Annotated in this window: 41 protein-coding genes (2 of these 41 cut by a window edge); 14 read left to right on the plus strand and 27 right to left on the minus strand. The window is 64.8% G+C overall.

From position 1 onward, the window contains the following. The 10 genes from R2834_17340 to R2834_17385 form a co-directional block, all read right to left on the minus strand. Positions 1 to 879, minus strand: partial view of a GWxTD domain-containing protein gene (locus tag R2834_17340; GenBank protein ID MEZ4702102.1) — the 5' portion only. The gene continues 438 nt to the left of window position 1, outside the view; only the first 879 of its 1,317 coding nucleotides appear in the window; its start codon is at positions 877 to 879; the stop codon falls past the left edge of the window. Positions 880 to 1,168: 289 nt separating this feature from the next. Beyond that, positions 1,169 to 2,125, minus strand: coding sequence for a signal recognition particle-docking protein FtsY (gene ftsY, locus R2834_17345; GenBank protein ID MEZ4702103.1), 957 nt, complete (start codon positions 2,123 to 2,125; stop codon positions 1,169 to 1,171). 153 nt (positions 2,126 to 2,278) lie between these two features. After that, positions 2,279 to 2,962: a CDP-alcohol phosphatidyltransferase family protein gene (locus R2834_17350; protein ID MEZ4702104.1), complete on the minus strand. Its 684-nt coding sequence runs from the start codon at positions 2,960 to 2,962 to the stop codon at positions 2,279 to 2,281. A 168-nt stretch (positions 2,963 to 3,130) separates the two neighbouring features. Next, positions 3,131 to 3,964 carry a sugar ABC transporter permease gene (locus R2834_17355; GenBank protein ID MEZ4702105.1) on the minus strand — a complete coding sequence of 278 codons (834 nt, stop codon included), beginning with the start codon at positions 3,962 to 3,964 and terminating at the stop codon, positions 3,131 to 3,133. 53 nt (positions 3,965 to 4,017) lie between these two features. Then, positions 4,018 to 4,905 (minus strand): sugar ABC transporter permease, encoded by an 888-nt coding sequence (locus R2834_17360; GenBank protein MEZ4702106.1) that lies wholly within the window; start codon positions 4,903 to 4,905, stop codon positions 4,018 to 4,020. 26 nt (positions 4,906 to 4,931) lie between these two features. Next, positions 4,932 to 6,143 (minus strand): extracellular solute-binding protein, encoded by a 1,212-nt coding sequence (locus R2834_17365; protein ID MEZ4702107.1) that lies wholly within the window; start codon positions 6,141 to 6,143, stop codon positions 4,932 to 4,934. Between the two features lie 62 nt (positions 6,144 to 6,205). Continuing rightward, on the minus strand, positions 6,206 to 8,083 hold the full coding sequence (locus R2834_17370) for a glycoside hydrolase family 13 protein (protein ID MEZ4702108.1): 1,878 nt from the start codon (positions 8,081 to 8,083) through the stop codon (positions 6,206 to 6,208). Between the two features lie 7 nt (positions 8,084 to 8,090). Next, a complete protein-coding gene (locus R2834_17375) occupies positions 8,091 to 8,687 on the minus strand; it encodes a GNAT family N-acetyltransferase (protein MEZ4702109.1) in 597 nt (198 codons plus the stop codon). Positions 8,688 to 8,763: 76 nt separating this feature from the next. After that, positions 8,764 to 9,945: a membrane dipeptidase gene (locus R2834_17380; protein MEZ4702110.1), complete on the minus strand. Its 1,182-nt coding sequence runs from the start codon at positions 9,943 to 9,945 to the stop codon at positions 8,764 to 8,766. A 28-nt stretch (positions 9,946 to 9,973) separates the two neighbouring features. After that, positions 9,974 to 11,071 carry an alkaline phosphatase family protein gene (locus R2834_17385; protein MEZ4702111.1) on the minus strand — a complete coding sequence of 366 codons (1,098 nt, stop codon included), beginning with the start codon at positions 11,069 to 11,071 and terminating at the stop codon, positions 9,974 to 9,976. A gap of 351 nt (positions 11,072 to 11,422) precedes the next feature. On the opposite strand from R2834_17385, the gene R2834_17390 reads away from it, so the two are divergent. After that, the gene (locus R2834_17390) at positions 11,423 to 12,409 is read left to right on the plus strand and encodes a hypothetical protein (GenBank protein MEZ4702112.1); all 987 of its coding nucleotides are present in this window, start codon (positions 11,423 to 11,425) and stop codon (positions 12,407 to 12,409) included. A gap of 37 nt (positions 12,410 to 12,446) precedes the next feature. Here R2834_17390 and R2834_17395 read toward each other — a convergent pair whose 3' ends face one another. From R2834_17395 to R2834_17465, 15 genes are all read right to left on the minus strand, one after another. Next, the gene (locus R2834_17395) at positions 12,447 to 14,648 is read right to left on the minus strand and encodes an FG-GAP-like repeat-containing protein (protein MEZ4702113.1); all 2,202 of its coding nucleotides are present in this window, start codon (positions 14,646 to 14,648) and stop codon (positions 12,447 to 12,449) included. A 204-nt stretch (positions 14,649 to 14,852) separates the two neighbouring features. Continuing rightward, on the minus strand, positions 14,853 to 15,896 hold the full coding sequence (locus tag R2834_17400; protein MEZ4702114.1) for an LD-carboxypeptidase: 1,044 nt from the start codon (positions 15,894 to 15,896) through the stop codon (positions 14,853 to 14,855). A gap of 15 nt (positions 15,897 to 15,911) precedes the next feature. After that, positions 15,912 to 16,712 (minus strand): hypothetical protein, encoded by an 801-nt coding sequence (locus R2834_17405; protein MEZ4702115.1) that lies wholly within the window; start codon positions 16,710 to 16,712, stop codon positions 15,912 to 15,914. Positions 16,713 to 16,738: 26 nt separating this feature from the next. Further along, a complete protein-coding gene (locus R2834_17410; GenBank protein MEZ4702116.1) occupies positions 16,739 to 19,774 on the minus strand; it encodes an alpha-amylase family glycosyl hydrolase in 3,036 nt (1,011 codons plus the stop codon). A gap of 84 nt (positions 19,775 to 19,858) precedes the next feature. Next, a complete protein-coding gene (locus R2834_17415; protein ID MEZ4702117.1) occupies positions 19,859 to 21,589 on the minus strand; it encodes an FG-GAP-like repeat-containing protein in 1,731 nt (576 codons plus the stop codon). 180 nt (positions 21,590 to 21,769) lie between these two features. Continuing rightward, positions 21,770 to 23,815: a T9SS type A sorting domain-containing protein gene (locus tag R2834_17420; protein MEZ4702118.1), complete on the minus strand. Its 2,046-nt coding sequence runs from the start codon at positions 23,813 to 23,815 to the stop codon at positions 21,770 to 21,772. Between the two features lie 157 nt (positions 23,816 to 23,972). Further along, on the minus strand, positions 23,973 to 25,013 hold the full coding sequence (locus R2834_17425) for a PorV/PorQ family protein (protein ID MEZ4702119.1): 1,041 nt from the start codon (positions 25,011 to 25,013) through the stop codon (positions 23,973 to 23,975). A 73-nt stretch (positions 25,014 to 25,086) separates the two neighbouring features. Next, positions 25,087 to 28,851 carry a hypothetical protein gene (locus R2834_17430; GenBank protein MEZ4702120.1) on the minus strand — a complete coding sequence of 1,255 codons (3,765 nt, stop codon included), beginning with the start codon at positions 28,849 to 28,851 and terminating at the stop codon, positions 25,087 to 25,089. A gap of 72 nt (positions 28,852 to 28,923) precedes the next feature. Next, entirely contained in the window at positions 28,924 to 31,767 is a 2,844-nt protein-coding gene (locus tag R2834_17435; protein ID MEZ4702121.1) for a TonB-dependent receptor, read from the minus strand. Between the two features lie 13 nt (positions 31,768 to 31,780). After that, the gene (locus R2834_17440; protein MEZ4702122.1) at positions 31,781 to 33,469 is read right to left on the minus strand and encodes a peptidyl-prolyl cis-trans isomerase; all 1,689 of its coding nucleotides are present in this window, start codon (positions 33,467 to 33,469) and stop codon (positions 31,781 to 31,783) included. A 2-nt stretch (positions 33,470 to 33,471) separates the two neighbouring features. Beyond that, positions 33,472 to 34,563, minus strand: a complete 1,092-nt coding sequence (locus R2834_17445) for a LacI family DNA-binding transcriptional regulator (protein MEZ4702123.1) — start codon at positions 34,561 to 34,563, stop codon at positions 33,472 to 33,474. A 112-nt stretch (positions 34,564 to 34,675) separates the two neighbouring features. After that, positions 34,676 to 35,767 carry a flavodoxin-dependent (E)-4-hydroxy-3-methylbut-2-enyl-diphosphate synthase gene (gene ispG, locus R2834_17450; protein MEZ4702124.1) on the minus strand — a complete coding sequence of 364 codons (1,092 nt, stop codon included), beginning with the start codon at positions 35,765 to 35,767 and terminating at the stop codon, positions 34,676 to 34,678. A 119-nt stretch (positions 35,768 to 35,886) separates the two neighbouring features. Continuing rightward, the gene (locus R2834_17455; GenBank protein ID MEZ4702125.1) at positions 35,887 to 36,978 is read right to left on the minus strand and encodes an endonuclease/exonuclease/phosphatase family protein; all 1,092 of its coding nucleotides are present in this window, start codon (positions 36,976 to 36,978) and stop codon (positions 35,887 to 35,889) included. 7 nt (positions 36,979 to 36,985) lie between these two features. Next, the gene (locus R2834_17460; protein ID MEZ4702126.1) at positions 36,986 to 37,939 is read right to left on the minus strand and encodes a rhomboid family intramembrane serine protease; all 954 of its coding nucleotides are present in this window, start codon (positions 37,937 to 37,939) and stop codon (positions 36,986 to 36,988) included. Between the two features lie 354 nt (positions 37,940 to 38,293). After that, the gene (locus tag R2834_17465; protein ID MEZ4702127.1) at positions 38,294 to 38,980 is read right to left on the minus strand and encodes a rhomboid family intramembrane serine protease; all 687 of its coding nucleotides are present in this window, start codon (positions 38,978 to 38,980) and stop codon (positions 38,294 to 38,296) included. A gap of 109 nt (positions 38,981 to 39,089) precedes the next feature. Between R2834_17465 and R2834_17470 the strand changes: the two genes are divergently transcribed. The 4 genes from R2834_17470 to R2834_17485 all read left to right on the plus strand — a co-directional run bounded on the left by R2834_17470 (position 39,090) and on the right by R2834_17485 (position 44,173). After that, positions 39,090 to 39,860, plus strand: coding sequence for a UDP-2,3-diacylglucosamine diphosphatase (locus R2834_17470; protein MEZ4702128.1), 771 nt, complete (start codon positions 39,090 to 39,092; stop codon positions 39,858 to 39,860). Positions 39,861 to 39,935: 75 nt separating this feature from the next. Beyond that, positions 39,936 to 42,293 (plus strand): transglycosylase domain-containing protein, encoded by a 2,358-nt coding sequence (locus R2834_17475; protein MEZ4702129.1) that lies wholly within the window; start codon positions 39,936 to 39,938, stop codon positions 42,291 to 42,293. A gap of 37 nt (positions 42,294 to 42,330) precedes the next feature. Next, positions 42,331 to 43,578 carry an exonuclease SbcCD subunit D gene (locus R2834_17480; GenBank protein ID MEZ4702130.1) on the plus strand — a complete coding sequence of 416 codons (1,248 nt, stop codon included), beginning with the start codon at positions 42,331 to 42,333 and terminating at the stop codon, positions 43,576 to 43,578. A 76-nt stretch (positions 43,579 to 43,654) separates the two neighbouring features. Further along, complete coding sequence (locus R2834_17485; protein ID MEZ4702131.1) at positions 43,655 to 44,173, plus strand: hypothetical protein; 519 nt, start codon at positions 43,655 to 43,657, stop codon at positions 44,171 to 44,173. 4 nt (positions 44,174 to 44,177) lie between these two features. Here the strand turns inward: R2834_17485 and R2834_17490 are convergent, their stop codons facing one another. Next, positions 44,178 to 45,068: a hypothetical protein gene (locus R2834_17490; GenBank protein ID MEZ4702132.1), complete on the minus strand. Its 891-nt coding sequence runs from the start codon at positions 45,066 to 45,068 to the stop codon at positions 44,178 to 44,180. Between the two features lie 153 nt (positions 45,069 to 45,221). Continuing rightward, complete coding sequence (ispE, locus tag R2834_17495; GenBank protein MEZ4702133.1) at positions 45,222 to 46,091, minus strand: 4-(cytidine 5'-diphospho)-2-C-methyl-D-erythritol kinase; 870 nt, start codon at positions 46,089 to 46,091, stop codon at positions 45,222 to 45,224. A gap of 238 nt (positions 46,092 to 46,329) precedes the next feature. On the opposite strand from ispE, the gene R2834_17500 reads away from it, so the two are divergent. The 9 genes from R2834_17500 to R2834_17540 form a co-directional block, all read left to right on the plus strand. Then, the gene (locus R2834_17500; protein ID MEZ4702134.1) at positions 46,330 to 48,078 is read left to right on the plus strand and encodes an SLBB domain-containing protein; all 1,749 of its coding nucleotides are present in this window, start codon (positions 46,330 to 46,332) and stop codon (positions 48,076 to 48,078) included. A gap of 20 nt (positions 48,079 to 48,098) precedes the next feature. Continuing rightward, positions 48,099 to 49,316, plus strand: coding sequence for a Wzz/FepE/Etk N-terminal domain-containing protein (locus R2834_17505; protein MEZ4702135.1), 1,218 nt, complete (start codon positions 48,099 to 48,101; stop codon positions 49,314 to 49,316). Positions 49,317 to 49,337: 21 nt separating this feature from the next. Further along, complete coding sequence (locus R2834_17510) at positions 49,338 to 50,759, plus strand: O-antigen ligase family protein (GenBank protein ID MEZ4702136.1); 1,422 nt, start codon at positions 49,338 to 49,340, stop codon at positions 50,757 to 50,759. A 38-nt stretch (positions 50,760 to 50,797) separates the two neighbouring features. Then, the gene (locus tag R2834_17515) at positions 50,798 to 51,679 is read left to right on the plus strand and encodes a class I SAM-dependent methyltransferase (protein MEZ4702137.1); all 882 of its coding nucleotides are present in this window, start codon (positions 50,798 to 50,800) and stop codon (positions 51,677 to 51,679) included. Continuing rightward, positions 51,676 to 53,184: an MATE family efflux transporter gene (locus tag R2834_17520; protein MEZ4702138.1), complete on the plus strand. Its 1,509-nt coding sequence runs from the start codon at positions 51,676 to 51,678 to the stop codon at positions 53,182 to 53,184. The genes R2834_17515 and R2834_17520 overlap by 4 nt, the downstream gene beginning before the upstream one ends. 15 nt (positions 53,185 to 53,199) lie before the next feature. Further along, entirely contained in the window at positions 53,200 to 54,417 is a 1,218-nt protein-coding gene (locus R2834_17525; protein MEZ4702139.1) for a glycosyltransferase family 4 protein, read from the plus strand. Positions 54,418 to 54,501: 84 nt separating this feature from the next. Next, positions 54,502 to 55,656: a glycosyltransferase gene (locus R2834_17530; protein ID MEZ4702140.1), complete on the plus strand. Its 1,155-nt coding sequence runs from the start codon at positions 54,502 to 54,504 to the stop codon at positions 55,654 to 55,656. Positions 55,657 to 55,789: 133 nt separating this feature from the next. Beyond that, positions 55,790 to 57,052 carry a glycosyltransferase gene (locus R2834_17535; GenBank protein MEZ4702141.1) on the plus strand — a complete coding sequence of 421 codons (1,263 nt, stop codon included), beginning with the start codon at positions 55,790 to 55,792 and terminating at the stop codon, positions 57,050 to 57,052. Then, positions 57,052 to 57,671: the 5' portion of a glycosyltransferase family 4 protein gene (locus tag R2834_17540; GenBank protein ID MEZ4702142.1), read on the plus strand. It continues 586 nt past the right edge of the window; the window shows 620 of its 1,206 coding nt (coding positions 1-620); its start codon is at positions 57,052 to 57,054; its stop codon lies beyond the right edge, outside the window. Before R2834_17535 ends, R2834_17540 begins: the two co-directional genes overlap by 1 nt.

Below are 57,671 nucleotides of genomic sequence, written 5' to 3' on the forward strand. Positions count from 1 at the left end.
GTGCTGGGCATCGGACTCGACGAGCGACACCGCGCGTGCGGCGAGATCGATCAATCGTCCATCCGCGTCGCGGAGTGCCACGCGCAATTCGTATTCGCCCACCTCATAGGCCTGCAGCGGGACCGTCACGACCACCGGGTTACGGCCTTTTTTCAGCTGGACGGTGGCGTCGAAGTTATACGCTACCTCCCCGAAGGGCTCCTCGTCGCGCCAGCGGCGCAGAAACCAGCGCATGAACGGGAGGCTTTTGCTCTTCTGGGTGCGAATGACGACGCGCTCGACGCGGACTTCGGCCGGCACGTCGGCGTAGACTTCATAAAAGAACTTGAACGAAGCGTCTCGCAGGGTCAACCGATCCGAGACGCGGGGCACGATGCTCTGGGTTTCCGCGCTGAAATCGTTCACCAGGATGAGGTCGCTCACGGTGATCGGGGCGGAAAAGTCGCGCACCTCGGCAACCATTTCCTGCTGCATCTGCATCGCGTTGGCGCGATCCTGCACCTGGATGCGCACGCGGTACCGGCCGGGCTCCAGGTAGAGGGAGCGGGTCGTGAGCGCGGCGTTGACCGGCGACTGCGTCGCGGCAAAATGGTCGGCGAACGCGGTCGCTTCCCAGGCGGGGTTCTCGACCAGTTCCTGCACGTCGTTCTGCTCGTCGACGCGATTGACCTCTACATATACGGCGTAGCTGGCCGAGAAGCCGCCGGCGGCCTTGAGGAACTGGAGATGGGTGAAGGGGATCGACGCGTAGAGATCCAGCCTGGCCTTGCCGGGCTCCTCGGGAGCCCTGGTGCTGACCATGTCGACCGAAAACCCATCCTGCACCTGCGCGTGCGCAACCTGAACGCCGCCGGCAAGCGGGGCGCTACAGCAGAGCATAAGCAACAGGACAAGGTAAAAACGCATTGTGGCGGATACGTATGCAGCGTGGCCGAAGACGCTCGAACAGCAAAGAGCAGACCGCTTTAATAACGTTTCTTCACATCATTTCGTATGTGAGGAACGTTGCGCCATACTTTTTGCGTTCTGGCCCAAATATGTGGCCGACCCAGGCGCTCCGGGGGCATGGAGCCGTCGGACCGTTTAATTCCGCAACTGAACAGTCGCAAAGATTCACCCAATGGGGCAAGGCGGGTACTGTTTTTTACCCCCGCAGGCCCTCCGGGCATTACGAGAAAAGCGCACTTACAAAGCGGCGGCGGTCGAATACCTGAAGATCCTCGATCCCTTCACCGACCCCGATGTATTTAACCGGTATCTGAAACTCGTTGGAAATGCCGATGACGATGCCGCCCTTCGCGGTGCCGTCGAGCTTGGTCAGCGCGAGGCCGGTCACCTCCACGCTCTTGGTAAACTCCTCCGCCTGACGGATCGCATTCTGGCCCGTGGAGGCATCCAGGACCAGAATCACCTCGTGCGGCGCATCCGGGATCTGCCGGCTCATCACGCGCTTGATCTTGGTCAGCTCGTCCATGAGGCCGCCTTTCGTATGGAGCCGGCCGGCCGTATCGATGATCACCACGTCGCTACCCCGCGTGATGGCGGAGGCGATCGTATCGAAGGCCACGGCGGCGGGATCGGCGCCATGGCCCTGCTTGACGATCGGGACGTCCGCGCGTTCTGCCCAGATGCCCAGCTGCTCGGTGGCGGCGGCTCGGAAGGTGTCCGCCGCACCCAGGATGACGTTCCGGCCGGCCTGTTTGAACTGAAAAGCCATCTTGCCGATCGTCGTCGTCTTGCCCACCCCGTTCACGCCGACGACCATGATGACGTGCGGCTTGTTGGGTAGCGGAGCGCTGAAATCGGCCGGCCGCTCCGGCGAGTCCCCGATCACCAGCCGCGCGATCTCATCCTGAATCATCGTGTTGAGTTCGGCGGCATCCAGGTATTTATCCCGGGCCACCCGCTCTTCCACCCGTCTGATGACCTCGAGGGTCGTCTTGACCCCGACGTCGCTCGTCACGAGCGCTTCCTCGAGGTCGTCCAGGACTTCCTCGTCGATCTGATCCTTGCCGCGCAGGGCGCGACCGAGCTTGCTGAGAAAGCTGGTCCGCGTTTTTTCGAGGCCCTGTTCGAGGCGTTCCTGCTCCTTGTCCCGGGTTTTAAAACGATCAAAAAGTCCCATCGGGCCGCCGGATCGACGTCAATCTGGTGAATGAGGCAATGCGTCAGCGCACCGCCAGCAGCCATCATCGCCGGCCCTGCAGGGCGCTCAACAGAGAGATGCCGATACGTCGAAGGAGAGGAGCCGTTCCGTGCAAACAGCGTGGAAACGCATTCAGCCCACGGATTCCGCCTTGGGCTCGACGGCCGTCACAGAAAAGGGGACGTCGCGCCCCGTGGCGCCGTCGCCTTCGTCGTGGCTGCCGCCGGCGGACCGGAAGATGGTCACGTAGCGCACGACGTAGAGCAGAAAGGAATAGATAAAGAGAACCGACGTGATCCAGATCGACACCTGCATCACCGGCGGATCGGCCTTGAGCAGTGCGGCGAGCACGGTCAGCGAGAGCGAGAAGACAGCGATTTTCCCCATCCAGATGCTCATCAGCACCCGATTGAGCCGATGCGCCGCGATGACGCTCCCGAGCACGATCATCAGATCCCGGCTCAGCACCAGCATCAGGAACCAGCCGGGCAGGCTCCCCTTGATCACCAGCGAAAGCACGACGGCCGAGGCGGCGATCTTGTCCGCGATGGGATCGAGCACCTTGCCCCACTCGGAGACGGTGTGGGACCAGCGCGCGATGGTGCCGTCGAACCAGTCCGTGCCGACCGCCAGAAGAATCAGACCGAGCGTCCACTTCATCGGACCGTCGACGACGATCATATAGGAAATGGGCAAAACGAGGACGATGCGAAATATGCTGAGCATATTCGCAGCCGTCCAGAACGTGCCGAGCGTCCGGATGCTTAACTTATTTCCCTCGGACATGGCAGACATGAGTAAAACCGACCGGTACATACACGGACTAGAAAGGTACGCACAATGTGAGAAATGGTTTGTCGAGGGGTCGTTCCAAGGTGCGTACTGATTACCCGTGAGAACAACCTGGGCACTACATCCTCGTGTCGTTACGCCCGAACGGGCGAGCGAAGGAAAAGCGTGAAATAATCGGCCGAACGATGTGCCTCAGCCTTTGACCGCGCCGAGGGTGAGGCCGGAGATCAGATACCGGCTCAGCACCAGAAACAGCGCAACGACCGGGATCGAGACGAGGAGCGACCCGGCCGCGTATAAACCCCACTTTGTAGTCAGGGTACTCTGAAAGAGTTTCAATCCCAGCGGCAGGGTAAACATATCCGTATCCTGCAGCACGACATTGGCCACGACATATTCGTTCCATGCCGTCATGAACGAAAACAGCGCCGTGATGACCAGCGCCGGCGCGGCCAGGGGCAGCACCACTTTGTAGAACACCTGCCACGGCGTACACCCGTCGATGCGCGCCGCCTCCTCGAGCGCCGGCGGGATGGTGTCGTAATACCCTTTCATCTGCCAGACGCAAAACGGCAGCGCCGTGGCGGTATAGATGATGATGATGCCCAGGTAGGAATTGAGCAGGTGCAGCTTGATCAGCAGCACGTAGAGGGGCAGGAGGAGCATCGTGGCCGGAAACATCTGGGTGACCAGCAGTCCGCTCAGGAGGGCGCCTCGCCCGGTGAAACGGAAACGCGACAGCGCGTAGCCGGCGGTAGAGGCGAGCGTTACCCCCGTCAACGTGACCACGAGCGAGACGAGGAAGGAGTTGAGGAGCCACGACATGAAGGGCGTGTCGAAGAGGAGCTCGCGGTAGTTTTCGAGGGATGCGCCTTCGGGAATGAGCGCCAGCGAGGTGGAGAGGAGCTGATCCGACGGCCGCAGCGAAATCGTGATGATGCGCGTGACGGGATAGACCGAGATGAACGCAAACAACGCGAGCACCGCGTAGGTGCCGGCTTTCGCTATGACGGATCCGGATCGCATGAGGGATGGCTAGGCTTTCAACCAGGGCTTCAACTAGGGCTTCAACTCGGGCTTCAGGCCGCTTCCGTGGCGTTGGTCCGATGCAGAAAAACCTGGGTGAACGTAAAGAGAATCACAAAAATAATCATGGACAACGCGGCCGCCCAGCCGAAGCGGTACATCGAGAAGGCGGCCTCGTAGACGAACGAGACGAGGATATGGGTCTGATCGCTGGGTTCTCCCCCATTCGAGACGAGCCAGACGACGTTGATGTTGTTGAAGGTCCAGACGATCCCGAGCGTGATCGCCGGCACCATCGCCGGCCGGATCAGCGGCACCGTGACGCTCCAGAACTGCCGCCACGCCGACGCGCCATCCACTTCCGCCGCCTCGTACAACTCGGCGGGAATCGACTGGAGGGCGCCGAGCGCGACCACCATCATGAACGGAAATCCGAGCCAGATGTTGGTCAGGATCACCGCCGCAAACGCTTCGAAGGGCGACGTGAGCCATTCCACCGCCGGCAGGTTCAGGTACCGCGTCATGATCTGGTTGATCGCGCCGTATTCGTAGTTGAACATGCCGCGCCAGGTCAGCGCCGTGATGTACTGCGGAAGCGCCCAGGGCAGGATCAGCAGCACGCGCCAGGCCGAGCGGCCCGCGATAAACCGCTGGTGGAGCAGGACGGCGAGGAAGACGCCGAGCCCGACATGGAACACGATGTTGGTCAGCGTCCACGCGATGGTCTTCCAGAGAATCTCCCAGAACCGCGGCTCCGCCAGCACGGCGGCATACTGCTGAAAGCCGATGATCTTCCAGTCGCGAATATGGTAGATGTTCATATTCGAGAGCGAGATCCGGACATTCTCGAAGAACGGGAAGGCGACGACGACCAGCACCACCAGGACGGTCGGCCCGAGAAGCGCTACCAGAAACAGCCGTTGACGCAAGGTGTCGTTCATGGTTGTCCGTTCGAATCGGCGGTCGCCTAAAGAAACGTGTCGGCGATGCGCTTCTCCACTTCGGCCTGCATCTGTCGCGCGCCCTCTTCCGCGGAGATCGCGCCATTCATCACCAGCTGATACGGGCCGCGCATGCCGTCCCATACCTGCCTCAGTTGCGGCGCGAGGGGCATCGGGAGCCCAACGTCGACCTGCCGGATCGACGCCCGGAGGATCGGGTTTTCGAGGACGACCGAATCGGTGCGGACCGCGTCGATGGTCGGGATGGCGGCGAGGCGCCTCGCCATCTGCCGCTGCATATCGGCATCGGTCAGGTAGATCAGGACGTCCCGAAGATAGGGTTTGAGTTCCTCGGAGACGTTGGCGTTAACCGAATATCCTTTCGACGAAATCACGGGCGCGGACCAGCGGCCCGTCTCCGACATCATGGGGATGCGGGCGAGGCCGTAATCGATGCCGGCGTCGCCGTAGCCGGCCCAGGACCACGGCCCGTTGATGATGTTGGCCGCGCGCCCCTCCTTGAAGAGCGTCTCGGCGATATTGTAGTCGCTCTCGTTCGGGATGACCCGGTAGCGGTCGCGCAGGTCGAGGATGAACTGGATGGCCCGGACGGTCGCCTCGGTGTCGAGCGTCGGGTTGCCGGCGTCATCGATCATCCAACCGCCAAAGCCGGTGAGAAACGGGATGAAAAAAAACGGTTCGGTGTAATTCCAGGTAAGCCCGTAGCGCTCGGGCCGGCCGTCGCCGTTCTCGTCGACCGTCAGCGCCTGGAGCATCGCGATCCAGGCGTCGGTGTTGTCGGGCGGCACCGGCATCAGCGCCTTGTTATAGACGAGGATGAGATGGTTGCCCACCTGATCCGCCACCATCCACGGTTCGTCGTTCCAGCTGATCACCCCCGAAGGGCCGAACTGCGCGAGGTAAGCGTCGTCGAGCACCGTCGTGATCGGCGCGATTGAGCCCGTAAGGGCAAACACGGAGAGATTGTCCGACGGCCCGTAGACCAGTTCGGGCCCCTGCCCGCCCACGGAGGCCACGATATAGAGATTGCGCAGCTCTTCGGTCTCCTTGTACAGGACCTCGACCACCCGATCCGGATGCGCGGCGTTGTAGGCCGCGACCGACTCCTCGAAGAACGCGCGTTCGGCATCGTTCTTCTGATGCCATATCCGGATCCGGACACGGGTATCTTCGGGTCCGCAGCCGGCCAGGAGCACCGCCGCCACGAGGCAGAGCACGCCGCACCATCTCGCCGGGCGTCCGATAGACCTCGATGTGGGGTTTCGTTCCGGCATCCTTCTCACCGCACGGATACGACGGCGCCCGTCAGCGCCGGCAGGCCGATGACCAGTTCGCCCCCTTCACCGCCGAGACGGATCGCATCGGTTTCGCCGGCGGTGACGAACACCACGCGCTGTCCGCTCGTCGCATCCCCCAGCGGCACCGTCAGTTCCTGATCCGCGTCGCTCCGGTTGATCGCCACGATGAGGCGTTCGGAGGCATCCTGGCGCGCGAAGACGACGGACTGCGCGTTATCGAATGCCCCGATCGGCTCGAACGTCCCTCCGCGCAGCGCCGTATGCGACGCCCGCAACGCGATGACCTGTTTATAGAAGTCGTAGATCGCGGGATCGAAGTCTACCGCATCCACAGGCCGATCGCGCCCCAGGGGATCGAGCCGCTGCGGCTCGTAGGTAAGGTCTTGCCAGACCATCGGCATCCGGTCATCGGGATCGTCCGCTCCCCACATGCCGGCTTCGGTGCCGTAATAGATCATCGGGGCGCCGATGCCCGTCATCTGCATCAGCGCGACGAGTTCCTGGATGCGCCGCTCACGCGCGTTTGGTTTGCGCACCGCATACCACGAAACACTTCGCGGACTCACATTGGCGTCGTAATCGTTTTTCCAGGCCTCGACGTACTCAGACTTCGCGTTGACGATCATCGACCCGACCCGGTCCGTATCGTGGGAGTCGATCAGGTTTTGCATGGCGTACTGCATCGCGCGCGGGTATTCGGCGCGGCGCGCTTCGTGCTGCGCGAGGAAGTCGCTCGCCGGCAGGGTGCCATCCACCAGAAACCCCTTGACGAGAAAGGCGAACCCGTGGTAGTTCATCGTCGCGGAGAAGCCCCCATCCTGCAGAAACCGGCTCGCATCTTCCCACACCTCCGACACCGTGTAGGCCTCGGGATTGATCGAGCGGACGTGCGTGTTCCAGTCGGACCAGAACTTCACCGGCACGTCGGGTGCGACATCGAGGCGCCAGCCATCCACGCCGTCGGACGGGTCGCCGTCGCCGTTGGGATCCATCCAGCGCCGCGTCGCATCGAAGATGTACGCCTTCGGCCCCGGGTGCAGGTCGGTGCCGTCGGGCGTGTCGGCGAACAGGGGGAGGGTCTCGACGCCCCACCATCCTTCATAGTCGAACTCGTTGGCCGGCGTGGCCGGGTCGTCGAAGGCGTTGATGATGTACCAGTCCTTGTACGGCGACTCCTCCTGCCGGGCGACGATGTCGGCAAACGCAAAAAAGTCGCGCCCGGTGTGGTTCCAGACCCCATCGATGACGACACGGATGGAGCGGTCGTGCGCCTGGCGGACCAGCGCGAAGAAGATGCTGTCCGCCGCCGTCATATGCCACGTCGCCGGCTCGCTCGTTTCCTCGGCCATGAGCGCGAAATCGCCGGCCGGATCCGGACCGAAGTAGGGGTCGATGTGATGGTACGTGTTGCCATCGTACTTGTGCATCGACCGGGCATAAAAGAGCGGATTGAAGTAGATGGCGTTGATGCCGAGATCCTTCAGGTAGTCCAGCTTGTCGATCACCCCCTGGAGATCCCCTCCGTAGCGGCGGTGAAACACCCCGTTCTCGTAGAAGTCGGGCCCCATCTCCCGCTCCCAGGGAGCCCGGCTGTACCAGTCGGCCGTCCACGGCGAGATGGCCCAGGACGCCGGCACGACGTCCGGAAACTCGAGCGACGCGCGCGTCGGGTCGTTGGAGGGATCCCCGTTGCGGAAGCGTTCGGGGAAGATCTGATAGAAGACGGCATCGGTCACCCACGCAGGGTCCGCCCCCGTCGCGTTCGGGCCGCCCGGCGATGGCGTCATACAGCCGGGGATCAGGGCGAGCAGGGCGGCACGCACCATGAGGCCGGGAGACAGATTCAGGGAGTGCGTCATAGCAGGATCAGTCGGGAAGCGTGAGGCGCATCACGGGACGTGTTTCCGAACGGCGGGCGCATTCGGTGAAGCCGGCCTCGAGGAAAGTGGACAGAAAGCCCGTCCACGCGAACGCCGGCGGCAGATGGCTGTGCCCCTGCATGACCGGGTATCCTTCCACGATTTTCCCGCCCTGTTCTTTCACGAGCGCGAGCGCCGATCGGAGCAGCGCCAGGGACACATGCCCTCGTCGCCATGCCGGATCGACATAAAAGCAGGAGACGGACCATACCGGCTGGTCGTCCACCGGCTTGAGGATAAAGGACTGGGAGAGCCTCAGCAGGTTGGCGCGCGGCGCGACCGCACACCAGCCAACCGGCGCCCCATCGATGTACGCCAGCACGCCGGGAGGGGGTCCTTCGCGGACCAGGTTTTCAAACGCGCGGCGGTTGCTTTCGCCCTTGCCGGCTTCATAGTCGGCGCGCATGTAACGCCAGTACATGCACCAGCATCCGCCGCACGCGCCGTGCTCGCCAAAGAGTCGTTCCAGGTCAGACCAACGATCCCCCGTGAGCGGATGAAACGTCAGCGCCGTGATGTCGATGGGTGGGATAGATTGGGCCATGGAGTACTCGGCACACCGATGCGTAAGGGCAGCTTTTCCGGTGAATATACAACCCGCCGGCGTAGCCGCCAGCGCTTCACGGGCCGGCGGTATCCTCGGGCAGATTTTCGCGCAGGAATCGGATGACGTTTCCCCCCATGATTTGTCCGACTTCCGCCCCGGAGAAGCCCTCCTGAAGCAGCGCGGGGACCAGATGCGGCAGACCGGTCGCATCGAACGGCGTCGTGGTGGCGCCGTCGAAATCCGACCCAAGCGCCACGTGATCGACGCCGGCCCGATCGGCCGTATAGCGGAGCGCCCGGGCGATGGAGGCGGCGCTCAGCTCGCACACCGCGGCATCCCAGAACCCGATGCCGATCAGCCCTCCCTTCGCCGCGATCCGGTCGATCTGGGCATCCGTCAGGTTGCGCGGGCCGGGGCAGGTGCCCTGGACGCCAGTGTGGGATACGACGATCGGACGGGTAGCGAGATCGAGCACCTCATCGACGGTGGCCGGGGAGCTGTGGGCGAGATCCACAATGGCGCGGTGCGCCTCCATCCACGCCAGCGCCTCGCGCCCGAGCGGCGTCAATCCGCCTTGCGCCTCGCCGTGCGCCGAGCCGGCGACTTCGTTGTCGAAGAAATGGGCCAGTCCGAACAGGCGGTAGCCGGCGTTGAACAACGCCTGCAGCGCGTCCATTCGGCCCTCCATCGCATGCAGTCCTTCGAGGGACAACACGCCGGCGACCATGCGGGGCGATGCCTGCCGGCGCCGGAGGAAGACCTCGAGATCCTCCCGGGAGTGGATGACGACGAGTTGACCGTCCGAGTCGGACGCAAACCGATCCAGTTTCGCCGCCTGATACAGCGCGCGGTTACGCAGGCTGAACCAGGTGTGCGGGGGCCACCATTCGGTCAGCGCGAGCCAGGTAATGAGGTCGCCGCCCGTCGCGCTGTTTCGTTCATAGTTGAGGCCCGTAGGCACGCGCGTGACGGCGGAGAAGACCTGCAGGGCCACGCCGGCGTCCTGCAGCCTCGGCAGATCGATGTGTCCCCGGTCGTACCGGTACCGGATGTTGCGCGCCCAGAGCAGAACATCCGCGTGCAGGTCGGCGACGGCGAGGGTATCGTACATGCGCTGCGCGTCGGCAGACGGCGCCGGGCCGGCGTCGCCGGCGACCCGGTTCATGCGCCGGTCCACCTGCCCCGGGGCGATCAAAAAAAACAGCAGCAGGGCCACGGCCAGCACGGTCGCAACGCGGTTCAGCCAACGAGTCATGGTCCCTCCTCTTGCGACCCGGCGCGCATCATTTCATCGCCTCAAGCACCGGAGCGCCCGGAGCCGGATCGTTTGTGTACGTGATGCCCAGAAACGCCGCGACGGTCGACGCCACCTGGTTTTGAAACCACTGCCCCTTGAGCGTCTCCGGCGCGCGCCCGGGGGTATCGGGGCCGAAGATGGCCAGCCAGATCTGCTCGGCGCCGCGCACATCGTCGCCGTGGCTCCGCCAGGCGCCGATCGGCACGGTGCCGCGGCCGTGGTCCGTCGTGATGATGAAGGTGGTCTTGTCCCGATACCCGGGGTCCGACTGCACCCAGGTATACAGCTCGCGGATGAACGCGTCCGTGCGGTGCGCCGCGTGGAGGTAGTGGTCGTAGGCGCCATCGTGGGCGAAATCGTCGGTCTCGCCGTATGCGATGTAGAGTAGCCGGGGCCGCTCGCGCTGGAGGTATTCGAGCGCATAGTGGTGCGTGAACGCATCGAGCCGGACGGACGACCACGGGCTGGGGATCTGGTCCTGGAGCTCGTTGAGGAAGCGTTCGCGGTCGGTGAGCCGGGTGCCGCCGGCGTGTTCGAACCCCGCGTTCACGGGAACGCCGCTGCGCACTTCGTTGATGATAAAGGGAAAGACATCCCACGACCCGAAGGCCGCCACCTTGCCGGCGAGGCCGGGCGTACGGATGGCGGCTTCGAGGACGGTCGTGTTGTGATTCGGGCGTTTGGCGTTGCTGTCGATCCGCGGGTCGGCGAATCCGGTCAGGATCTCGTTGTATCCGGGATAGGAAAACCGCATGGTGTTGGTGACATCCACCATGCTGCCCGCCGCCCTGTCGCCGTAGAGCTGGCCGTTGACGGCGATGTGCTCCCAGAAAAACGGCATCAGCTGCCGGCGGCGCGTCGCCACATCGTCGTTCCAAAACGCGGCCTTGAGGTGCGTCGTGTCCGACACAAAATCGTCGTTCCGTATCAAAACAGGGTCGGCGCCCGAAAAGACCTCCTGCCAGCGCATGCCGTCGAGCGAGATGAGGACGACGTTTTCGGTCTGGCGCGCCGATTGCGCCGCGGCCGGGAGCGTCATGGCGAACAGCACAATGAGGATCGCGACGCCGGTTCGTTTGATCATTACATACCTCTTCTTGGTGATACTACCCGGGAAGGTACGCGTCGCCGGCGAAACGCCGGCCGCGTGCCGTTTTGAAATCTTCGCGTTACCGTTCGGGTTTCCGTTACGGAAAACCGGTAGGCGTAACCGTAACGCGTTACGGTACCGACGCGACGTTTTGAGACGAATTGCAACGCTTCCGCAACATGTAGCCCATCCCAAACATCAGCTCTTGACGCGCACACATAAACATATGTATGTTATATGTGCGCATGTGATCTCGCAGGTGCGCGCAGGGTAACTACGGGTAGCTCGGCAACGGGTCGGGCTACCCGTTGTTGCCGCCATCACCACCTCAACAGGCTGCAACCCATGAGCGACACGTCCTTCAAGCAGCGGGAGATGCCCGCGCTCGACAAGATACACATCCTGTTTCTCCTATACTCCGGCGCGCACAACTGCATCAACGCGTTTGCGCGCGCCCACAACATTGTCTTTTTTGTCTTCGTGGTCGTCGGCATCCTGTCCGTCGAACTGATGCTATGGGCGGTCTACAACCACTGGAAGGACGGGCGCCTGATCGGCCCCATGCTCCGGGTGTCGTTGTGGGCCGGCTTTTTCGCGATGTTCTACGCCACCGCCGGCATCCTGGCGCAGGCGCAATCGGGCGGCGCGTCGGACTGGATCCAGCTCTATTACGCCTGGATCCTGCCGACATCGGCGCCGTGCATGTTCGTGTTCGCCTTCCTGATCCAGAGCGTCGACCCGATCACGAACGCCGACCGGGCTGCTGTGGCGCACGAGCATCAGACGCACGTGGAGGAGAAACGCGAGGTGCTGGATCGCAAGCAGCTGGCGCTGGACAACCGCCGCAACATCCGCCGGCTCAAGGCGCACGTCCAGCATCAGCGGATGGACATGCTCTGGAAAGAGTCGATGTCGCGCCGCACCCGCAACCTGCTGCGCAAATCCGGCCGCATCGAGTTGCCGTATCTGCTCAAGTCCATCGGCGTCCCCGTCGAGCGGGCCAACCGGATGAAGACAAACTGGCTGGGGCTGGGTTCGAGTTCGATGCCCCTGCTGTCTATGGGCGGCGACGGCGACGGGCGCATGAAGGATGTCGTCGAGAACGACGGCGGTCTGTTTCCGGACCACGGCGCGCTGGAGATGACGCCCAACGCGAACGCCGTTGAGGTGCGAAAGAGCGGCGGCCGCGCCGATCGCCGCTCCGGAAACGGCAACCGCGTCTGCAAGTGGCACGAATGCGGCGCGCCGCTCACCGGCCGGCGGAAGGACTACTGTTCGGATCGGTGCAAGCAGGCTTCGTATCGGGCGCGGAAGGCGAACGCCGGCGTCTGACATACCCTTGCAAGAGCGCCCGCCGCACGCCTTCGGATTACCGGACCAGCAGCATCGTGCGCACCGCCTGCTCCGTCTCCGTCTGCAGCCTGTACAGATAGACCCCGCTGGGCAAATCGCTCAGATCGACGTCGACCCGGTGGGATCCGGCCGGCTCGAAGCCCTCTACGACCGCGCGAACCCGCTGGCCCAGCTGGTTGAAGATGTCGAGACGGACCGAGCCGGCCCGGGTGGTTACGTAGGCGACCGTGGTTTGCCCGCTGAACGGATTGGGGTAGTTTTGTTCGAGCGCAAAGGCTTCCGGCACGACGCCTTCTTCGTTCGCGACGATTTGCCCCCGCTTCAGCGTCACCGCATACGGCGCACTATAGCTCTGGCCGCGGCCGTCGGTCGCGACGACGCGGTGGTAAAAGGTGAACGAGCTGTCCGCCAGGATGCCGATGGCCCCGAGCACGCGCCCGATCTCTCCCACGGTCGTGTTGTAGCGGTTCGCGGTGCCGACGGGGACATTCATCGGAAGGATGTTGAAGGTCGGCGTCAGCGACAGCTGCCAGTAATAGGTCACCGTCTGTCCGTCGGCGTCGCTCGACTCCGACCAGAACACATCGAAGGGCTCGGCCGGATCGACGGGCGCGCCGTCTCCACCGACGACGATGATTTCGCCGTCCTCGGGATCCACGAGTTCGGGGCGTTCGGGAAGGCTGTTCTGGGCCCAGGTATGCTCGACCTGCGCCACGAGGCCGGCCGCCGAGCCCTTGAGCAGCTGGATCTTGCCGATGTCGGTAACGCCGCCGTCGTCTTCCTGGGGCACACCGACCCCCAGTTCGGCAAACCCATCGGCATTAAAATCGCCGGCGACGAGGCCGCCCCCGCAAAAATCCCCCTGTTCGTTCCGTTCGATCGTGCCGCCGTCGTTCTGCTGCCAGAACCGACTCCCCGCCCCCGACAGGCCGTTCGACGCGCCGGCCAGGATGTACACGCCGCCGGCCTCGGAGACCGCCTGGATCGTCTTCCCCGGGGCGCCGACGGCGAGGTCGAGATACCCGTCGCCGTTATAATCCCCGAGCGCGAGCGCATAGCCGAAGAGATCGCCCGGGCCGGCCGTCGCCCCGAGGGATGCGGTATCCTGATTCCAGTGTTGATCGTTGCCCGCGCTGAGCCCCACCGAGGTGCCATAAAACACCTGGATGCTGCCGGCGGCCAGCGCGCTGCCGGCCTCGAAAGGAATGCCCACCACCAGGTCGTCGCGTCCATCCCGGTCGATGTCGCCCATCACGAGGGTGCGCGCGAATTGCTCGGCGTCGGCCGCGGTGTCTTCGATCCCTTCCGCATCCTGGTGGCTGAACGAAGCGCCGTTCGTGGCCAGACCGCTGCTCTGGCCGTATAGCACCAGCAACGCGCCAGCATCGATCTTCGCCGCCACATCTTCCTCGGGAATCCCGATCGCCAGGTCGGAGAAGCCGTCGCCGTTGAGATCGCCGGCCGCGAGGCTCGCGCCGAACGCGTCACCCCCTTCCGCCGCATCCGGGATGCCGTTGGTATCCTGATGCACGAACTGTCCGCCGGCCGGGTCGAAACCGGATTCGGTGCCGAGGAACACGTGAACGGCGCCGGCGCCCACGACAGAGCCGACGTTTTCGCCGGGCACGCCGATGGCCAGATCGCCAAAGCCGTCGTTATTGAAGTCGCCCGCCGCCAGCGCCGCGCCAAACCGGTCGTTGTTTTCCGCCTGGTCCGGCATGCCCGACAGCGTCTGATTCAGGTACTGGTTTCCTCCCGTCGACAGGCCCCTCGCGCTCCCGAGGAGGATGAGCACACCGCCGGCCTCGTTGATGTCGCCAAACGATTCGCCCGGGACACCGATGGCGAGGTCGTCGTAGCCGTCGTTGTTATAATCCATGGCGGCCAGCGCCGCTCCGAAGGCATCCCCGAGGCCGGCATCGTTTGGAACGCCTTTTTCGTTTTGCGACCAGAACTGCATCTCGGTCTCGGTGAGTCCTGCCGCCGACCCGTAGACGACATGCACGGCGCCGGCATCCGACATGCCGTCCACGTCTTCCTCGGGCACGCCGATCGCGAGATCGGGGAATCCGTCTCCGTTGAAATCGCCCGTCGCCGCGACCTGGCCGAGGCGGTCGTCGCGTTCGGCGGTATCGGAGAGCTGCGCCAGGGACACCCGGGTAACGAAGAGAGCGCCGAAGCAGAGTGCGCCGGCGAGACAATACGAACGGAAGGACATGGGCTTGCAGGACGTGGGCGCGAGATGATGCGCACGTGACAGATTGACGAACGCCGGAGCCATCCCGGATGTGCTGAGACGGCGCAAAGGCGTGAAGCCGCGAGGGGATGTCTTGGACCTGGCTTCGGTTTAGCTATCGTAGCGAACGGCGGTGACACGGAAGGGCTCGGCGGGAATGTCCCCCGGCGCCTTCGGCCCGGGGACTCAAACGACGGCCGCTTCGAGCAACGTGATCTGCCCCGACGCGGCGTCGATCGCGGCCTCCAGGCCCACCGGTACCGTAAACCGGTCGTCGATATGCCCGATCATGGCCCCGCTCCAGGCTGGAATACCGAGGGGTTTGATGTGCTGCTCGAGCACATCCTCCAGCGTGAACGAAGCATATCCGCTGTCCGGCTCGCAGTCCGTACACTTGCCGAAGACGAATCCGGCGAGTTGGTCGAGCACGCCGGCGAGCTTGAGCTGGGTGAGCATCCGGTCGATCCGGTACACGTCTTCGTCGATGTCTTCGACGAACAGGATGCTGCCCTCCCACGCGGGCACAAACGGCGATCCGATGATCGAGGTGAGGACGGTGAGGTTGCCGCCGAGAAGGCGTCCGCGCGCCTGGCCCGGGGTGATGACGTGGACGCGGTCCTTCATCTGCACGAGCGTGTCGTCCTGCCGCGTCGGGTTCGTCATGCGCACGGGTTCCGCCTCGAAGAGCAGGCGCTTGAGGTAGTCGGTGCTGTAGGTATTCCAGCGGCTGTTGCCGTTGGGTCCGTGGAACGCGACCAGCCCGGTCCGCGCCTGGATCGCGAGGAGCAGCGCGGTGATGTCGCTATAGCCCAGAAAGATCTTTGGATGCGTCCGGATCAGCTCGAAATCCAGATAGGGCAGCGTGCGTCCCGATCCCCATCCGCCGGCGAGCGCGAAGATGGCGTCGACCTCCGGATCGGCGAACATCGCGTTGATGTCGGCAGCGCGGTCTTCGTCGCGGCCGGCGAGATACCCCCAGCGATCCAGCATGTGCGCGCCAGCCTTCATCTTGAGGCCGAGCACCTCGATCACCTCCTGGAGGATCTCGATCTGCACCCGGTGATACGTCACGCCGGCGGGGCTGACGATGCCGACCGTGTCGCCTGGACGCAATCGGTTCGGTTTGATGGTCGGGCGGGTTTCGGGCATGAGGGGGCTCGTGGCCAGCGCCGGCGCGGCAAGGGCAGCCGAACCGCCGGCGGCCAGGAAGGCTCTTCGTGAGAGGGACATGCTCTAGCCGTTGGTTCAGGTGGTGCGGGTCCTGCCGGTCCGCTGTGCGGCGGTTTCCGAGGCCGGGGCATCGGGCGTATCGAGGCGTACGGCGGGTTCTGCGGACTCCGAGCGGGCGGCCACGGCCGTGCCCGCGGCGCGTTCCAGCGCGCGCCGGGCCACTTCTTCCATCTGCCGGCGCCGCGTTCGCGCCCAGCGGGGCAGCTGGACCATCGGAACCGACATCGAAGCCAGGCCGGCGGCCAGGAAAAAGGTCATCCCCGAAATCAGGCCCGCCTGTTTGATCTCGGGCATGATACCGGTCATCCACAGCAAAAAGAAAATCGCGCCCATGATGAACGCAAAAACCGCCATCGAAAAGCCGGCGCGGGCATTGCCCTTGGTCGTGCGCATCCGCAGACGCCACCCCGCGTCGCTCGGCTCAACCGCCACGCGGAGGTTGCCGTTCGACCAGGTCCGCAGCGCGCCTTCCTCCCGGATGCGCCCCTGCGCCTCGAACGTGTCGCGCAGATCGGCCACCATCCTGCCCCACGCTTCATCGCTCATGGGCCCGGGCAGATCCGCGGTGTAGCCCACGCTCAGCGGCAGGCCAAGCAGCGATTCCCGAACGACCGAGCCTTCAGGCCGATCTAGATGGGCAGCCGCTCGCGCGATGAATTCGGGCGTGATGCCGGACTCGGCCCCGATGGCCTGCAACTCGGCAAGGGTGAGCCCTTCCGGCGACCCCGATTTGCTACGCGCCGTCTCCTGGGCGCGCGCGGCCTCCTCGAAGATGGCCGCGATTTCCTTTTCGCTGTAGCGTCGGTCTTCGTGCATGTGGCGTGATGGTTCGAGGGTGCGGACTATCGGGCGATGGTCATCGTGCGGGTCTGGCTCGTACCGCCGGCATCCAGCCGGTAAAAATACGTGCCGCTGGGTAGCGATACGCGTTCGAACGGCGCGAGATGCACGCCGGCCGCCTGGACGCCATCCACCAGCACGGCCCGCAGGCGGCCGAGGATGTCGTACACCTCCAGCTTGACGGGACCGGCTTCGGGCAGCACGTAGCGAATCAAGGTGGCGTCGCGAACCGGATTCGGGTAGTTCTGATCCAGCAGGACGCCGGTCTGTGCGTCATCGTCCCCCCTCTCGACGCCGGTGTATACGGCGTTAAAAGGCAACGCCGGCAGCGCCGGCAGGTCGAACGCCACATCCTGTCCGCCGTTGGCGATGAGCACGACCGTCTCGAACGGATCGAGGGTGAGGTCGAACCCATCGAGCGCGTCGTCCACGAACGACGTCCCGCCGAAGAGGTCATGGTACACGACCGGTCCGTCGGTGGTCAGAGCCACGGCCGCCGTCGGGTTGAGGGTCACCGTCCGCGCCTCGCTCGAAAAGTTGATCGCCACGACCGCGTTTTCGTCGAGATAGGGTCGAACGAAGCTGTAGACCGCGTTGGCGGTGGACAGCGTCGTGATGTCCTGGGTCGAGAAGGCCGGAAACTGCGTGCGCGCATGCGCCAGCTGCTGGTGGAACCGGGCGAACGATCCGTTCAGCGCGGTCTGCCAGCTCACCGAGACGCGGCGCTCGTCGCCGGCGACGTTGCCGAAGTTCACCTCCTGGCCCTGGTAGATCATGGGGATGCCCGTCGTGGTCAGCAAAAATCCCGTGAGCGGCAGGATGCGGAGCGGGTTGCCGGCGATCACGTCCGACTTCGCGATCCGCTGCTCGTCGTGATTCTCCAGGAAGCGGAAATAGCGCGCATGCGGACCCGGCCAGAAGTCGCCGTTCCGGGCCTGGTTGTCGTAGTTCGCGATGTCCGGATAGGTGCCGCGGATGGCGTTGAAGTAGAAATTCCAGTCGTAGCCGGCGTCGATCCCTCCCTCGACCGGGGTGCCGTTGTCATCGTCGGCGTAATAGACCTCGGTGGAGAACCCGGTGCCGGCGATCTCGCCGAGCAGCCAGGCGTCGGGGCGGATGCGTTTCATGAGGGTGCGGATGGGCCGGCCGAAGCGCTCCGGTCCGTACCGCCGCCAGGGCCCCCAGTAGACGTCGAAGCGCCATCCGTCGATGTCGAATTCTTCGACCCAATGCGCGAGGATATCGAGAAACTCGGCCTGGAGGTCGTCGTCGTCCCAGTTCAGGTTGGCGAGGTCGCCGAAGCCGTCGTATTTGCGGTAGAGGTTGGCGCCGCCGGATGCCTGCCAGACCTCCGGCAGGTTCGGCCCCCGGCCGTCGAGGCCCCGGTTGTGATCGCTGGGCTCCACCTGGATGTAGGAGCCCGGCGGCGTGCCGCTGCCCCCTTGCTTGAGCGCATCCACCCACGGATGGGCCGGCGACGCGTGGTTCGGCGTGATGTCCAGGATGACCTTGAGCCCCAGTTCGTGCGCCCGGGCGACGAGCCGCTTGAAGTCGTCGTTCGTGCCCAGCTTCGGGTCAACGTTGTAGAAATCAATGATATTATAGCCCCCAGAAATCGGGTCCATAAACTGGTTGTTCATCACGGGCATGAACCAGAGCGTCGTGAACCCCATCTGCGCGATATAGTCGAGTTCCTCCGCGATCTGGTTGAATCGCTGGCCGGGGTTGGCTTCCGTGCCCGTCGCCTGGGGCCCGAAGCTGAGCGGGAAGATCTCGTAGACGACGGCACGATCGACCCACGCCGGCGTCTCGTCATAGGCCATCTCGCGGGCCGTCCCATCCTCTTCAACAATAACAGCTATTCGACGAAGCACCCCCTCGGGGTCTCCCCCGCCCATTGACCGCGCCTCGAGATAAATTTCGCCCGCGCCGGCGGTGCCGGACGCCGACAGGCCGGCGAACGAGACGCCGTCGACCGGCGCCGTGGTGGCGAGGCTGTCGATCGACCATTCGACCGCCAGGTCGGCCGGCGCGTTATCCGTCGGGGTGAGCAGCACCTGCCAGGCGCCGCCCGCGCCCTGCACATCGGCATCGACGTACACGCGATCCAGCGGGTGCAGCCGGCGCGTCAACCGGAGCGTGTCGGATGCAAACGTCTCGCCGTCGACCACGGCCTCCAGCACGAGGGCATTTTCGCCGAGCGCGAGCGCCACGTCGGGCATGGCCACGCCGGCGGCAACCTCCACCGATTGCGGGATGTCGTTGACGTACAGCGTCGCCCCCGTCACCGTCGAGTCGATGCGGCCATCCTGCCGGGCGATCAGCGCGCGGGGAGTTACGGATTCGCGCACGGTGCGGAAGGCCGTCGTCGACCACGAGACGGGCCGCTGCAGGGCGCCGATTTCCAGCGAATCCTGCCGTCCGATCACGTCGCGGATGCGGATCTTGAACTGGGAGCCGGCTTTCACGAGCGCCGGCAGGTCATACCGGAAGACGCCCGTCTCCGCGTTGTAATACGGCATCCCGTCCCGCGCCACGCCGTTGATCCAGAAGTCGATGGCCGCGAGGGGTTGCGAGCCGAAGACGCCGGCGGATACCGCGTCGATCAGCCCGTCGGCATCTCCTTCGGTCGCCGGCTGGAAGACCATCGGGTCGGAGACGGTGACGACCGAATTGTTGTTCTCGGCCGGATTGAAGCGCGGATTGAGGGGATCGGTGATCCAGGCGTAGTCGGTGCCGGCGTCGTTGCGATGGATGTGCACCTTGTACTGGTACGTCTGGCCGACCTGGAGCGGCGTCGTATAGATCCACTGCCCCAGCGAGTCGACAAACGTCATCAGCGACGCCGCATTCGTGGCGATCGCCCCGTTCGCATTCGGCCCCCAGTTGTTGAACTCGCCCGGCACGAAGGCGCGCACGATGCCGTCCGCCGGCGTGCCGAGATACCGGAACGTGACGTCGACGGACTGCGCCCGCGCGCCCAGCGGAAGCGCCAGCAGCGCCAGGATGGCAAAAAAAGCCGAATGAATCCGGTTCATGATGTATCTGCGTTGACGCCGAAGGGCATCGGCGTTTGTGGACAGGTTTACGCTGGAACACGATATCCCGGCGCCACCGGTTGGTCACCGCATGACGATCGATCGTGTCCCAATCGTGGCGCCCGCACGCCATCGAATCAGGTATAATCCGGCAGGTAATCCAGCACGGGGCCATACGAGCCGATGCGATCCGGCCGGCAGGATACCAAAGGATTCCAAACGGACACGCCGGCCGAGCAGGTCAACGAGTTCTACCCGAACGTCGCCAGGCACATTGAGGGTGAACACGAGCGTAGCCGATTCCCTCATCGGATTCGGATATACCGACAGCTCCGTTCCAGGCGCCGGCGCCGGCTCCAGACCGACGTTTACCGCCCCGTCCTGAACCAGGGTCCAGCGCGTAGCGATGGGCAGATCCGTCAGTATCTGCCGCTCCCCGCCCGGCCAGAACACCTCGAGCGTGTCGAGGCGCGCCGCGCCGGCGAGGCCGATCTGCAACACGCCGGAGGATTGCGAGCAATAGCTGCTCCCGCCGTCGACGGTCCGATACCGGGCTACGCCGCCGGCCACGGCTCGGATCCGCGCGCCGACCGCCGACCGGTTCGCGCTGACGCCTTCCAGGCGGAGGGCGACGTAGTTGCCGGCGGCCGTTTCGTTGAGCAGCAGCCGGTTCTGGCCCGATTCGTCGGCCAGAAAGAGATCGACCCGGCCGTCGTTGTTGAAGTCTCCGGCGGCGACGCCGTACGTGTCGGTCGTCATCGCGGCGCCGGCGTCGGCGGCGACATCTACAAAGACGCCGTCCCTGTTTTCATACAGAAAACTCGCGCGGCCATCGAACGAGGACGTATTCGCCAGAAAGAGGTCCTGGTCGCCGTCGTTATCGAAATCGGCGAACACGACGCCCCAGGACATGCCATTGCGACCCGCGCCGGCCGCCGCGGTGACCTCCTCAAAGGTGCCGTCGCCGCGGTTCCGGAAGAGGTTGCCCTGGTCGATATTGGTGACATACACATCCGGCCAGCCGTCGTTGTCGTAGTCGCCCCAGGCGACCCCCATTGAACTGCGGTCGACGGCGAGGCCGGCGGAGGCAGTGACTTCGGTGAAGGGTGGAAAGCCGGTTGTTTGCCGGTAAAGCCGCGACGTCAGGTTGCCGTCGTGCACGGCGAAGAGGTCGAGCCGGCCGTCACGGTCGTAATCGATCCAGGTGGCCTGCATGGCCCGCGAAAAACTGATGCCGGCCATGTTGGCGCTGGCGGATCGGTCCTCGAAGCGGATGCCGGGCTGGCCGGCGTTGCGGTACAGGCGGTCGATGGACTCGCGTGTGGCCACGAAAAGGTCGAGCCAGCCGTCGTTATCGTAATCGCCGAGCGTGGCGGAGCCCACCACGGCGAGGGAATCGATGCCGCTGGAGGCGGTGACATCGGTGAAGGTACCGTCGCCGTTGTTGGCGAAGAGCCGGCTCGTGTCGCCGGTGTAGGAGCGGACGCCGACGAAGAGGTCGGGGTCCCCGTCGTTGTCGAAGTCGCCCCAGAGCGGGTTGACGGCGTCGCCCGCGACGCGGACGCCGGCGCGGAGCGTCATCGGCTCGAACACGCCGGCGCCGAGATTTTTGAAGAGCGTCGAGCGGCCCTGGGAGGCCGCGAGGTACACATCGTCCCATCCATCCCCATCGTAGTCCGCCACGGCCACGCCATGGCCGCCTCCGGCCGTCGCGACGCCGGCCTCGAACGAGGCGTCACGAAAGCGGATGCCCTGGGCCTGGATCGCCGAAACGACGATCAGACTGAAGACGATATGGAGGGATAGTGCGCGCATAAAAAGAAAACGGGGCGGCCAGGGTTGCCGGCCGCCCCGCACACTATGTCTTCTCGACCGTAGACGCCGGTTTGCCGGCGTTGGAGCGGAGAGACCTCCTCTTGAATGGCTGTGCCAGACTGAGGGAGGCCCCTCCGCTACGCCGCGCAAAACGCGGCTCCGGTCGGGATGACAATCTGTTTACTTCAACAACACCATCTTACGCGTGATGGTGGTACCGGAGGCCTGGAGGCGGTACAGGTACATACCGCTGGCGAGGTCCTGCGCGTCGAAGCCGACGCGGTAGCTCGCGGCCGGCTGGACGGAGTCAACCAGCGTCGCCACGAGACGGCCCGTGAGGTCGAACACCTGCAGCTTCACATGCTCGGTAGCCGTGACGCTGTACTCGATCGTGGTGACCGGGTTGAAGGGGTTCGGGTAGTTGGCTTCGAGGGCGATCTTCGACGGCAGTTCGCCGTCGATGCGCTCGACGCCGGTAGCGACCGGGTTGGCTTCGAACGGCAGCACGCCCGAGACGAGGTAGACTTCCTCGGGGAAGGTCCACTCCGTCGGCCAGGAGCCATCGGCGTTCGGGGCGATGTACCGCGTACGCCGGCGGCCGGCGTCATTGAAGCCGCCGCCCTGTTCGGAGGTATAGGTCTGGCCGCCGCCATACGAGTACTTGTACTGGATGGCGCCGAAGGTCGGCCCGTTGACCATGATCGAGCCGGTATAGAGACCGTCCTGATCGTCGTCCGTCAGGTTGATGGCCGTCGCGGTCGCCGGGAAGTTGCCGTCGGCATCGCGCGGCAGGCCCTGCGAGAACGCCCAGATCGGGTCGCCAAACTCGACCGTGACCGAGTCCGTGCCGGGCACGAACGGGGCGGCGTCATTGACGAGCGCGGAGTCCATCCGGACCTGGAAGGTCAGCTGGATCGCGTTACCGTCCGGGATGATGTTGCCCGGGAGCACGTCGTTGAAGAACTGCAGCCCGATGTCCTGTTCGGCGCCCGAGCCGAGGAAGGTGAAGCTGCGGTTCGCGCCCGTGGTCGAGATCGGTTCTTCCCAGCCGTTCGGCGGGGTTTCGCCAAAGGCGGTCTGGAACGTCTCGTCGTTGAAGTTGATGAAGTACTTGTAGGCAAACGCGGTATTCTGGAACGCCGTCACCGTAAAGGCGCCTTCGAAGAAGTCCTCACCCGGTACGCGCTGCATCTGGCAGATCGCGACGTTGGAGCAGCTCCAGTTGTTGAACTCCCCGCGCACTTCGAGCGAGTCGCCGCGGCCGCGGTCGTAGATGCCGATCGCTTCGAGCGGCGTCATGTCGACGGCGAAGAGCAGCGTCGAGGAGACGCGCTCGGCGCCGGAGGCCGGCGTCGAGTTGCTGAAGTACGTCCAGTGCAGCGTCGTGTCGCTGGCCGGCACCGTGAAGTAGCGGTTGCCGCTCGGATCTTCGGACACGTCGCCTTCCCAGCCCACGACGGTGCTGCCGGCGGTTTCGTCGTAGTCCTCGAACACGAACTTGTAGAACTGCTTCGAGCCAACCAGCGAGGCCGGGTAATACGCCACGCCCGAGAACAGGTGCTGGCCCGGCTTGTTGTCGTCGGTCGATTCCTGCGCGAGCTGCAGCGTAGCGCCCCAGTCGAGCGGACCCGTCGTCGTGAAGTCATCGCCGCGGACGCCGACGACGAGGCTGTCGCTCGTGACGTCGTAGTTGGCGTTGACGGCCGCTTCGGTGTTCATGTAGACGCGGAACCATACGGCCACCGTGTCTTCCTTGCTCTCGAACGGACGCCAGTCGTACGCCTTGTCGTCGCCCTTCTCGAAGAAGTGGAGCGTCAGGGTCGTATCGTTGGCGCCGGCGGCCAGCTCATGGTTGCCGCCGTCTTCCCAGCCGCCAATTCCCGAGCCGCCGTTTTCCGCCTGGTCGGAGTAGAATTTGAACGCCATGTTGGAGGTATCGGCCAGCTGGAAGCTGACCTCCCAGTAGTCGCCGCCGACATTCATCGGTTCGAGCGTGGAGGCATCGCCCCACGCAATGATGTTGTCGTCAGGCAGCGTGGTCGCCATATCGACCCCATCGAGGGCGCCGCGAACCTGGATCAGGCTCTCGATGCTCGTGGTGTCGGGCAGCGACGCCGTGTTGAGCCGCAGCGTAACCGTACGCTGCGCCGCGGCCGTCTGGGTGATGCCTGCTGCCAGAAGCAACAGCACCAGCCACCGACCACATGTCTTCGTAAGTGATTGCATGGATATGGGATGGTTTGGTTGTGGTTAGGGATTGGCCAGACGCGGCATGCCGCGTTTGCCGTTCAAGGTTGGAGGTTCAATGTTTAAGGCAGGCGATGGCATCAGCCGACCTTGAACCTTGAACCTGAAACCCTGAACCTTAAGCCGCCCCAGCGGCTTAAAACTGCAGCGCAAAGGTAAACCGGTTAACGCCGGCGAAATACTCCTGGGTTTCAAACGCATAATCCAGCGCGAAACGCAGTCCGCCGAAACCGTATCGGAGGCCGCCGCCGGCGGTGAACGAGCGCAGGGCGTCGTCGAGCAGGAGCTCGCTGTAGCCGCCGCGCAGCATCACCAGATTGCCGAACAACCCCAGTTCGGCGCCCAGGTTTACATACTGCTCGCTGTTGTTCGGGTTGAGGGCATCCACGGCCAGCGTGAGCCGGCTGTTTTCGTTCTCGAACACCTCGCCGGCCAAGCCGATCCGCATCGTGAGCGGCAGGTCGTACGGGTCGGTCTTCAGGAGCGCGCGGTTGCTCTCGTTGTTGCCTTCGTTGTTCGGGTCGATGTCGACGACGATCAGCAGGTCGTCGCCGGACAGCTGCATCTTGCTGCCGAAGTTGGTGATCGACGCGCCGAGCCGGATGCCCCGGAACGGCGTGGTGAACAGGGTGCCGATATCCAGCGCCACCCCGCTCGCCGACGAATTCCAGATGCGCTCGTTGATGACCTTGACCGATCCGCCCACCGAAAACCGGTCGGTGAGGTTGCGCGCGTAGCTGAGCGCGAGCGCGTACGAGCCGGCGGTGAAGGTTTCCCCGGTGCCGTTCTGCTGCTCGACCGTCGTCACCTCCATGTCGGGCGTCCGCATGGACGTCAGTCCGATGCCGATCGCGCCGTTCCCCATCGGAACGGAGACGGAGAGGAAGTTGAAGTCGAGGCCGGCGAGCCAGTCGGCATACTCGAGCGTCACGGCGCCCTGGCGCATGCCGGCGAGGCCGGCGGGATTCCAGTAGATCGACGTCGCGTCGTCCACCGATGCGGTAATGGCATTACCCATGGCCGTGGCGCGGGCCCCTACCGGGATGCTCAAAAAATCAGCCGCCGTGGTCCCGCGCTTGGTAACGGCCCGGGTGAGGCTTTCGAACTGCGCGTGGGCCGGCGCCGCTCCGAGGCAGAGCAGCAGGGCGAGCGCAAGGCATGATCGGGTAGCTGGCATTGGTTTCTTGTGTTGGGGCGGACGGCGGTCCGCCCGGGCTGGGTCGACGATCGCGGCGCGCATGCGGGCGCGCCTACTTGATGATGGCAAAGGTGCCCTCATGCTCGCCGATACCCGGCGCTTCTATGTGATACAGGTAGATCCCGTAGGCGACGGACAGGTTGTCGTCGCTTTCGAGATCCCACTCCTCGATGCCGTTCATCAGGTCGGCCGGCGTAAGCGCCTGGTTCGCCCCGGTGTTGTGCTCCAGGGTCCGGACGAGCTTGCCGCCCACCGTGAAGATGCGAATCGTACACTGGGGAGGAAGATTGATAAACTGGATGACGCGGGGCCCACGGCCCGTCGAGAACGGATTCAGCGGCTCGAAGCGGTTCGTAACCACGTAGGGGTTGGGCACCACCCGGATGTTCTCCAGCTGATCGGCGGCCAGCGCCGCATCGGTGGACGGCCCCATCGCCGTGAACTCGAACTCGTCCGACGAGAGGAACGGCTTCCGGATCTTGATGTCAATCGCGTCGCCCTGGACCGGATTTTCGCGGTTCTGGAGCACGAAATTGAGGCTGAACTGCCACGTCACGATCTCCTCGCCACCGCTGCCGATCGCCGGCTCGATGATGATGATGCGGTCGCTCTCGGACACGGCCGGGTCGGCGCTGAACCGCGCCGGTGCGGTCGACGTCGCGCCCTGGAAATCGGAGCCCGTCAGATCCCAGAACGCGTACTTCACCTCCTGGCCCGTCGACACGTTCGTCACGCGGATGTTGGTCGGCCGCGAAGGCAGGGTGAGCCGGCGGCGGACTTCGTATTCGGTCGACAGCCCCTCTCCGTCGCCCACGACCTCGACCCGGTAGTCGGCCGGGTTGCGGAGCCCGCGGATGAAGCCGGCGGCCAGATACGGCTCGACGGCGATCGGGTAGATCTCCGCCCGGTTCCACTTCGTCTCGGTGCTGTTGAGGACGATGAAGGGCTCGGGGAAGAACATGAGTTCAAAACCGATGGGGTCCCCCTCGTCCGAAAAGACGGGAAACTCCTTGCCGTCGCCGAACGCTGTGGAGCGGTCGAGGATGACCTGGTTGGCCGTGAGGTCGGTCAGCGTGAAGTTCTTCGTCGTCAGCGTGTCGGGGGCGTTGGCGCCGCCGACGATGAGCGTATCCTCGAACGAGACCCGGTACTGGTGCCCGGCGTCGACGGCGCGCGGATCGACGATGTTATACGCGATCCGGCTGGAGGTAAAGCCCTTCGTGCGCTGCAGGCCGGCGATGTCGGCCGCGACAAACCCGCCCGACGGCGCCGCCGGCACGGCGACGGCGACGTTCCGCCCCGTCTCGATCCGCCCGTCGGGCAGCCGGCGGATGCGCACCGGCGTTTCGGTCGGGGGAATCAGCTCCTCCGTGGCCCCGAAGTCGTACGCCGTCACCGCATAATAATAGGTGACGCCATTCGTGACGTCGGTGTCGACGAAGACGTGCGTGAGGCCGTTTTCGTCCTCGCCGGCATCCTGCCGGTTATTGCCCAGATAAAACTTGACGCCGTTGACATCGACGGGATGGAAGCCCTCGAAGCTGTCGATCTTGTCGAACTGGGCGATCGGCTTCCGGAGCAGACGATTCCCGAAGCCGTCGGTGATCACCGTCGCGTCGAGGAAGGCGGGGTCGGTGGAGCGGTAGACGCGGTACCCTTCGAAGTCGCGGGGCTCGCGGCCCAGGCCGGCGAGGAACTGGTCGAACGACTCCTCGGCGTCGCTGTCCCAGTACAGCGTGACGCGTCCGTCACCCGGCACGACCGTCAGCGACGGCGTGATCGGGGCCTGGGCGAACTGGTAGTCTTCGAGGTAGGCGGACAGCGCCTTGTCGCGGGCATCGACCACCTGATCCTGATCGATGCCGAGCTGCACAGAGATCGAGATGCGCTCCGTCTGGCCGGCCTTGAGCGGGAAGAGGCTGCTCGTCACGACCAGGTCGTTTTCGCCCGGCTCCGGGATCGTGATGTCGAAATCGCCCGGAATCATGAAGGAGAAGAACAGGAAGCGGTCCGACTGGCTGTTGAAGTTGAGCGTGAAGGCCGGGATGATCTGGACGTTGGTGATACCGATCTGGTCGGATTCCGACACGTCCGTCACGTCGATATTGCGCTCGCCCGGGAAGTCGGTGCCGGCGCCGGAGGTCGGGCCACCGTCGCCGTCGCCGGCGTCGCCGTTGAACGGCACGCCGTCGAGGCCGGTGTCGTCCTGCAGCGGGTTCCAGTCGCCGTCGTTGTCGATCCCGTCCGCGCGGCTCTCGTCGATCATCTCGTCGATGCCTTCGTCGATCCCCTCGTCGATGGCGCCGTCGCCATCGTTGTCGATGCCGTCCGCATAGGCCTTGCCGAGGTCCTCGGAGCCGACGCCGTAGAGCACGATGTTGGTCCCCGGCACGGGATAGCGCCGGTAGGCATCGCCGGCGGCGGCATCCACCATGGCCTGCGTGACCGTCGGCGAGCCGGGTTCGGAGAGATACGGATAGTTGGCCGTCGGCGCGAGGGCGGAGTCGTCGTTGTCGATGCCGTCCTTGAACCCGCGGCCGAGGTCGGCGGCATCGACGCCGATGAGGTGTACGCGGCCGGCCGGCGGATTGGGCGGCCAGCGCAGGAAGCCATCGCCGGCAGCCTCGTCGATCATCGTCTGCGTGACCGTCGGTCCGCCCTGCTCGCCGTCGCCGTCGTTATCGATATAGTCGGCATACCCGACGCCCGGGCTCTGGGCCTGCTCGCCCGAGAACGGGATGTGGGTCGTGTTCTCGTCGATCAACCCGTTGTTATTGTCGTCGACGCCGTTGTTCGGGTTCTCGCCGACCAGGAACGAGGCCGGCACCACCGGGCTGTTGCATTCGCCGACATCCGGCGTGCAGCTGGCGAGCGTCGAACCGTCGGCGTCGTTGTCGATGCGGTCGACCGCGTTGCCGGGGGTTTCGAGAAAGGCGAAGGCCGCCACGCCGACGGGGTCGGAACCGAACGGCTCCGTGCCGATCCCGTCCGCGTCGGTCATGAACGCCACGTCCTCGAGGACGTCGAAAAACGGGATGTCGTCGGACGAGTCGCCGCCTACGAGGTCGGCCAGCCAGAGGCTGAACCCGACCCGGTCGAGGTCCTGCGTGCCGTCATTCTTGATGGCATGGAGCAGGAAGACGACATCGTCGATCAGGATCTGGCTCCAGGCGAGGGTGCGCACCTCCGTCACGAGGCCGAGACCCTTCCGGGTGAGGTCGGTGCTGTCGGGGAAATAGGTCGGATACCGGTCGTACTGGTCGTCGCCGACCTTGTAGAAGAATTCCTGGTCGGCATTGAAGTTGTCCTTCCCGAAGAACCCGTTCCACGAGCCGGCCCATCCCGGATCGGCGGCGTCGTCGAGTTTATCGGGCCAGCTCGCCGGCCAGGACTCGGGCTCGTCCGACTGGGCTATGCCGAAGGCGCTGCCGGCGGGGTTTACGTAGCCCCGGATGGGCTCGAAGGTCCAGGACCGGTTTTCGTCGACCGGGTTGCGGCGGAAGTCGGACACTTCGACGACCCAGAGGTCGTTGCCGCCGTTGTCCACCACCTGGGTGCCAACCCACAGCTGGGTCAGCGCGATATAGATCCGGTTCGTGTTTTTCGGCCATTCGTACAGGAAATCGCCCGGATTCCCCGAGTTGGCCGTCTGCGCCCAGTTCGTGATCGTCGCGCGGATGTTGTTGCCGTCGATGACGTCGCTGCGGCGCTCGAACGGATCGACGCGTTCGTCGCTCGGGATGTGGTTGCGGTCGATCACGCCCTGCGCCATCGCGCCGGCGGGCGCGAGCAGGGCGAGTGCCGCGAACAGGATCACCCTCCCCCTCATCTGCAACCAGCAACCTGTTACCTGTAACCCGTTGTTCATACGATCTATGTTTCGCATCGCTTAAAACCTGAAATCCAGTCCGAGCTGCACGCGGCGCGGCTCACGATAAAAACCGGGTTGGATCCAGAAGCCCGGATCCACGGAACCCTGCCGGAACTGCTCGAGCGTGAGGTCGGGCAAGCCGGTGTCGGAATACACGGCGGTGACGTTGCGCGTATCGAGCAGGTTGAACACCTCGACGTACACGCGGGGCTTCAGCCGGCCCGTATCGAACGTTTTGCTGACCGTGAGGTCGGCTTCGTAGGCCGCCGGAAGCCGGCGGGAGTTCGTCGAAAACTCCGGCTGCACGTCGTTGCCCACGATCGAAGCCGACGGGAACGAAGGCGTGTACGGGAAGCCCGACTCGAGGCGCAGCCGCAACGAGGCATTCCATCCCCCGGCGCCGCCGTAAATAGCGCCGGCGACCTTATGCCGCTGATCCCAGTTCAGCGGGAGCAGCGCCAGCGTAGGCTGGTTGTTGCCCTGGAGCGAGAAAAACTCGTCCGCCGGGTTGGAATTCGACCCCTCCACCACCTGGTAGGTGTAGCTGAAATCGAACCCGTAGTTCTGCTGGTAGGGCCGCGACAGCGTGACCGTGAAGCCCCGCGTATTGGCGTAGTCGCGGTTGGTGTAGATGACGTAGTTCACGCCGGGCAGGGCCGAGGCGATGAGCGTGGACGTCGACACCCAGTTGCGGACGTCGCGGTAATACGCCGTCATATCGACCACGTACTTGCCGGCCCCGAACCCCTGTTTGAAGCCGATTTCGTACATCGTCGTCTTCTGGGCCTTGAGGTTCGGATTGCCGAACGGACCGTAGAAGCCGGACAGCGTGGGCAGTTTGTAGTTCGAATTGTCGAACAGGTTGTTCAGCGTAGGGATCTGCAGGAAGAGCCCGAACGAGAAATGGATGACCCCTTCGGCGGTGATCGGGTAAGCGACACCGAGGCGCGGCGACACCTGCACCTTCGGGTCGGCGTCGGTGTACCAGTACGCTTCGCGATCGGCGACGGTGAGGGCGTTGGAGGCCACTTCCTCGTCGACGGTGATCACCCCGTCGCCGTTGGTGTCGCGGAACCGGTTGATCTTCTTCAGCGGGTTGAAGATGTTCGGATCCTCGGAGTCGGCCGGCAGCTGCGCGCGCGAATCGAAATAGTCCACGCGGAGGCCGGCGTTGACGATAAAGCTGTCGAACTCCAGCTTGTCCTGGATATAGCCGCTCAGCGTGAGCGGCTCCGCGTTGTCGAACGCGTTGAAGTCGGAGGACGTCTCGACCGGCACCGCCGGCTGGAACGGGACGACCGGATTGCCGCTGGGGTCGATGGCCGGAATCAGACCGAACGCCTCGAAGTCCAGCTGGTCGACACGCCCCAGTATCCCCCCTTTCACGAGGTGGTGCTGCCCGATCTGACTGGAAAGGTCGAACTTGACCATGTACGAGCGGGTCGAGCGCTGGAAACGCCCGAGATCGGTGCCGCCCCGCAGAAAACGTCCGCCGCCCGTCAACACCGAATCGGGCGGACTGATGAGCCAGTCGTTGTACCGCGGGTCGTTGAGATCCTCGTACAGATACGATTCTGCTTTCCGGTAAAAGGTCGCCACGTCCAGCGTGTAGAACGTGCGCGGACTCAGGATATGCGTGAGCTTGAGTTTCGCATCGTACCCGTTGTCGAAGTACGTGCGGATCCCGTCCGGATTCCAGCGATAGGGCAGATAACCGCTCGCTCCCAGGTCATCGTTCGTATTGATCGAACCCAGCCCGATGGCGTTGAGGGTCACGTTTTTACCCAGCCGGAAGCGGATGTTGGATTGCCAGCTGAATTTTTCGGACGAGTTCATGGGCACGAGCGCGCTGTCGCCGCGGGTGCCGTCCACGTTGAAGAGGCGCGCTCCGTAGAGCCATCCGTCGTTCTTGAAATAGCGCCCGAGCGCGAAGAACGTCACCTTGTCGCCCACGATCGGTCCTTCGAGTGAGAGTTTGGCGTTCTGGAACTGGGTTGGCTGGATCGACAGGTATGAATACGGGTCGACGCCGCGATAGAGGACGCCCGTTTTGGGGTCCTGCAGCTCGGCCACCCGGGTGCCGCGCAAAAACGCGGCGCCGTCGTCGCTGTGCGAAACGACGTAGGATCCGGTGTACACCTCGGCCGAGCCGGTAAACCGGTCGCCGCTGCCCTCCTTGGTCACCACGTTGATGACGCCGGACATGGCGTTGCCGTACTCGGCGTTGAACGTGCCGGAGATCACCTGCAGCTCCTGGATGCCGTCGTTTTCGAGCTGCACGGCCTGCGAGCCGTCATAGCTGTCGGAAACGGGCACGCCATCCACCATGAAGAGCACCTCGCTGCTGCGGCCGCCCCGGATATGCAACCCGTCGCGGTTGGTGATGCCGGCCTGGACTTCCAGGATCTGTCCCAACTCCGTCGCCGGCAACTGCTCGATCTTGTCGGCCGTGACGCGCGCCTCCGAACTCGTCACGTCTTTCCGGACCGCGATGGCGTCGGCGGTGACGATGATTTCTTCGCCCTGGATCACTTCTTCGCGCAGCGAGAAATCGACGGTCGTCGTCAGATCCAGGTTCACGCCCACCCCCTCGCGCCGTTCGGTGGCGAAGCCGATGAAGGAAGCGATGATGGTGTAGGTGCCGGGCCGCACGCCGATCATCACGTACTGGCCGTCCAGGTCGGTCGTGCTGCCCCGCGTGGTGCCCTCGATGAAGACGTTGACCCCCGGCAGCGGTTCGCCCGTGGAGGCCTCGATCACGCGGCCGGCGATTTTTCCTGTCTGGGCCATCGCCGTCATGCCGGCGCCGGCCAACACCAGCATCAGCAACACGACACGTCCCATTCGTTTCGTCTCGAGCATGAGCTCGTTCCCTTTATGCATGAGTTTTCTTGATCGCCATCTGTGATAGCAGCTGTTCATCGATCACGATGTCGCTGCCGCTGCGCAACTGCTCGATGCGGTCCCGGAGGACGCGGTCCATCGAATCGCTGCGCAAACGTTCCTCAATCAGCGGGCGCGCCTCGTCGAAGGCCATCGGCCGCCCATCCTTGCGCTCGCCCACCAGCAAAAGCACATAATGCCCCTCCAGCTCGATCGGTCCGAGCAACGTCCCGGGGGACGCCGCAAACACCCGATCCGCCAGGACACCGAGCTGATCGGCCGACGCGAACCCCATGTCGCCCCCCGTCGCGGCGGCGCCCGGGCGCTGCGAGTGGGACCGGGCTAGCGCGGCGAACGTCGCCGGCGTCGCCTGGCCGCGCAGGCGGTCGGCTTCGGCCCGGGTGTCGACCAGGATTTCCGACACGTGGACGCGCGCCGGCTCGGTGAACTCGGCGCCGTAGCGTGCGAAATAGGCCTGGACGGAGTCCTCGGGCACCGGCGCGGCGCGGCGCAGGTCGCGCATGACCTCTTCCCGGATCCAGTCCCTCGCGGCGGCATCGAACGCCTCGGCAAACGCCGGCTCCCGGTCGAGCCGCATGGCCTCGGCCCGCCGCAACATGGCGTCGCGGACGAGCAGCCCTTCGATGAACGCGCAGAGCGTTGGCCGATCGACCACGGCGGCGCGCTGCGCCTCGCTGGTGGAGCCGGCGGCATCCCGGAACTGGGCGACGCTCCAGGTCCGCCGGTCACCGGGCTCCCCGAACGTCACGAGCGCACCGTTCAGCCAGCCCGCCTCCGATCCCTGCGCCACGGACGCCCCCGTGATCTGGCCGACGAGCCGATCCAGCGCCTCTTCGTTGTACGCCGGCGCCAGCGCGGCCGCCAGATCGTGGGCATGCGCCGTGCGCGCGGCCGTCTTCCGGCGATAGGTTACATAGTGCTGGATGCGATCCCGACGCGCCGCGTACTCCCCTTCCGTCAGCAACGGTTTGGTAAAACGATCGTCCACGCGGATGATCGAATACCCGGTCTGCGTCCGCACCGGGTCGGACACGGCCCCGATCTCCAGGGTAAAGGCGGCATCCTCGAAGGCGGGATCCATCTCGTCGATGCTGAACGCGCCGACCGCCCCACCGTGATGCGCGAGCGCCGTATCGGCAAACACCTCCTTCGCGAGTTGCTCGAACGTGTCGCCGGCATCGAGCCGCCGGCGAAGGCGCTGCGCCTCCTCGAGCGTCCGCGCGTAGAGGTGCCGCGCTTGTACGGTCGTATTCGCCCGTACAAACATGGCTTCGAGGTCTTCCTCGGCGATGCGCAGGGTATCGTAAAGCGCGCGTTGCACGTACAGCTCGATCAGCAGTTTCTGGCGGATGCGTTCGGCCGCCTCCGCATAAGCGGGTCGCTGCTCCACGCCGGCGTCCCTCGCCTCGCGCACCAGCAAGCGTTCGGCGATGAGTGTATTGAGTACGTGATTGCGATGACGAGGGAGATCCTGCAACCCGGTTGCGAGCAGATACCCTACATACCGGTTGCGAAACTCCTCAGCATCGATCGGCTCATCGCCGACCCGCGCAACGGTCGGTAGCGCTTCCGGCACCGTATCGGCGGCGCGGCACCCGATCAACGCCGGCGCGGCGGCGAGGACAAGGGCGAAGGCTATGGCGAATACGGGGCGCAGCATGGTCAGGCAAACGTGATCCCCTGCCCGGAGGCGACGAGCGACTCGCGAGAGGCCGGCGCGCTGCTCGCGCGCGGCACGAGCCGGGGGTTAAAATGAGTCTGTGAGATCGGACGCTCGGGCGTCTCGATGCGGCGGAGCAGCTTTTCAAGCGCCACGCGCCCCATTTCGTACATCGGCTGACGCAGCGTGGAGAGCCCGACGTATTTGCTGATCATGATGTCGTCGAACCCGATCAGCCCGATCCCCTGCACGCCGCGCTCCTGCACGACCTGCATCGCGCCGAGCGCCTGGATGTCCGATACCGCAAACACGGCGTCGGGCGGGGCATCCATCTCCAGAAACGACTCCATCGCCACCCGCCCCGCATCCTCGGTGAAGCCGTGGTAATCCGGATCGTCCGAGGCGTGGACGAGGGCTTCCTCGAACGGGATGCCGGCTTCGCGCAACGCGCGGCGATACCCCTGGGCCCGCTCGACGGAAGGCACCGAGGCGACATTCGCCGTGACGATGCCGATGCGGCGATACCCCTGCTCGATCAGATGCCGGGTCGCCATGTAGCCGCCCAGTTCGTTGTCGATCGACACCGAATCGAAGGCGCTGTGATAGACGTCGACCAGCACGACGGGCTGGCGGGTGGCGCGGAGCATCGACAGGCGATCGGCTTCCAGGGGCGTGCTGAAAAGCAGCACGCCGGCCGAACGGCCGCGCTGCAATACACCGGTCAGCTGGTCGTCGATGGTCTCCATCGAGGCCGCGCTGTGGACCACGAGGTCAAAATCGCTGCACAGCAGGCTGTCCTGCACCCCGCGCAGCACTTCCAGATAGAAGTAGCTGGTCATCATCGGGATGACCGCCGAGATCCAGTGCGACTGGCGGCGCGCCAGGCTGCGGGCCGAAGGATGGGGAACGTAACCCAGTTCGCGCGCGCTGGCGCAAACGCGGTCGCGCGTGGCGGCAGAGACACGCGGACTGTTGTTGAATACGCGCGATACCGTGGCGATCGAGACGCCGGCGGCTTTCGCAATGTCGTAGATGGTCGCTTCCTGCCGCATGTCCTTCGCCGGCCTCTGCGCGGCCGACGCACGATAAATCACGATAAAATCAGCTGAATCCCGGAATCATGTAAGCGCTTACATGAACCATGCGCCAGAAGTAATGAAAAGGTAATGCGAAGATCAAGGGAGCGATTATGAATTGCCCTTGAGGTTAGGCGGGCGTGGACGGGGTCGGCGCGACTTCCCACTGCTCGATGGCTTCGAGAATGGCATCGACGATGCCGCCCTCCTCGATCGTCTTCACGATTTTGCCCTTTTTGAAGAGGTGCGCGCGGCCGCGGCCGCATGCCACACCGAGGTCGGCGCCGGCCGCCTCGCCGGGTCCGTTCACCGCACACCCCATCAGCGCCACGTTGAGGTCCTTCTCGAACCGCCGGGCCTTGATGGCGGACTCGACTTCCTCGGCGATGCGGAAGAGGTCGACTTCCAGGCGGCCGCAGGTCGGGCAGGCGATGATGTTGACGCCGGGCCGGCCGAGCCGCAGCGATTTGAGGATCTGGTGCCCCACTTCCACCTCCTTGACGGAGTCGGTGGTCAGCGATACCCGGATCGTGTCCCCGATGCCTTCCGCGAGCAGGGCGCCGATCCCGATGGAGCTTTTTACCGTGCCGGAGCTGAGTGTGCCCGACTCCGTGACCCCGAGATGCAGCGGGAAGTCGGTCCGTTCGGCGAGCAGTTTATAGGCCTGGATCATGAAATACACGTCGGAGTGCTTCACCGAGATCACGAGGTCCTCGAAACCGTTCGCGGCGCAGATCTCCACGTGCCGCATGGCACTCTCGTACAGCGCTTCGGGCTGCGGGTATCCGTATTTGTCCAGGATATCGCGTTCGAGCGAGCCCGAATTGACGCCGATCCGGATCGGGATCCCCGCGTCCTTGGCCGCCAGCAGCACCTCGCGCTCCCATTCGGGTTTGCCGATGTTGCCGGGGTTGATCCGCACCTTCGCCACGCCGGAAGCGATCGCCTTGAGCGCGTACTGGTAGTTGAAATGGATGTCCGCCACGATGGGCACCGGCGACCCCTGCACGATGTCCGCCAGCGCCTCGGCGTCTTCCGGACGCGGCACGGCGACGCGCACGATATCGGCGCCGGCTTCGGCCAGCCCCCGGATCTCGGCGAGGCAGATGTCGACGTCGTGGGTTTTCGATACCGTCATCGACTGCACGGAGATCGGGGCGCCACCGCCGATCTGGACAGATCCAACCTGGACGGCGCGCGACATACGACGGGGACGTTTCATAGCAAGAAGCTGTTGGTACGAGCGATACGGTGGGCTTCAACGACAGCCTCCGCCCGGAGGTTGCCGGTCTGTTGGGCTGTTACACGCGAGACGGCCGGCAGACACAGCGCCGGCCGGCCCTACTCCACGCGCCAGCCGAGGACGACGCGCAGCGGGAGATGGTCCGAGTAGGTGATCGAACGCACGACCTCCGCCTCCCGGATCGCCCACGCTTTCGAGGCGAGCACATGATCGATGCGGACCATGGGGTAGTGCGAATGGTAGGTGTTGCCGAACCCGCTGCCGGCGACGACAAAGGCGTCCTGCATGCCGCGCGCGAGGTGGTAATACGACCAGTTGTGGACGGTGCTATTGAAATCGCCGCTGACGATCACGGGCAGGGTCTCGCGATCCATCAGCGCCCGGATGCTCTCGCTTTCGATCGCCCGGAGCAGGAAGGCTTGCCGGTACTGGCCGAGATAGGAGCGCCAGAACGCGATCGACAGCAGGCTGCGCTCCGCGTCGTTCCAGGGCTTGCGCATCCCGAATGTCCGCAGGTGGACGTTGTACAGGACGGCCTCGCGTCCTTCCCAGGCGAACCGGACGCGGGTGACGCCCATCGACACCGAGTCGTCCGTCGCCATTTTGATCCGCTCCTCCTCGAGCAGGCGGACGCGCTCGGTGCGCGCCCAGACCGGCTGGAACGTCGTTTCGATGCGATGAGCGCCTTCGGCGTGCACGGTTACGCCGGCGTCTTCGAGGTGCCCTTCGAGGTTCGGGTAGTTGACGATGCGCTGCTCCCGCCGGCGGTAGCGGATGAGCAGATCCTGGAGGACGTACAGATCGGATTCGATGTCGTCGGTCAGCGCGAGGAGCACATCTTCGCTCTGGGCGGCGGTAAACGGCTCCAGGTGGCCGATGTTGAACGAAAGCATGCGCAGCTCGCCGGCTGCTTCCGCCGTCCCGTGGAATGGAAAAAACCGGATCGCCGCCAGCAGCAGCGCGGCGAGGTGGACCCGAAGCCAGCCCTTGCGGCGCGCGAAGGCGACAGCGACGGTAGCCGGCACGAGGGCCGTTGCGACGTAGGGCAGCGCGATGGCCAGGAGTTGAAACCACCAGAACCAGGAGGGGTGAACGTAACGCCCCAGGTAGCCCCCCAGAAAGGCCGCCAGCAGTCCTGCGTCCAGCGCAAGGAACACCCACGTTCGGATACGGCGTACCGAGGGTTTCACGCGATCGTCAACGCTGGCTGGCTTCGAACAGAATCCGCTTTTCTTCGGCTGTCAGGGCGTCGTACCCCTTGGCGCTGATCTTGTCGAGGATGCGGTCCACCTCATTCTCCAGCGTTGGCTCCACCACTTCAAGCTCCACTTCGATGGAGGCGGAACGCGCGACCGAGGGTGGGGCCGACTTGGGGGCTTTGCGCGTGTTGCGCGTTGCGAGCCAGTTCTCGATCCGCTTCAGCATCCCCTCCTGCTGCGCGCTGCGCCCGCGCCCGGCCGATGCGCCGCGGCCGACGCTGCGTTGCCGGAAAAAGATGCGCGTCCAGGACGAGAGATCCACGCCGCTCGACTCCGCCTTGGCGAACAAAAACCCGAACAGCGCGCCGCCGAGGTGCGCGGCGACGGCGGTATTGCTATCCGACATAAAGACCACGTTCAGGACGAGCACCGCGATCACGAGATAAAGCAGCCGGATGTTGCCGATCAGGATGAGGCCGACCGTCTTGAAGGGATACAGGATGGCGACGACGGTCATGATGCCCAGCACGGACGCCGAGGCGCCGTACACGATGCCGCCGAAGGCCGCGACGGAGGGAAAGAGCGCGTGCAGCAGCACCGTCAGCAGGCCGCCGCCCACGCCGGTGATCAGATAGGCGGCCAGGAGCCGATGGGAGCCATGCAGCTCCTCGTATTCCCGCCCGATCCAGACCAGCCACAGCATGTTGAAGAGGATGTGGATCAGCCCCCAGAAATTCGTGCCGAGGTGGAGGAAGTTATAGGTAATGAATTGCCAGGGTTTGAAGAGGACGGTGCCCAGGTCGGCATTGAGCGCCAGCTGGGAATACATGAACCCGCCTACGGCCGGCACGAAGCGCAGAATCAGCCATGCGCCGTACAGAACGACGTTGATCGTCAGCAGCGCGCGTAGCGCCGGCGGCTGCATGCGATACCAGGATTGGAATTGATTCACAGCGTTCATTCAGCTAATCCACAAACCGGCCGGCCTCCCCTCGCGCCGGCCACTCGATGCGCGTTGCGTTCCAGGCCTTCCGTGTCATCTCGCAGGCGCCCCGCATGCGTTTTTGAAGCGCAAGGCGGATGCAGCGAGCCGTTTATTATAGTCGAATCGCCCTTTTTCTGCGCGAACCGGCACGCCGCAACGCCCGCGACGAACGACGCGCGCGACCTGTTGCCTGTCGGGTGGTAGTACAACTCAGGGTCGAGAAGGTTTACTGAAACGGAGGATTTCATCCAGCCCGTTCCGGAGCTATTATGTCCTTCACGCCCCTTTGGTGGCCACAATCCCTACCGGCGCAGCGCAGGTTCAATGCATGATTTTCCCGGGTCGAACGGGCAGCTTGCCGCGCCAGTAAAGCAGCAGCAGGAATCCAAAAACCATGCCGCCCAGATGGGCAAAATGCGCCACGCCGGCCGATGCGCCGGTCGCTCCCGAGAAGAGCGAAATGAGGCCCATGCCCAGCACAAACCATTTGGCCTTCACCGGAATGAAGAAGTTCAGGTAGATGATCTGGTTGGGGTAGGTCATGCCGAACGCCATCAGCACCCCGTACACCCCGCCCGACGCGCCGATCGTGACGGCGTACGACCCGGTCACATACTGGACGGCGAGCTGAACGAGGCCGGCGCCAATGACGCAGATAAAATAGAAGATGCCGAAACGGCGGGATCCCCAGGTATTTTCCAGCTGCACGCCAAACATCCACAGGGCGAACATATTAAACAGGAGGTGGAAAAAGTCGCCGTGGAGAAACCCGTACGTCACCAGCTGCCACGGCCAGAAGTTCGCCATCGAACGCGGGCCGGCCGGCGTGAGCAGCACATCCGGCGCACCCAGCGGCCAGAGCGCAAACCAGTGTTCCAGAAACAGCGACAGCGGACTGTTGTACGCCATCTGCCCCAGAAAAAACAGCCCGTTGATGATCAGCAGGTTTTTCAGAACGGGCGGAAAGACCGAGAACTGGAACTGCGGCCGGTAGGTATCCTGATACATGTGGGAAGGCTCTGTTACACTTCTTATACTGCTTTAACTACGCCCGACCCGGGGTCGGGTTACGCACTACACTCAGCGATCTCACCGATACGCAAAATCCATCACCACGTTGGTCCTTTTTATATCGGACATGCATTTCGGCCGGGGCGATCCGCAAACCGAGAGGGAACACGAAGCGGCCCTGATCCAATGCCTGCGTCATTATGAAGCGCACGCGACGCATCTGGTCCTGCTCGGGGACGTTTTCGACCAGTACATCGAATACCGTCACCTCGTTCCAAAGGGATGCGTCCGTCTGCTCGGGTTGCTGGCCGAGTGGGTCGACCGGGGCCGGCGGGTCCTCTACGTCGTCGGCAACCACGACCCGTGGCATCTCGATTATATGGCGGAGGAAATCGGCGTCGAGGTCCTTTTCGGCGAATACCGGCTGACGTGGAACGACACCACCTGCCTGCTCGCGCATGGCGACCAGTTCGGCTCCCGCGTTCCGCTCTATGCGGCGCTCAAGACGCTGCTCCGCCATCCCGTGCCGGTGTGGCTCTACCGCAACCTCCTGCCGGCCGACGCCGGCATGCGTCTGGCACGATGGGTGCTCGGTCGCACGCATACGGATGTCATCAACCCGGGCGTGACGCGCGCCCTCCGCGAGACGGCCCGCGCGATCCTCGGGCGCGGCGGCGCCCAGGCGGTCTTCATGGGGCATAGCCACGAACCCGAGCTGACCCGCTGGCCGGAGGGCGTCTACATAAACACCGGCTGCTGGCGAACCACGCGCACTTTTGCTATACTGGACGAATCGGGGATTCGCCTACAGCAATGGAACGGGAGCCACGCTCAGGACGTTGAGAGTCCTTTCGAGCAGCCCGGAATGGCGACCTGAATCCGCCGGCCTGCCGCACAACCGCACCGACCCGAAGACACCTCCTCCGTCACCCAACTTTCGCCGTTCGCACCGATGTCCGAAGACTGGCCTTATACCGAAGAGGAACTCAGGGAATATTTCAACAACCCGGACCTGCGACGCACCAAGGCGGCGCACGACGGTCGTTCCTCGCACGGCTCCTCCCCTCAGCCTCCGCGCAAGGGCATCCTCGGCGTGCTCGACCGCCGGCTGGGCGACCGGAAAAAGGTGCAGGCCGCCGTCGTCCTTTCCGTCCTCACCGCCTGCTTCCTCCTGGGCCTCAGCGTCATCAGCTTCTACCTGATCAGCCTGGGAGACGACGACCTGCCTTCGATGGAGCAGCTGGAAAACCCCGCGCTCCAGCTGGCTACGATCGCCTACTCGGCGGACGGCGTCGAACTGGCGCGGTATGCCCGCCAGAACCGCTCCACCGTGAGCGGCGACGAGATCTCCCGCAACGTGGTCAACGCCCTCATCGCGACCGAAGACCACCGGTTCTACGATCACTGGGGCATCGACCTGTACCGCTTCCACACGGCGGCCATCAAGACCGTGCTCGGCGACGTCCAGGGCGGGTCGACCATCACCATGCAGCTTGCCCGAAACCTCTACAACAAGGAGATCGGGAAGGAGCAGACCATCAGCCGCAAGCTGAGGGAGATGCTGACGGCCGTCGAACTCGAGCGCCGGTACACGAAGGACGAGATCATGGAGATGTATCTCAACACCGTCGAGTTCGGCAACAACGCCTTCGGCATCGAGGCCGCGGCGCGCACCTTCTTCAACCGCAGCGCCGCCGAGCTGGACACGCTCCAGAGCGCCACCCTGATCGGCCTGCTCAAGGGGATCACCCTGTACAACCCGCTCCGCAACCCCGAGAACGCCCGTCGCCGGCGCAACGTCGTGCTCGGGCAGATGATCAAACACGGCTACCTCAGCGAGGACTACGTCGCGATCCACGGCGAGGAGCCCGTCGTCACCGACTTCAACCCCAACGAAATCACCCGCGGACCCGCACCCTATTTCTCCGAATACGTCCGGCAGTGGCTCAACGACTGGTCCAAGGCCAACGGCCACGACTTCTACGCGGACGGTCTCTACGTCTTCACCACGCTCGATTCCCGGATGCAGGAGCTCGCCCGCTCCGCCGTGGACGAGCAGATGGTCGGGCTGCAGTCGGTCGTCGATTTCGAGTGGAGCCGGCGCCGCGCCGGGAGCACCCCGTACAGCATGGTCGTCGAGGACTATCTCAAGCAGAAGGATTTCACGCCCTTCAGCTCGTTCTGGCGGATGTATTCGGACACGCTGCGCAGCTTCATCCGCGAATCCGAGGCGTATCGGCAGCTGGTCAAGGTGGACGGCATGTCGGAAAATGCCGCCATCGATTCGCTGATGCGCAACGACGAATACATGGCCGCGCTGAAAACCGACAAGTCGCGTCTCGAGGCCGGCCTCGTCTCGATCGACCCGCGCAACGGGTACGTCAAGGCGTGGGTCGGCGGCCGCAACCTGGCGGACGACTGGTACGACCACGTGGCGAAGGCCCGCCGGCAGCCGGGCTCCACGTTCAAGCCTTTCGTCTATATCGCCGCCATCGACAACGGCTATTCGCCCCAGCACACGTTCAAGGACACGCTCTTCTACTGGTCGGATGCCCTCGGCAACGAATGGAGCCCGACCAACTCCGACGGCGGCTACTCCAACCGCTGGATGACGCTCCGCGAAGGCCTCAAATATTCGCTCAACACGATCACCGGCCAGCTCATCCTCCAGGTGGGCGCCCCGACGGTGGCGGACTACGCGCGCTGGATGGGCATCAAGAGCCCGCTCAACGAGGTGCCGTCGCTCGCCCTCGGCACGAGCAACGTCACGCTGCTCGAACTCACGACCGCGTACAGCACGCTCGCGAACGGCGGCCTGTATTACGAGCCGACCGTCGTCACCCGCATCGAGGACCAGCTCGGGAACGTGCTGTACGAGGCGCGACCGCAGCCGAACGAGGCGCTGAGCGACCAGACCGCCTACAAGGTGATCGACATGATGCGCGGCGTCGTCGACACCGGCGGCACCGGCGCGCGCATCCGATTCCAGTACCAGCTCAACGACTACGACTTCGCCGGCAAGACGGGCACGACCCAGAACAGCGCCGACGGGTGGTTCATGCTAATGCATCCGGACCTCGTGACCGGCGCCTGGGTCGGCTGGAACGACCAGCGGGTCACGTTCCGAACCAACTGGTGGGGCCAGGGGGCGCACAACGCGCTGTTCCTGGTGGGCAGCTACACGCGCAAGCTGGCCGATGAGGGCCGGCTGAGCAAGGAGACGTTCCCCCTGCCCCTGGACTACGCCAACTCCGGATCGGAAGAAGCACTGCCGACCCAGAACCGGGACGAGCGTCGCGTCATCTGGTAACCTCCTTCTCTAGCGGCCGCACGCGGAGCCTGTCACCGTGAAGTTTCTCCATACGGCGGATATCCACTTCGGGAGCAACAGCTTCGGGCGGATCGATCCTGAAACGGGGTTGAATACGCGCTTGCTCGATTTCAAGCGCTCGTTCGCGTATATGGTCGAACGCGCCATCGCCGAACAGGTCGACCTCTTCCTGTTCTGCGGCGACGCCTACCGCACGGCAGACCCCACGCCCACGCAGCAACGCGCCTTCGCCGAGTGCCTCCGTCCGCTCGCCGAACACCAGATCCCGATCGCCATGATCGTGGGCAATCACGATCACCCTGTCTCCTACGGCAAGGCGTCGGCGCTCGACATCTATCCGTTTCTCGAAGGCGACATCCAGGTGTTCCGGAAGGCCGACTGGGCGACGATCCAGACCAAGGCCGGCCCGCTGCAGCTCATCGCGATGCCGTGGCCCATCCGCAGCATGCTGCTCTCGCGCGAGGTCTTCCGCAAAAAGACCCCGACCGAAGTCCGCGCCTACATCGAGCAGGCCTATCTCGATTTTCTGGAGGCCTGCCTGACCGAAATCGATCCCGCGCTGCCGACCGTCCTCGCCGCGCACTTCACCGTCCAGGGCGCCGAGATGTCGGGCTCCGAGCAAACCAGCCTCATCGCGCACGAGCCCAAGTTCACAGTCAGCCAGCTGGCGCGCGCGCCGATCGACTATGTGGCGCTCGGGCATATCCACCGCTTCCAGGATCGGAACGAGGGCCACACGCCGCCCGTCGTCTATTGCGGCAGCATCGAATGCATCTCTTTCAAGGAATGGGATCAGCCCAAAGGCTTCGTGATCGTCGACATCGAAACCGGCAAAAACGGCAAATCGACAACATACTCCTATATCGAAACGCCCTATCGCAGATTTATCGCCGTGAGCGTGGATGCGCGTGACGAATTGGATCCAACGAGCCTCATTCTCGCCGCCATCGAACGCGAACGTGTCGCCGACGCCGTGGTGCGGGTGCGCTACCGGGTCAGCGAGGCCAACGTCGCCCTCGTCGATGCCGAACGGATCCGCGGCGCCCTGAAGGACGCCTACGCCGTCGCCGCCATCGAACGCGTCGTCGATCCGGTGGAACGCGAACGGCGAACCGTCGTGACGCGCGAGTCGACGCTCGAAGACGCCATGCGCCAGTACATCGCCCAACACGCCAACCTTGCCGAGATCGAGGACGATTTGCTCGAACGCGGGTTGGCGCTCGAGAACGCGATCACCACGAACCGACAGGACCTTGACTCCTAGCGCGGCCGGCACGCCCCGTTTGCACCGTGTCGCCGCGCAATAGACATCGCTGGAAGCATCAACCCTCAACCCGATCATGAATCCCGAGGAGATTACCGTCACCCCCCCGCGCAAGGAAGGCATCTCGGCCGAGGCGGAGCAGATCGCCGTCTGGCCGGCCGTCGAGGCCGCGTTGAACCTCATCGAAGCCGATGAAGTCACGCGCGACGCCGCGCGGGTCGCCCTGACGTGCAGCGATGGCTGCATCGTGCTCGCCAATTACCTGAACAGCGAGGCCAAGCGCGTCGTCAAGATGGACTACCGCTTCAAGGTGCCCCTGCTCGTCCTGGCCGCCGACATGGCGCGGACGGACGGGCGGGCGGATTCGTTTTACGACCCGGATGAAGGCGCGTTGTATTTCGAGACCGACGAGCACCAGTTCTCGTTTCACGTATTCAAGGACTGGACGGTAGCCTGGGATGTCGTGGCCGACGAGGTGGTAAAAGGCTACGAATGGAGCGGCATCGAGAACCAGACCTGGGCGCTGGACATCCTGCTCGCCTACCTCGAACTGGACCTCGGCGCCTACTTGCCGCCGGCGGACGAGGAAGAATAGCCGATCACTCGACGTGCGCGGCCGTCACCGCGCAGTCGTTGTCGACCCGGCTGCTCAGGACGTCGTCGACATTGCGGCTGTACGACGCGTAGCGTCCATTCGTGTAGGTGACGTCGATGCGGTCGACGACGATGCACTGGATGGCTTCGTTGTACCACACATTCTCGAAGTCAAACTGCCGCTCGCCCGCACTGATGGGGCCGAAGCGGCGGAGCGGGCGCGTGGACACGCCCGAGTGGCTCGTCTGCTTCTTGCCCGAAGCGTCATAGGGCGTCACGTGGAGCGTGATATCGCGGATGACGCTGGAGGAGTCGATCTGGGCGACCGTATAATACGCCGCTATGCCGCCGGCGCTGTTGGGGGGATGGACGCCGAACGAGGTGATCAGGAGGGGCTTCCCCTCCGCTTCCGCGCGCCAGTCCCAGTGCATCTCGCTCTCATCGGTCGTAAGCCGGCCCCGCTCGGCGATGAGTTTTTTGAAGGCGTCGGCCGTGGGGCCTTCGTCGACGAAGACGCGCATGATCCATCCCTCGCGCCCCTCGAAACGCACCTTCCAGTAGGCCCCCTCGAAGTCGATCGCGGCCAGCGGCGTGCCGGCGGGCACGAGCTGCACGACGCGCGAGGCCGGCGACGGCAGCGAGCGCATGCTGGCGTCCATGTTGGTCTGCAGCACGACATCGGCCGATTCGAGCTGCTCGAACTCGATCCGGCGCTGCTCGGCGCGCAACCGTTCGAGCTGACCGTCCACATCCAGTAAGGCCGTTTGCAGGCCGTCGCGAACATGCTGCAGGCTGTCGATGCGCGTCTGCAGCGCCTGTACGTCGGGAGTCGGGGATTGGGCGCCGGCCGTCAGTGTACCGCACACCAACAGCACGACGGGAACGAACCGTCTCATGGGCTAGAATCCTCCAGGGGAGTTGGTCAGGGGCGAAATACCAGCACGCGATGGGTCACCCGACACTCGGCCGCTCATTTCACCGGAGCGCGGGTTCGTTAGCAAACGCAAAAATAGCGCCGAAGACCGGCTTCCCGGCACGCGCCGGGCGTCCTATCCGGGGAGGTCGCCGGCATCCGGCCAGCCGTGCCACACATGCCGGCCGGCGTGCTCCCAGCGAATCGCCGCCAGACGCCCGGATTCCGGGGATGGAAACAGTCCGAACAGCGCCGATCCGGAACCGGACATGGCCGCATAACCGGCGCCGTCGGCGAGGAGGCCATCCCGGATCGCCCGCAACGACGGGTATCGATCGAAGACGGGCTTCTCAAAATCATTCACCAATTCGAGACGCCACCGGGCGAGGTCGTTGCCGGCGACGAGTGCGCGCAGATCGGGCCGGCCGGCCGCCGACGGGGTGATCCAGCGGTAGGCGTCGGCGGTGCCCACGGCGATGTCGGGCTTGACGACGACGAGGTAGTAGGGGCATCGATAGGGCTCCCCGTTCGGGTCCGTCAGGGGTTCCAGGATTTCGCCGCGCCCCGAGCCGAAGGCCGCCGGCTCGCCGAGGAAAAAGGGGACGTCGGACCCGAGGCCGGCGGCGAGTGCGTGCAGGTCGGCCTGGCCCAGCCCGGTGTTCCAGAGCGCGTCGAGCAACCGGAGCGTGGCGGCGGCGTCGCTCGATCCCCCGCCGAGTCCGGCGCCATAGGGCACCCGTTTCTCCAGATGGATCCGGGCCGCGGGCGCGACGCCGGCCCGGGCTGCGAGCGCCCGAGCGGCGCGGACGCAGAGGTTGGCGTCGTCCGCCGGGAGCGTCGGGTCGGAGCAGGTAAACCGGAGGTCTGGCGCCGGCTCGACCTGCACGGCGTCGGCCCATCCGATGCGCAGAAACACCGTTTCGAGATCGTGGTAGGCGTCCGGGCGCCGGCGCAGCACATGGAGGCCGAGATTGATCTTGGCAGGGGCAGAACGGGCAATGGGCACGTGTACAGGGGCTTTTGGTAAACTCTTCGCGGAAGAATCTTTGCGCGATGCAGACAGTTACCGTACCTTCCGCGTTGCAGGTTCCGCCCCCGCATGCGAAAGTCGATCCAACCCGATCGCGCCCCGAGCCAGCCCACCGCATCGCCTATTCTTCAGACGCTACGACGAATCGACCGGCCATTCCATCGCCTAAGGGTGCGAGCGCCGCTCTCCACTGGATGTAAGAACCCCTTTTCGCATGCTGAAATCGAAGCAGATCGCCTTGTTCACGTCGTTCGTGGCCATGGTTTTCGTGTTTACGGTCACCCCGGTCGTCATGGCGCAAACGGTGGGCAACCGGCTGACCATGCTGAACCGCATGGGCGAAGGCCCGCCCATTCGGGCCAACCAGATCCGCCAGCAGCTGGATAGCACCTCGCCGCTGAGTAGCCTCCTGGTGCTCGAAGGCGCCGTCGACGAACGCACGTACGTACTTGGCCCCGGGGACCAGCTCTCGCTCGTCATCGGCGGCGCCACGCCGGTCGAACTGATCGTGCCCGTGTCGGCGGACGGATACCTGATTCTTGCAGAGGCCGGCATGATCCGCGCGGCCGACCGGTTGCTCGCCGACGTGCGGCAGGAGGCGCTGGCGTCGCTGCAGACGTATTACCGGAACGTGCCGGTCATGCTCAACCTGCTCGCGCCGCGCGCTTTCTACATCCACCTCTCCGGCGCCGTGCCCGAACCCGGCCGCTACCTCGTGATGCCGCTCGGCCGGCTGGACGACGCGATCCAGCTCGCCTTCGCCGCCCGCGCCGTCGCCCAGCCGGACCCGTCGGACAACGGCGCGCTCAAGATCGCCGGCTCGGCCGCCTCCGAGCGCCCCGCCCTGCAGAACACCTACCGCCCCTCGCTCCGGAACGTCGAAATCCAGCATCGGGACGGCACGACGGACAGCATCGACCTCCTCCGCTACTATGTCGAGGGCGACATGGCGCACAACCCGTACCTGCGCGACGGCGACATGGTCCGGCTGCCGTCGTACGACCGCGAGCGCGAGACCATCCGTATCACGGGCGACATCGCGTCCGACACCCGCATCGAGTTTCGGGCCGGCGATACCGTGCTCGACATCCTTCGGCTCGCCGCCGGCGACCTCGACGGCGGGACGTTCGACGAGGTGCGGCTGACGCGCCGGCTGCCGGACGGCAGCGCCGAAACGCGCCCCGTCGATGTGCCCGGCATGCTGACCGGCACGGCCACCCCGGTGGCGTTGCAGCCCGGCGACCATGTCAATGTCGTCCCCCACGAAATCGAGCAGGCGGCCATCTACGGCTTCGTCCAATATCCCGGCACCTACCCGATCCGAAACGGCGAGACCACGCTCCGCGAGCTGCTCGGCACCGCCGGCGGCCTCAAGCCCGAAGCCAGCGTCCGCGCCGCGTACATCGAGCGCCGGCAGTCGCAGACGTTCAAGGGTACCGGTCAGGCGAGCGACCTCGACTTCTTCGGCCGCGCCTACCTGCAGCAGTCGCTCCGCGAAAACAAGCTTTCGATCAGCCTCGTCGACGCCCTCTCCCCCGATGCTCCGGAGGTCGTACTCTACAGCGGCGACGTGGTCGTTTTCCCGCGCGACGAGCAGACGGTGTACCTGACCGGCAACGTGGTGCAGCCCGGCTACCTGCCGTTCGTGGAGGGGAAGACGGCGCGGTATTACATCGAGCAGGCCGGCGGCAAGGCGCCCCTTTCGCGCGGCGTCTACGTGCTGGTCGCGGGGACGGGCGAGGTGCTGGAGGATGAGGGCGCCATCGTCCGCGCCGGCGATACGATTTTCGTGAACCGCGACCCGATCAGCGACAACCCCGAGATCCAGTCGCTCATCCTGACCGACCAGGTGTCCCGCCGGCAGACCGGCATCGCCCGCACCCAGACGGTAATCACCGGCATCACCGCGCTGGTCAGCGTGATCAACACGTATCTGTTGATCCGCGACCGGTTGAACAACTAAGCGACCGCTCGTACGTCCGGATGGAGACCAAACTGAAAAAAGACTTGTTCGACGAGGCCCCGACCGCGGGCGAACGCGCCACATCCGACATGATCTGGCATCTGCTCGGGACCCTGATCCGCTGGCGGCGCACGCTGCTCGCCATCACGATCGGCGTGGCGATCCTTTCCGTCGTCATCAGCCTGATGCTCCCGAAATGGTACCTGAGCACGACACGGCTGCTGGCGCCGGAGTCCGCGAGCGCGAGCCCGATCTCGTCGGCGATGCTCCGCAACCTGTCATCCGCCGCGGCGGCGTTTCTGGGAGGCGGCCAGGGAGGCGATTTCGAGCGCTACATCACGATCATGGGCAGCCGCACCGTGATGGAACGGGTGGTGAAAAAGTTCGACCTGATGACGGTCTACGAGACGACCGAAAGCCTCAGTCCGATGGAAGACGCGCTCGAGGCGCTCGCCGGCAACGTCGAGTTCGGCATCGACACCGAGTTCGGCTTTCTCTCGGTGAGCGTGCTCGATCAGGATCCCCAGCGCGCGGCGGACATGGCCAATTTTATCGTCGCCGAGCTGAACGACATGAATATGAAGTTGTCCGCCCAGGATGCGTCCAACTTCCGGAAGTTCGTAGAGCGGCGTTACAACGAAACGCTGCATGCCCTCGATTCGCTGCAGCGCGCGACGCAGGCGTTCCAGGAACGCTACGGCGTATTCGACCTTGAGACGCAGGCGACCGCCTTCCTCGAGCAGGTCGCCTCGATCCGCAGCGAAGAGATGCTGCTCGACATCCAGTACCAGGCGCTGCTCAGCGAGTACGGCCCGGACAACCCCCAGGTGCAGATTACGCGCAACTCGCTCATGGCCGCGCGTCGGAAACGCGAGGAAGCCATGGCCGGCAACGAAGAGATCCTCCCGATCCCGCAGGCCGACATCCCGGACGCGATGCGTCAGTATTTCGAGTTGGAGCAGGAAGCCTACGTCCAGAAAAACATTCTCGAGGTCGTGGCGCCGATGTACGATCAGGCGCGATTCCAGGAAGAGCGTGAGTTCACCTCGGTCCAGATCGTCGATCCAGCGGTGCCGGCGATACGAAAAGCCAAGCCGAAACGAGCGGGCATCGTCATCGGCGCGACGCTATCCGCGTTTTTACTCGCCGCGCTGTTCGCCCTCGTGTACGACTGGTGGCAGGCTGAATCGCCCGCAATCGCCCGCCGCCTCCGGCACGCGAGCGAGCGTCGTCCGTAACGCGCATCATACCCATCGACGTTGGAACGCGTACCGGCCATCCTGCTCAACACCGCGTCTTTTCGCGCGCTCGGCAATCGCTTGCTGATCGCGGGTCTGGCGGGAAGCCTGGCCCTGGTGCTCGCGCTCGTCTGGTTCGCTCCGGCCGCAATCTGGTTCGTTCCCGCGGCGCTGATCGCCGTGGTCGGTTTCGCGGCGGTATGGCACAACCCGATCGGACGCTTTACCGCCCTGCTGGTCGGTTTTGTGGCGTTGACCGATTACGTAGCCGGCATCCAGGTCGGTGAGGTCGCATACGGGCTCTTTTTCCTCCTCTACCTCGGGCACTGGGCGTATACCGCGCTCTTCATCGATCATCGATCGCTGGTTCGATCCGGGGCGGATGCCGGCGTGCTGGGTTTGTTGCTGCTGGTGGTCGCGTACGTTCCGCTGGCGCTGGTGTTTGGGGGAAACATGCCGGCTATCACGGGCGAGCTGTCCGCGTTTGTCCTGTTCGCGATTTATTTCCCGGTCAAGGATGCCCTGACCCGGTATCGCGTGGCGCCGTGGATCGTGCTGGGGAGCGTGCTGTTCATCGGCATCTTCGTATCGATCCGCAACTTCTTCGAATACAAGGATCTGCTGCTCCACGCGACGCATGCGTGGCAGGTGGCCAAGGGGCGCGTCGTCACGAACGACAACATCCTGATGGTCGTTTGCCTGTTCGCACTCACGATCTTCTCGTTCACAAAGCCGATCCTGTACCGCGCGGGGTTGCTGGGTGTGTTTTTTATGTTCTTCGCGGCCTTGATCCTCACCCAGAGCCGCGGGTACTGGGTAGCCTTCCTGCTGGGTGCCGGCATACTGTTCCTGCTCCTCGGCTGGACCCAGAAGCGGCGGCTGCTGGTGCTGGGCTTCTGGGGCGCCGCCATCGGCACGGTGCTCGCCCTGCTTTTCTTCAGCGAGGAGGTGGCCGTCGTGGTGGCCGGCCTGCTGGATCGTTTCCTTTCGCTCAAAACCGCCGCCACGGCAGACATTTCGCTGGTCAACCGCTTCCGGGAAACCGCCGCCGTGTGGCAAAAAATCCGGGTAAACCCCATCCTGGGCTACGGGATGGGCGTCCCCTACCCCTTCTTCGACCTGGCGCACATGGCCACCGAACATGACGCGTTCGTCCACAACGGCTACATTGGACTCTGGTATAAATACGGGTTGCTGGGGCTCGGCCTGATTCTGGGCGTGTGGATCCTCTCGATTCGGCGGGGCATCCAGGCTTACCGGGCTTCCCTGGCATCGATGGCCACGCGGCTCTGCGGCCTCGCCAGCGCGGTCACCCTGAGCGCCTTCATGCTGACCACGATCACATCGAACCCGTTTTACCTGAACGATACCCTCTTCATTTTCGGCTTCCTGCTGGGAGTAGCGCAGGGCGCGTACGAAAGGACACGGCTCGGGACCGAATGACGATGGAAGTGCGCTGTCCCTCATGCGGCAACCGCTCCGTGACGTCGCGTGGTCCGATCAACGCCAGCTATCTCTTCGCCGGCCAGGAGCTCGCCGAACTGCTCCCCGGCGGAGCGCTGTACGATTGCCCCGTCTGCTCCCTCGCATTCCGCTACCCGACGCCCCCGAAAGAAAAGCTCGACGCCCTGTATCGGTCGAGCCCGATCGGCCACTGGCAATACGACCCCGCGTTGCGCCACGACTGGGTGGAGACCCGCGCGTATCTTCAGGGCAACGTTCAAGGTGGTTCGCTGCTCGACATCGGCTGTTTCGACGGCGCGTTCCACGCCTTCATGGGGCCGGCGTGGGAGGCCTACGGCGTGGAAATCAATCTGGAGGCCCGCGAGCGAGCGCGGCAACGGGGCGTCTCGATCCTGGGCAGCGACGCCGGGGATCTGGCCGCCATCGATCGTTCGTTCGACGCCGTGGTGGCCTTCGACGTCCTCGAGCATGTCGTCGACCCGCGCGGCTTGCTGGCGTTGATGGCCCGTCGCACGCGTAGCGGCGGCGCCGTGATCATCGCGTCCGGAGATGCCGACGCATGGTCCTGGAGGTTGATGGGCAGCCGCTACTGGTACTGCACCATCCCCGAACATATGGCGTTCCTGAGCGAGACCTGGTGCCGCAAGGCCGGCGACCATGTGGGCCTGCAGCTCGCACACATCGGCCGCTACAGCCACGAGCGGTTCCGGACACCCCGGCTTGTCGCGCACGAACTCGCGTCCAATCTACTGTACCGATTTTTGCCGGGCGTTTTCGCGTGGCTTCGTTCCAAGGGGGTCGGAGACAAGGACCCGGGCGCGCATGAGGAGCTGAAACGCTACCCACCGACCTGGACCACCGCGCGCGACCACGTTGTGGCGATCTACAGAAAACCATGATCGAGAAACGCCGGATTACCCTCAATACCGCGGCGTCCGCGCTGCAGGTGGTGGTTGGCGGCGTCACGCTCTTCCTTCTCTACCGTTTTTTGCTGGGCGCGCTGGGGAAGGAAAATGTCGGCGTCTGGTCCCTCGTCCTCGCCACCACCTCCGCCACGAGCATCGCGAATCTCGGTCTTGCATCCAGTACCGTAAAATTCGTCTCGCAGCATCTGGCCCGGGGGGATCGCCGGCATGCCGCCTCGCTCGTCGAAACCGCTACCCTCTCGGTCGCGCTCTTCCTCGCCCTGGCGCTGGCGATCGCCTACCCCGTTCTGCGTCGGGTGCTACCGCTTCTCATCGACGACCTGCGGTATCTGGACGCCGGCCTTTCGCTCATCCCGTATGCGCTGACCGCGTTCTGGATCGCCTCGGTGGCCGGCGTGCTGCATTCGAGCATCGATGGATGCCAGCGCGTCGACCTGCGGGGCTATACCGTCGCCGCCGGCAACATCCTCTATCTGGCGCTGGCCTATGTCCTCGTGCCCAAAGGGGGGCTGATCGCGCTTGCCTACGCCCAGATAGCGCAATCGACCTGGCTCCTCGTCTCTGCCTACCTCATCCTGCGGCGACTTCTCCCCGAGCTGCCGTGGATCGCCTGGTCGTGGCGGAAGGCCCCGTTTCGTGAGATGCTGTCGTATACGCTCAATTTTCAGCTCATCTCGCTGTCCCAACTGCTCCTGGAGCCGGTGACCAAATCGCTCGTATCCCGTTTCGGCGGACTCGGAACGCTGGCCTATGTCGAGATGGCGCATCGCATGGTTTTCCAGTTCAGGTCGCTGGTGGCGACGGCGCATCGCGCGATCGTGCCGACCATCGCCAGCCTGCAGGAAACCGCACCCGATTACCTCCGCACCCTCTATATCGGCTCCTTCCGTCTCCTCCTGTTCATCGTCATCGTGTCGACCCCCGGCCTCATCGCGTTGTCCCCCTGGGTGTCGCGCATCTGGATTGGCGACGCGCAGACGGTGTTCATCTTCAGCGCCGGCCTCTTTTATGTAGGCTGGTTCCTCAATTTGCTCGCCAACCCGGCGTACTTCGCCAACCTCGGCACAGGCGCCCTGTTCTGGAACGTGACCGCCCATGTCGGGATGGGCATCCTGAACCTGGCCGGCGGATTCCTGCTCGGGCGTCTTTTCGGATGGAGCGCCGTCGTCGGCGCGATGTCCGGCGCGATCGTCGCCGGCAGCGCCGTCATCGTGCTGGCCTACCACCGCGCCTACCGGATCCGTCTGGACGAACTCATGGACGGCTCGACACTCGTGCTGCTCGCCGCCGCCTTGCTCGGCGCCATCGTGGCCTGGCAGGTGGATCGATGGGCGTCTCGCGAACTGGGCGCCCTGATGCATGGCCTCGCGGTGGGCCTGACCTATGCCGGCGTGGTAGCGTGGCCGCTCGCCCGCAACCCCGTCGTGCGCGAGATCGCGGCCTGGTTCCGTCGGCACGGGCAACCCGATCGGGCCTGAAGGGTAGTTGCTGTCATGAAAACGCCGCGCCTCATGCTCTTCGACGTGACCTCGGGCGGACACCACGGGATGTTCGTCCAGCACCTCGTGGAAGCATGGGTCGCCCGGGGCGAAACCGAACAGCTCGTCCTCGTCGTCCCACCGGATTTCCTTGATGTCCATCGGGATCTGCAGCGGGTCATCGGAGAAATCGCGCCCGAACGCGTCAGCGTGGTTCCTATCGATCGCCCCCTGCCGGACCCGGGCTCCGGCGTCGGCGATCTCGTTCGGTTCGATTTCGGGCAGGGCGATATCGCACGGGACTACATCGATCGCCTGAAGCCCGATCACTGCCTGTGCATGCACTTCGATCACGTGCAGCTATGGCTAGCCTTCGGGGCGAGACCCATCCATCCGGCCTCCATTTCGGGCATCTACTTTCGGCCGACGTTCCACTATGAGAAATGGCCCGGCCATGCGCCATCGTGGAAGCAAAAACTCAACAACGCGCGGAAACGCTTCACGCTGAAACGGGCCCTGCGCCATCCATTGTTCAACACGCTCTTCAGCCTCGATCCGTTTGTCGTGCCCGACCTGCAGCGGTGGGGAACGCCGGCATCCATCGTAGCCCTGCCCGACGGCATCACCCCGCATACCGCGCTGGAGGACCACCCACCGCCGCACATCCTCCAGGAGATCGAACCGGATCGCAAGGTGGCGCTGCTGTTTGGCGCGCTGTCGAGCCGAAAGGGGATTTTTTCGACGCTCGAGGCCCTGCGGCGGCTGCCGGCGCCTCTGCAGAGCCGGCTGGCCGTCGTCTTCGCCGGCGCGGTGGAACCATCCGAGCGCGGGGCGTTCCTGGCGGCGGCGCTGGGGGTGCGGCAGGAGACCCGGCTGCAGGTCCTGATCGACGACCGGTTCTTGCCGGACGCCGACATCCAGTCATTGCTGCACGCATCCGACCTCGTCCTGGTCACGTACCAGCAGCATGTCGGATCGAGCAATGTCGTGATCCGGGCGGCGGCCGCGGGAAAACCCGTCATCGGACCGACGTACGGCCTTCTCGGCCAGCAGATCCGCACGCATCATCTGGGCGCGACGGTCGACACACAAAGTCCGGACGCCCTCATGCGTGCCCTGGAGCGTTACCTGGAAACGGGCGCCGTGCCGTTCGACGCCGCGAAAGCCGCCGCCTTCGCGCAGGAGAACACCGCCGAGGCCTTCGCTTCGACCATCCTGGATCGCCTCGTCTGACCCATCGCACGCCGCGCTGCTACGCGCCGAACCTCATCCGTGTGTAGTTCGTTCGTAAGCAGACTTGTTGTACAAACCGCCCGAATGGCTGAACCTCCCGTCTTTTATTTCGCCCGCATGCTGCCGGCCTACCGGCACGCCGTCATGGAGCGCCTCAACGAGCGGCTCGACGGGCGGCTTGTGGTCGTCTACGGGCAGCCGCCGGCGGGCAACCCCGTGCTCAGCAAGGAAGTCACCGGCTCCTTCCGACGGGTAGTACGCCATAACCTCTGGTTCCGCGACACGACCCTGCACGCCCAGTTCTTCCAGGATGTGTTCAAGACCTACGGCGATCCATCGGCCATCATCGCAGAGGAATCACCCCGATCGCTGACGTTGCCCTGGCTGTTGCGCTACGCCAGAACCCGGGGCGCCGCCCGCGTGCTCTGGGGGATGTTTTTTTCGATGAAGCGACCGCTGGGATCGCTCCATCTCTTCGACCGGTACCGTCTCAACCTGGCGCGCAGCGTCGAGGCATGTATCTGCTATAGCCGGCGCACGCGGGATCATCTCGCCGAGGCCGTCCCCCGAGAGCGGCTATTCCTGGCCCAGAACACACTCGACACCGACACGCTGTTCGCGCTCCGGCGTCGCCTCGAAACGGAAGGCCGATGCGCCGTGCGCCGACGCCTCGGCATCGAGGACGGCCGGCCGGTGTATGTCTACATGGCGCAACTGATCGCGGACAAAGGCCCGCGTGACCTGCTGGAGATCTTCGGCCGGCTCCGCCGCGAGGGGCCGGCGATGCTCTACGTGATCGGGGGCGGTCCCCAGGAGGCCTCCATGAAGCGGCAGGTGGCGCGGATGGGGCTCGCCGATGTGCATTTCCTCGGCGCGATGCCTCATTTCGAGACCTCCGCGCCCTACCTCTTCGCCGCGGATGCGCTCCTCATGCCCGGCTACGTCGGGCTCGTCATCAACCACGCCTTCGCGATGGGCCTGCCGATCGTGGCACCCGAGCCGCCGCCGGACCGGCTCTTCCACGCGCCCGAAATCGAGTCGCTCGTGCCCGGTGAAAACGGCATGCTGGCCCGCTGGAACGATCCGGCGGACTTCGCGCAGGCGACGCGTCACGTCCTGGCGCACCGCGACGCGTTCTCGCGCCGCGCGATCGACTACGCCGAGCGGCATCTGACGCTCGACGGCATGGTCGACGGCATGGTCGACGCGATCCGCTACGCCGAGGCACGGCGCCCATAGGCCCGAAATGCGAAACAATCTTTTCAGCAGCGCACGACGCATCGGCGCTTCTTTTGTACTTTCAGGCGTGACGCCCCCAGGTATCTCTCGAGCCGGCCGCTAACGACCGTTCACACTGCCCCGATCCCACGACATGTCCCGCGCATCCCGTCCGATACGCCGTCTTTGCGTGCAGTGGGCCCGGCTTGGACCGTACCACCTCGCCCGGCTCGCCGCGGCTCACGCGCGCGCCGTGGCCGACGGACGCCAGATCGTGGCACTCGAAACCGCCAGCGGCGACGCGACCTACGCCTGGGTCCGCGAGTCCGCGCAAACGCCTTTTCCCCGCGAGATCGTCTTCCCCGACCGGGTTTTCGAGGAGATCGACGCCGCGACCATCCATCGGGGCATCATCGCGGCGCTCGACCGGATCGATCCGGATGCCGTCGCCATCACGAGCTACAGCACCCCCGACGCCCGCGCTTGCCTGCTCTGGTGTCGAAAAAAGGGCCGGCCCGCCATCCTCATGACGGAGACCAAGGAGGACGATGCCGACCGGATCGGCTGGCGCGAGGCCGTCAAACGATCGCTCGTCGGGCTCTACGACGCGGCGCTCGTGGGCGGCTCGCCGCACCAGGCCTACTTCGAGAAACTGGGGGTGCCGCCGGCATCCGTGTTCCAGGGGTTCGATGCGGTCGACAACCGCTTCTTCGCCGACGGGGCGGATGCCGCGCGTCGTTCGCCGGCGGCCTGGGCGCATCTCCCCGGCCTCGCCGATCCTGCCCCCTACTTCCTGGCCTCCAACCGCTTCGTGGCCCGAAAAAACCTCGACCGGCTGGTGCGCGCCTACGGGGCGTATCGCCGGCAGACCGCCACGCCCTGGCGGCTCCTCCTGCTGGGCGACGGCGCGGAGCGTCCGGCACTGGAAGCGCTTCTGCGCCGTGAAGCCATCGAGGGCGTCGTTTTTTGCGGCTTCAGACAGATCGACGAGCTGCCGGCCTACTACGGCCTCGCCGGCGCCTTCGTCCACCCCGCCCTCGTAGAGCAGTGGGGACTGGTCGTGAACGAGGCCATGGCCGCCGGCCTGCCCGTGCTCGTATCCGAGCGGGCCGGTTGCGCCCGCGATTTGATCCGGAACGGGGTCGACGGCTACACGTTCGATCCCACCGACACCCCGGAACTCACCCGGCTCCTGGGCCTCGTGGCCGGCGACACGGCAGACCGCGCGGCCATGGGCGCCGCAGCCCGCGAGACGATCGCGCTGTGGTCGCCCGACCGCTTCGCGCGCGGACTCTGGGACGCCGCCGAGTACGCCGGCAGCCGGCCTCCCGCCTCCGCACCCATCGGCGACGCATTGCTATGGACCATCCAGCGCCTCGGCCGGCGCGTCCATTCCTTTCATTCCCTGCGTGACTGATGCGCATCCTCGTGCACGACTACGGCGGTTACGCCTTTCCCTTCCAGCTCAGCCTGGAACTCGCTCGCCGGGGACACTTCGTCAGCCATGCCTTCTGCGCCGACCTCGTCACGACCCCGCCGGGCGTGCCCGAGGAGGGCGACGAGCCGATCAACCTGTCGGTGGACGCCCTCTCACTCGGCGCTCCGCTCCAGAAATACGATTTTGTCACCCGCTGGAAGCAGGAACGCGCCTACGGCCGGCTCATCGCCGATCACGCGGAGGCGTTCGGACCGGATATCGTGTTGTCCGCCAATACCCCGCTCGACGCCCAGCGCCGCCTCCAGGCCTGGTGCCGCGGCCTCCGCATCCCGTTCGTGTTCTGGCTGCAGGATATGCTGGGGCTCGCCGCGCACCGCATCCTGAGCGCGCGCATCCCGATCGCCGGCAACCTGATCGGCCGGTATTACATGCGGATGGAGCGCCGGCTTCTCGCCGCGAGCACAACCGTCGTGGCCATCACGCCGGCTTTTTTGCCGCCCTTGCAGGACTGGGGCATCGAGGACGCGCGGATTCAGGTCATCGAGAACTGGGCGCCGCTCGACCGCCTCTCGGTGCGCCCCAAAGCGAATGCGTGGAG

It is taken from the genome of Rhodothermales bacterium (assembly GCA_041391505.1).
Classification (GTDB): Bacteria; Bacteroidota; Rhodothermia; order Rhodothermales; family JAHQVL01; genus JAWKNW01.

Coding starts and splice junctions, on each gene's coding strand:
- ftsY (MEZ4702103.1), bottom strand. CDS start 2,125: ATGGGACTTTTTGATCGTTTTAAAACCCGGGACAAGGAGCAGGAACGC.
- R2834_17350 (MEZ4702104.1), bottom strand. CDS start 2,962: ATGTACCGGTCGGTTTTACTCATGTCTGCCATGTCCGAGGGAAATAAG.
- R2834_17355 (MEZ4702105.1), bottom strand. CDS start 3,964: ATGCGATCCGGATCCGTCATAGCGAAAGCCGGCACCTACGCGGTGCTC.
- R2834_17360 (MEZ4702106.1), bottom strand. CDS start 4,905: ATGAACGACACCTTGCGTCAACGGCTGTTTCTGGTAGCGCTTCTCGGG.
- R2834_17370 (MEZ4702108.1), bottom strand. CDS start 8,083: ATGACGCACTCCCTGAATCTGTCTCCCGGCCTCATGGTGCGTGCCGCC.
- R2834_17375 (MEZ4702109.1), bottom strand. CDS start 8,687: ATGGCCCAATCTATCCCACCCATCGACATCACGGCGCTGACGTTTCAT.
- R2834_17380 (MEZ4702110.1), bottom strand. CDS start 9,945: ATGACTCGTTGGCTGAACCGCGTTGCGACCGTGCTGGCCGTGGCCCTG.
- R2834_17385 (MEZ4702111.1), bottom strand. CDS start 11,071: ATGATCAAACGAACCGGCGTCGCGATCCTCATTGTGCTGTTCGCCATG.
- R2834_17390 (MEZ4702112.1), top strand. CDS start 11,423: ATGAGCGACACGTCCTTCAAGCAGCGGGAGATGCCCGCGCTCGACAAG.
- R2834_17395 (MEZ4702113.1), bottom strand. CDS start 14,648: ATGTCCTTCCGTTCGTATTGTCTCGCCGGCGCACTCTGCTTCGGCGCT.
- R2834_17400 (MEZ4702114.1), bottom strand. CDS start 15,896: ATGTCCCTCTCACGAAGAGCCTTCCTGGCCGCCGGCGGTTCGGCTGCC.
- R2834_17405 (MEZ4702115.1), bottom strand. CDS start 16,712: ATGCACGAAGACCGACGCTACAGCGAAAAGGAAATCGCGGCCATCTTC.
- R2834_17410 (MEZ4702116.1), bottom strand. CDS start 19,774: ATGAACCGGATTCATTCGGCTTTTTTTGCCATCCTGGCGCTGCTGGCG.
- R2834_17415 (MEZ4702117.1), bottom strand. CDS start 21,589: ATGCGCGCACTATCCCTCCATATCGTCTTCAGTCTGATCGTCGTTTCG.
- R2834_17420 (MEZ4702118.1), bottom strand. CDS start 23,815: ATGCAATCACTTACGAAGACATGTGGTCGGTGGCTGGTGCTGTTGCTT.
- R2834_17425 (MEZ4702119.1), bottom strand. CDS start 25,013: ATGCCAGCTACCCGATCATGCCTTGCGCTCGCCCTGCTGCTCTGCCTC.
- R2834_17435 (MEZ4702121.1), bottom strand. CDS start 31,767: ATGCTCGAGACGAAACGAATGGGACGTGTCGTGTTGCTGATGCTGGTG.
- R2834_17440 (MEZ4702122.1), bottom strand. CDS start 33,469: ATGCTGCGCCCCGTATTCGCCATAGCCTTCGCCCTTGTCCTCGCCGCC.
- ispG (MEZ4702124.1), bottom strand. CDS start 35,767: ATGAAACGTCCCCGTCGTATGTCGCGCGCCGTCCAGGTTGGATCTGTC.
- R2834_17465 (MEZ4702127.1), bottom strand. CDS start 38,980: ATGTATCAGGATACCTACCGGCCGCAGTTCCAGTTCTCGGTCTTTCCG.
- R2834_17475 (MEZ4702129.1), top strand. CDS start 39,936: ATGTCCGAAGACTGGCCTTATACCGAAGAGGAACTCAGGGAATATTTC.
- R2834_17485 (MEZ4702131.1), top strand. CDS start 43,655: ATGAATCCCGAGGAGATTACCGTCACCCCCCCGCGCAAGGAAGGCATC.
- R2834_17490 (MEZ4702132.1), bottom strand. CDS start 45,068: ATGAGACGGTTCGTTCCCGTCGTGCTGTTGGTGTGCGGTACACTGACG.
- R2834_17500 (MEZ4702134.1), top strand. CDS start 46,330: ATGCTGAAATCGAAGCAGATCGCCTTGTTCACGTCGTTCGTGGCCATG.
- R2834_17505 (MEZ4702135.1), top strand. CDS start 48,099: ATGGAGACCAAACTGAAAAAAGACTTGTTCGACGAGGCCCCGACCGCG.
- R2834_17520 (MEZ4702138.1), top strand. CDS start 51,676: ATGATCGAGAAACGCCGGATTACCCTCAATACCGCGGCGTCCGCGCTG.
- R2834_17525 (MEZ4702139.1), top strand. CDS start 53,200: ATGAAAACGCCGCGCCTCATGCTCTTCGACGTGACCTCGGGCGGACAC.
- R2834_17530 (MEZ4702140.1), top strand. CDS start 54,502: ATGGCTGAACCTCCCGTCTTTTATTTCGCCCGCATGCTGCCGGCCTAC.
- R2834_17535 (MEZ4702141.1), top strand. CDS start 55,790: ATGTCCCGCGCATCCCGTCCGATACGCCGTCTTTGCGTGCAGTGGGCC.